The following is a 53,257-nucleotide window of genomic DNA, read 5'->3' on the forward strand; positions in this document are numbered from 1 at the left end:
CTGCAGGCGCTGGCCCCCACTTCAGACTGAGGGAGCCGACGTCTAGAAGGTCTCCCAGTCACCTTCGGCGCCGCTGGGCGAGGGCGCCGCGGCCTTGGGAGCGGGCGCCGCGACGGCAGGGGCTGGCCGGGGCTGGGCCACGGGCTTGGGTGCAGGAGGTTTGGCAGCCGGCCGCGGTGCCGCGGCTTTGGTGGCGGCCATGGCAGGCCGAGGCGCCGGCTTGGGTGCACTGCGCGGCGCCGCCGCGTGGCTGGCATCGACGCGGAAGGCCGCCACGGCCTCGGACAGTTTGGCCGTCTGCATGCGCATGCTCTCGGCGGCCGCGGCCGTCTGCTCCACCAGGGCAGCGTTCTGCTGCGTGGCCTGGTCGAGCTGGCTGACGGCGGCGTTGATCTGGCCCACGCCTTCGCTCTGCTCGCGGCTGGAGACGGTGATCTCGCCGACGAGGTCGGTCACCTTGCGCACCTCGTTGACCATCTGGCCGATGGTCTCGCGCGCGGCCAGCACCTGGGCGCTGCCGCTCTCGACCTTGCCGACGCTGTCGCCGATGAGGCTCTTGATCTCCTTGGCCGCCTCGGCGCTGCGCTGGGCCAGCAGGCGCACCTCGCCGGCCACGACGGCAAAGCCTCGGCCCTGTTCGCCGGCACGCGCCGCTTCCACAGCCGCGTTCAGCGCGAGGATATTGGTCTGGAAGGCGATGCCGTCGATGGTGCCGATGATGTCGCTGATCTTGCGGCTGGAGGTCGAGATGGCATCCATCGTCGTGACCACCTCGCCAACCGCCGTCCCGCCCGCGCCGGCCACCTCGGAGGCGTGGTTGGCGAGCTGGTCGGCCTGGCGGGCGTTGTCGGCATTGGCCTTGATCTGGGCCGCCATCTGCTCGACCGAGGCCGCCGTCTCCTCGAGGCTGGAGGCCTGGCTCTCGGTGCGGGCCGACAGGTCGGCATTGCCTTGCGCGATCTCGGCCGCCGCGACATTGAGCTGGTCACAGCCCATGCGCACGCCCGACACCATGCGCGCCAGGTTCTGCGTCATCTCGTCCAGGTTGGTCACCAACTGGCCGAGCTCGTCGCGCGAGCTGCTGTGCAGGCGCTGCGTCAGGTCGCCAGCCGCCACGGCCTTGACGGCCTCGGAGGCCTTCTGCACGGGACCGGTGATGGAGCGCGTGATCACCAGCGCCGCGACGATGCCAACGCCCAAGCCGACGACAGAGGCGATGCCGAAGATCAGCAGCACACGGCGATAGGCGGACTCGGCGGACTCGGTCGTCTGGCCAGCCAGCTTCTCGTTGTAGTCCCACCATTTGCCGATCGCATCGCGCACCGGCGCAAAGGCCTTGCGCGCATCGCCGAAGGTCAAGTCCTTGGCGGCGGTGCCCTGGGTCGGATCAGACGCACTGTCTTCCGAAGCCTTGAGAACCTTGTCTTGCACGGCGAAATAGGCGTTGGCCCCCTCGCTGACCTTTTTCAGCCAGGCGCCGTCTTCGCTGTCGGCCACCAGCAGCTCATAGTCCTTGATGCGCTGCTTGATGTCCGAGCGCGATTTGACGATGCGTTCGGACAGGGACTTCTTTTCCTTGTCATCGTCCGTGAGGATGTGCTGCTGCTCCAGCCGTCTCGCGTCCGAGAGTGCACCGTCGATCTGGTGGATGACGCGCAGCGACGGAAGAATGTTGGAGGGGTAGTACTCGGCGTAGTAGTTGATGGACTTCGCGAGCAAGGCCCCCACACCGGCCATCGCGAGCATCAACACCAGCAGGATGGCGAAAGCAAGGCCAAGGCGCGCCCCAACGCGCAGGTTCTTCAAGGCATCCAAGGCTGTCCCCTAGTCGTCGTTGTGCTGGGGACTTTGCCCGTTCCGCCTCGGGCAGGCAATGCGCTCAGGCGTGAAGACTGCGCAGTGTCAGCTTTCCGCTGCGTCCGCCTCGCCGAGCAGCAGGGCCAGCAGCACGGCCGAGCCGATCGGCCAGAAGATGACGACGGCGACGAACCAGGGCCAGAAGCTGCGGCCCGTGCGCCGCACCAGCTGCATCATGAAGACGCAGTGCATGGAGCAGGAGACGATGATGCCCAGGCCCAGCAGGGCGATCTTGCCCGCCGGCGGCTCGCCGTCCTGGGTGCTGCTGATGAGCTGCCAGATGCACAGGCCGGCGATGAGCAGCGTGATGACCGCATACTCGACACCGCTCTTGAGATGGGCTTTCATGGCTTAGCTTTCCTCGATCAGTTTCTTCAGCGGCGCGGGCAGCGCGTAATTCGCGAGTTTCTCCCGCGCGACCCAGGTGCCCGAGCCGAATCCTTGCAGGTTTCCCCGGGGCGCCTCGGCGCGCAGGGTGTGCAGCACCCAGTCGAAATGGGTCAGGGCGTGCTGGATGCGGGGCAGCGTCTCCAAGGCGACATCGGGGAGAGCCGCGCGGGCACCGGCCTCGTCGTCGAACATGGGCAGGGTCCACAGGCCCGCCCATACGCCGGTCGCCGGGCGTTGCTGCAGCAAGACCTGGCCCTCGGGCTGTTCCACCCACAGCCACCAGTTCTCGCGGCGGCCGCGCTTGAGCTTCTTCGTCTTGATGGGGTAGCGCGTCGGATCGCCCTCGTGCTGGCCGCGACACATGGGCTGCACGGGGCAGAGCAGACAGTCCGGCGAGCGCGCGGTGCAGACCGTGGCGCCCAGGTCCATCAGGCCCTGGGTGTAACGGGCGACGTCCTGCTGGGGCAGCAGCTCGGTGGCACGATCCCAGAGCTTCTTTTCGGCAGCGCTGCTGGACAGGTCGCCATCGAAGGCCAGCACGCGGCCGAGCACGCGCTTGACGTTGCCGTCCAGGATGGCCACGCGCTCACCGAAGCAGAAGGCCGCAATCGCCGCCGCCGTGGAGCGGCCGATGCCGGGGAGCGTCTGCAGGCCGGCTGCGGTGCGCGGGAATTCGCCGCCATGCAGCTCGGCCACGGCCCGTGCGCAGTTGTACAGGTTGCGGGCCCGGCTGTAGTAGCCCAGACCGGCCCACTGCGCCAGCACTTCGTCGAGCGTCGCGGCAGCCAGGTCGGTGACGCGGGGCCAGCGCGCCAGGAAGCGCTCGTAGTAACCCAGCACTGTCGTGACCTGGGTCTGCTGCAGCATGACTTCCGACAGCCAGACGCGGTAGGGGTCGCGGGTGTTCTGCCAGGGCAGGGTGTTGCGGCCGTGGCGGCGCTGCCAGGCGACGACGGTCTTGCCGAAGTCCGGGATCAGCGCCGTATTCGTCATTTCTTCTGGCATTGCGGGCAGAAGAAGGTGGAACGCTGGCCCTGGACGATGCGCCGGATGGCCGTGCCGCAGCGCCGGCAGGCCTCGCCTTCGCGGCCATAGACCTGGGCCTGCATCTGGAAGCTGCCGGCCACGCCATGGGCATCGCGGAAGTCACGCAGCGTCGTGCCGCCGGCCTCCAGGGCCTGGCCGAGCACCGTGCGCACGGCGGCGGCGAGCTTGTCGGCGCGCGGGCGACTGAGCTTGCCCGCGGGCAGGCGGGGGTCGATGCCGGCCATGAAAAGGGCCTCGCAGGCGTAGATGTTGCCGGCGCCGACGACGATGTCGCCCGCCAGCAGGGCCTGCTTGATGGACACGCGCCGGCCGCTCAGGGCCGCGTGCAGGTGCAAGCCGTCGAAACGCGCATCGAAGGGCTCCAGGCCCAGGCCGCCCAGCAGCGTCGCCACCGGCTCGGCATCCAGGGCCGGCGCCCAGACGACGGCGCCGAAGCGGCGCGGGTCGGTCAAACGCAGCAGGCCACGGTCGGTATGCAGGTCGAAATGGTCATGCGCACCCGGCGCCGGCGTGGTCCCGAGGAAGGCCAGCGAGCCCGACATGCCCAGGTGCATCAGCAGCCCGCCCCGGCTTTCGAGGGGAAGCCACAAATATTTACCCCTTCTTTGCGTGCTGCCGACCCGGCTGCCAAGCAGGATTTCAGGGTCTACGCCTATGGGCCAGCGCAGCGGTTTTCCCAGGCGCAGCCCAGTCACCTGGGCGCCCTGGATGGCATCCGCAAAGCTGCGGCGCGTGACTTCGACTTCGGGCAACTCGGGCATGGGGGCGAAATCATAATCAGGCCCTGTCTGCCGGAGTTCGAATGCCCTTCCCCACTCGCCGCGTGATCGCCGCGGCCGCCCTGCTGGCCGCCCTGCATGCCCATGCCCAGGAGGCCGAAGTTGCCCCTGCGCCCGCCGAGCCGCCGACGAACTCGGCCATGGACGCGCCGCTGTTCTACCAACTGCTGATCGGCGAGCTCGAACTGCAGAGCGGCCAGGCGGGCGTCGCCTTCCAGGTGCTGCTGGATGCGGCGCGCCGCACCGGCGACGAGGAACTGTTCAAGCGCGTCGTCAACATCGCCGTCCAGGCCCGTGCCGGTGACCAGGCCCTGATGGCTGCGCGCACCTGGGCCGAGACCGTGCCCACTTCGTCCGAGGCGCTGCAGAACTGCGTCCAGCTGCTGGCCGTCCTGAACAAGCCCGCCGAGGTGCCGACGCCGCTGGCTGCCCTGCTGCGCGTCGCACCCGTGCCACAACGTCCCGGCCTCGTCCTCGCGCTGCCGCGCCTGTTCCAGCGCTCGCCCGACCCCAAGGCCGTGCTGACGGCGCTGGCGCCGGTGCTGCAGGTCCAGACCGGCCCGCTCAAGCCCGCAGCCCTGTACACCGAGGCCCGCCTCTCCATCAACGCCGGCCAGAACGGCCGCGCCCTGGCGCTGACCCGCGAGCTCAACCAGCTCACGCCCGACAGCGACGACGCGATGCAGCTCGCCATCGATCTGATGCCCTCGGAGCCCAAGGCCGAAGCGTTGATCACCGAGAGGCTGCAGCAGAAGCCCGAGCAGCATGCCTTGCGCCAGGCCTATGCCCGCGCGCTGATCCTGGGCCAGCGGCCGGCAGAAGCCGCCCGCGAATTCCGCGTGCTGACCGAGGCGACACCCGACAACCCGGCGCCCTGGTTGGCCCTGGGCGCCATCGAACTGGAGCTCAAGCACCCCGCAGCCGCCGAAACCGCCCTGCGTGAAGGCCTGAAGCGCCTGGACACGCCGGCCTCGGGCAGCGATGGCGAAATCAAGAGCCGGGCCGACGGCCGTCAGCAGGCCTGGTTGATGCTGTCCCAGGCGGCCGAACAGCGTGGCGACCTGAAGGCGGCCGAAGCCGCGCTGCAGAAGGTCGACGGCAACAGCATCGAGCTGCGCTACCGCCGCGCCAGCCTGCTGGCCCGCCAGGGCAAGCTCGCCGATGCCCGCAAGCTGCTGCAACCAGCCGCCGACGCCAGCGACAGCGACGCCCGCGCGGCTCTGTTGTCGGAGGCACAGCTGATGCGCGAGCAGCGCGACTACACCGCCTCCCTCTCCGTCCTCAAGGCAGCGACGGCACGCTTTCCCACCGACCCCGACCTGATCTACGAGCAGGCCATGATGACCGAGAAGGTCGGCAAGTTCGAAGAGATGGAAGCGCTGCTGCGCAAGGTCATCGAGATCAAGCCCGATTACCACCATGCCTACAACGCTCTCGGCTATTCGCTGGCCGAGCGCAACCAGCGTCTTCCGGAAGCCAAGCAGCTCATCGAGCAGGCCTTGAAGCTCGCGCCGAACGAGCCCTTCATCGTCGACAGCCTGGGCTGGGTCGAGTTCCGCCTGGGCAATCTGCCCGAGGCGACCAAGCTGCTGCGCCAGGCCCATACCGGCCGGCCCGACGCAGAGATCGCCGCCCACCTCGGCGAAGTGCTGTGGGCCAGCGGCGCCGAGGACGAAGCGCGCCGCGTCTTTGCCGAGGCCGCCCAGCGCGAGCCCGGCAACGAAGCCCTGCGCGAGACCCTGGACCGGCTGAAGGTCAAGCCGCGATGAGACTGGCTGCCCTCCTCCTCGCGTTGGCCGTCACCGGCTGCGCCCAGTTGCCGCAGACGCCGCCTGCCAGCACGACCGAATCGCGCCTGAGCGGCCGCATCAGCGTGACGGTGGCGGGTGATGTGCACAGCCGCGGCACCGGCGGCGCGGCCAGCTTCGAGCTCTTCGGCGGCCCGCAGGCCGGACGCCTGGAGCTCACCTCGCCCCTGGGCGCCCTGGTGGCACGCGCCAGTTGGCAGCCCGGCAGCGCCACGCTGCAGACGCCCAAGGACGAGCGCCGCTTCAACGATCTGGATTCGCTGACCCGCGAGTTGCTCGGCGAGCCCGTGCCCGTGGCCGCCCTGTTCGACTGGCTGCAGGCCCGCCCCTGGCCGGCAGCACCACACCAGAAGACGGCGGCCGGCTTCGAACAGCTGGGCTGGCGCATCGAACCCAAGCTGCCTGCGCTGGTCGCCATCCGTCTGGCCGAGCCCACTGTCACGCTGCGCGCCAAGCTGGACGGCGGCGAATGAAGGCCCTATACGACCTCGCCGCGCCGGCCAAGCTCAACCTCTTCCTGCATGTCGTCGGCAAGCGCGCCGATGGCTATCACCTGCTGCAGTCGGTTTTCGTGCTCGTCGACTGGGCCGACACCCTGCATGTGGAGGCCCGCGGAGACGGGCAATTGCATCGCCATGACGTGCTCGGCGGCGACCTGCCTGCCGACGATCTCTGCCTGCGCGCCGCACGCCTGCTGCAGGCCGAGACGGGTTGCAGCCTCGGCGCCGACATCCACCTGGAGAAGCGCCTGCCCGCCGGCGCCGGCATGGGCGGAGGCTCGTCGGATGCGGCCACCACGCTACTGGCCCTGAACCGGCTGTGGGACCTGCGTCTGCCGCTGGAACGCCTGCTGGCCCTGGGGCTCAAGCTCGGTGCCGACGTGCCCTTTTTCCTCGGCGGCGGCCCGGCCTTCGTCGAGGGCATCGGCGAAATCCTGCATCCGATCGCCCTGCCCGGGCAGCGTTTCGCGGTGCTGAAAGGGCCGGCCGGACTGGCGACAAAAGACATCTTTTCGAGCCCGCTCTTGGCAAGGTCCGAAAACCTGGCTATAGTCGCGGGCTTTCCTGCCACGGCAAGAACTGCAGAAAACCTGGTGAACGGTTTTGGTCGCAACGACCTCCAACCGGCCGCTGAAGGAATCAGCAGTGAAGTGCGCGACGCGTTGCAACAGTTGTCCGAAGTTTTCGGCAACGCCCGGATGACGGGCTCTGGTGCAGCAGTCTTTGCAAGGCTCGCCGGGGAAGGGGAAGATGGCAAGGACGACCAGTTCCTGGCGACATTGCTGAAGGGCAGACCTTCAGGGTGGACCGGTCGAATCTGCCGCAGTCTGGCTCAACACCCGCTCGCGGGCTGGGCAGATTGAAAAGTTTAGGGGTGCAGCAGCTCTGCTGTGTCCTGTGTAGGGGAGTCGCCAAGTTGGTCAAGGCATCGGATTTTGATTCCGACATGCGAGGGTTCGAGTCCTTCCTCCCCTGCCAAATTTCTGTTTTTCGCTGAACCGGCTCTGCTTCAGCGAGCCACTGACACCAGAGGCTCCCAGTGCTGCTCAACACGGTTCTCTTCACCGGCAATGCGAACCCGGTCCTCTCCCAGGAAATCGCTACTCATCTCGGTCTCGAGCTGGGCAAAGCCGTGGTCGGCCGTTTCTCCGACGGTGAAGTCGCCGTCGAGATCCAGCAGAACGTCCGCGCCCGCGACGTCTTCGTCATCCAGCCCACCTGCGCGCCGACGAACGAGAACCTGATGGAGCTGCTGATCATGGCCGACGCCCTGAAGCGCTCCAGCGCCCGCCGCGTCACCGCCGTCATCCCCTACTTCGGCTATGCCCGCCAGGACCGCCGCCCGCGTTCCACCCGCGTGCCCATCTCGGCCAAGGTCGTCGCCAACCTGCTGGAAACCGTCGGCGTCGAGCGCGTGCTGACCATGGACCTGCACGCCGACCAGATCCAGGGCTTCTTCGACATTCCGGTCGACAACATCTACGCCTCGCCGGTGCTGCTGTCGGACCTGAAGAGCCGCAACTACCAGGACCTGGTGGTCGTTTCGCCTGACGTCGGCGGCGTGGTGCGCGCCCGCGCCCTGGCCAAGCAGCTCGGCTGCGACCTGGCCATCATCGACAAGCGCCGTCCGGCCGCCAACGTGTCCGAAGTGATGCACGTCATCGGCGAGATCGACGGCCGCAACTGCGTGATCATGGACGACATGATCGACACCGCCGGCACCCTCGTGAAGGCGGCCGAGGTGCTGAAGGCCCGCGGCGCCAAGAGCGTCTTCGCCTATTGCACCCACCCCATCCTGTCGGGCCCGGCCATCGAGCGCATCGCCGGCTCGCAGCTGGACGAAGTCGTCATCACCAACACCATTCCGCTGACCGACGCGGCCAAGGCCTGCAAGAAGATCCGCCAGCTGTCGGTGGCCTTCCTGTTTGCCGAGACCATCCGCCGCATCTCTGATGGCGAGTCGGTCACTTCCCTCTTCTCCGAGCAGAACAACAACTTCTGATCGGAATACGTGGCTGTCGCAAGACGGCTTTTTCAAACGGCGCCTGGTCGCGGGTGCCGTTCTCTTTTGGAGAAAACCATGAAGTTTGTCGCTTTTGAGCGCAAGTTGCAGGGGACCGGAGCGAGCCGCCGCCTGCGAGTGGCCGGCAAGGTGCCGGGCATTGTTTTTGGCGCCGGTGAGCCCGTCATGATCGAACTCGATCACAACGCGCTGTTCCACGCCCTCAAGAAGGAAGCCTTCCACAGCTCCCTGCTGGACATGGAGCTGAACGGTTCGTCCACGCAAGTGCTGCTGCGTGACTTCCAGATGCACCCGTACAAGCCGCAAGTCCTGCACTGCGACTTCCAGCGCGTGGACGGCACGACCAAGATCACGAAGAAGGTCCCGATCCACTACGTGGGCGAAGAGACCTCCGCGGCCGTCAAGACCGACCACTGCACGGTCAACCACGTCGTGACCGAGCTGCTGATCACCTGCCTGGCCCAGCAACTGCCCGAGTTCATCGAGGTGGACCTGTCTGGCCTGACCAAGGGTCACAGCCTGCACGTCAACGACATCAAGCTGCCCGCCGGCGTCAAGGTCGTCACCCACGGCAAGCCCAACCCCGTCCTGGCGACGCCGGTTGAGCCCAAGGCCGAGGAAATCGTCGTGGCCGCCGCTCCGGCCGCCGACGACGGCAAGGGCAAGAAGAAGGGCAAGAAGTAATTCTTGCTGGCTTCCAGCCAACATGAAGGGCTCCGCAAGGAGCCCTTTTTCATTGGCGGCTCAAGCCTTGAAGGTCATCCATGGTCGCAGGCGCACGGCGGCCTTGATGAGGCCCGCCTCCTCTTGGGCTTCAATGACGGGGCCAATCGGCTTGTAGGCGTGCGGCGCCTCCTCGACCCGGCGCTCTTCACGCAAGGTGACGCATTGCCAGGCCTGCTGCTGCTCGTCCATGGCCTTCATCGCGCGCATCCTTTGCCGTCGCATCGAGCGACCCGCACCATGGCTGCAAGACCACAGCCAATCGGCATTCCCCAGGCCCGTCGCCAGATAGGACGCGTCGCCCATCGAACCGGGGATCAGCGCGAGTTCACCCGCGTGCGCCGGTGTCGCGCCCTTGCGATGGATGTTCAGCCCCCGCTCCCTCAGCACGACGTTGTGCGGCACGTCGACGACCAGCCGTGACGAACCGGCACCGGCCACTGCTTCAAGGTCCTTGCGAACCAGTTCAGCCAGCACGACACGGTTGGCCCAGGCATAGCGCGCCGCGGCACCCATGGCTTGCAGATACTCCTCGGCCATCGGTCCTTGAAGGCCGTAGAGGGCGCTCGTCGGATGCTTCATGCCCGCAGGCCAAGCCTGCCTCGCCTTGTCCATCCAGGCCTGACCGACATAGAAGCCCAGGTCGCGCGAGCCACTGTGGATCATGACGGCCACGTCACCCGTCTTCACACCGGCCTCGTAGGCCACATGCCGGTCCAGAACCGCGTCGACGACCTGCAACTCCACGAAATGGTTGCCGGCGCCTGGCGTGCCGAGGCTGGGGTCACGAAACACCGCATGAGTGTCGCTTCGGTAGGCCAGGGGCACGTGACGGGAATGCCCGCCGAACGAGGCCAGCCCCACGCACTGCTTCACCTCGGCGCGCAGTCGATCCCGGTCGCATTGCGCCCAGATGCCAAGAGAATCGAGGCTGTCCAGGAAGGCATCGGGGCCGTCGTCGAACAGCGCCGTAAATGCCCTCGTCGCAACCGGCACATCGCGCCCGTTGTCCAGCAGGCTGCGCGTGAGCCGCCTGATCAATGCCTCTTTGTGCGGCTCCAGTTGCCCGAGGTTCAGCCCGGTAGTCAGCAGGCGCATGCCGCAATTGATGTCGGTGCCGACGGAACTCGGGATGACAAAGTCGGCCGACGTGGCGACGACCGTGCCGACGGGCGCGATGGCGCCGGGGTGGAAGTCCGGCGTCGCGCAAGCCTTGCAGACAGCGGCCTCGCCGCCCGGCCCGCGCACGCTGGCGAAAGCCAGCAACTGGCTCACCGCCTTCTCTTCCAGCGGCAGGCTGGCCGGCAGCAGGATGGTGGCCTGCGCCGCCTCGTTGTGGACGTGATAGATGCCATCGCGATAGCTGAGCGCGATGCCGTTGCGGGCGAAGGCCCGCTGAAGTCTTTGATGGTTGCCCATGGCTGCAATCGAGAAGCCTGGCCAGGACGGCACAGGCGAAAGGACACGTCCGGAGCACTCAACCGTGGTTGGCGGTCCGGGAAAGCCTTTCTTGCAGCAGCAGGATCAAGAAAGAGGCGGCAGTGTAGCCGCCTTGGTTTTCACTGCGGCGGCAGCTTGCCGCCTAGGTTCTTCAGCAGCACATTCGCCGCCGCCAGCTGCCGGTTGCGCGACGAGAGCAGATTCCCCTCGGCCGACAACGCCGAGGCCTGGGCGGCGCTGACGTTGAGGAAGCTGACCGTGCCGGCGCGGTACTGGTCCAGCACGATCTGGAGGTTGCGGTCGGCAGCTTCATACGCATCCCGCTGCAGGGCCACCGAAGCGCCCGACTCGGCGAACTGCACGAGGTTGTCCTCGACTTCCTGGAAGGCCGTCAGCACCGCCTGACGGTAGTTGGCCGTCGCGACATCGGCCGAGGCACGGGCCTGGGCGGAAGCCAACTTGCGTTGGCCACCATCGAAGATGGGCTGGGCCACGGCCGCGCCTATGCTCCACAGCAGATTCGGCGCCGACACCAGGTTGGACCAGGACGAGCCACGGTAGCCGGCGCTCGCCGACAGGTCGATGGCCGGGAAGAAGGCCGCATCGGCGATGCCGATCTGCGCATAGGCCGCTGTCTGACGGGCCCGCGCGGCGGCGATGTCGGGGCGCTGGGCCAGCAGCGTCGATGGCACCAGGTCCGGCACCGGCGGCAGCTCGGGCAGGCGCGAGCTGGGCAGCAGCTGGAACTGGCCGGCCAGCTTGCCGATCTGGGTCGCGATGGAATGCTCCAGCTGGGCGCGCTCGGTGCGAATGTCGCTGAGCTGCGACTGCGTGCCGCGCAGCTGGGTGCGGGCCTGCAGCACATCCGACTGCGCGATGACGCCGCTGGCATAGCGGGCCTCGGTCAGGTCCAGCGCGCGCTGGTTGGCCGCAGCGGTCCGCTCCAGCAAGGCCTGCTGGGCCTCGGCGGTGCGCAGCGCGAAATAGCTCTGCGTCAGCGTCGCCTGGGCCGACAGGCGCAGCGCGGCGAGATCGGCCTCGCTGGCTCGGTAGTTCGCGCCGGCCGCCTTGACGCCTTCGGCCAGACGTCCCCACAGGTCGATCTCCCAGGCCGCGTTGGCGGTCAACGAGTTGTTGGTCGAGATGGTGCGCTGGCCGTTGCCGTTCTCCACCGATGCCGAGCGCGTGGTACCGCCGTTGATGGACAACGTCGGGAAGATGGCCGAGCGGCTGGCGCTCAGCACCGCGCGGGCCGACGTGACCTGGGCGAGGGCCGCGGCCAGGTTCTGGTTGCCGACGACGAGGTCGGCCTGCAGGCTGTCCAGAACCGGGTCCTTGAACATCGTCCACCAGGCTTCGGGCACGGCCACCTCGGGCGCGACACGCTGCCATTCGGCCGAGCCTTTGAAAGCCACCGGCGGTGCAGGCTCGGCAGGCGGACGCTGCGCCGTGATGGCGCATCCACCCAAGGCCAGAACGAGAGGAAGAAGAAGAAAAACAGTCTTCGGCATGGCTTCAGGTCGCGGTCTGGAGAGCGTTGGCGGGCGCCGGCGCGGGCTTGCGCTTCTTGCGGCTCAGCTTGTCCATGCAGCAGAACACGACGGGCGTGGTGTAGAGGGTCAGCAGCTGGCTCAGCAGCAGGCCGCCGACGATGGAGATGCCCAGTGGCACGCGCAGCTCGGCGCCTTCGCCATGGCCCAGGGCCAGCGGCACGGCACCGAAGACGGCGGCCACCGTCGTCATCAGGATGGGCCGCAGCCGCAGCAGGGCCGCGCGGTAGATGGCCGCACCCGGCGACAGGCGCACACCGCGTTCGGCGGCACCATCCTGTGCCGAGATGGCGAAGTCCAGCATCATGATGGCGTTCTTCTTCACGATGCCGATCAAGAGGATGACGCCGATCAGCGCAATGATGGTGAAGTCGGTCTTGAAGGCCATCAAGGCCAGCAGCGCGCCGACGCCCGCCGACGGCAGCGTCGACAGGATCGTGATCGGGTGGATCAGGCTCTCGTAGAGCATGCCCAGCACCAGATAGATGGTGACGATGGCCGCGAGGATGAGCAGCGGCTGGGACTTCAGCGACGCCTGGAAGGCCTGGGCCGTGCCCTGGAAGCTGCCCCGCACCGACACCGGCGCGCCGCTGCCGGCGACGGCGTCGTTGATGGCCGTGACGGCATCCGACAGCGATACGCCCTCGGCGAGGTTGAAGCTGATGGTGCTGGCCGGCGTGCCGCTCTGGTGGTTGACCGACAGCGGCGTATTGGTCGTCTCGACGCGGGCCACCGCCGACAGCGGCACCTGCTGGCCGGTGCCGCTGGTCAGCATCAGCCGGTCCAGCGTCTGCGGGCTCTGCAGCCAGATGGGTGCCAGCTCCATGACGACGCGGTACTGGTTCAGCGGGTTGTAGATGACGCCGACCTGGCGCTGGCCGAAGGCGTTGTTCAACGCGCTGTCGACGGCGCTCATCGTCAGCCCCAGGCGGGCCAGCGCATCACGGTCGACGACCAGCGAGGTCTGGGTGCCCTTGTCCTGCTGGTCGGTGTTGACGTCGGTGACCTCCGGCACTTCTGTCAACGCGCGGCGGATGCGCGGCTCCCAGGTGCGCAGGTCTTCCAGGCTGTCGGATTGCAGCGTGTATTGCAGCGAGGCATTGGCCTGACGGCCGCCGATGCGGATGTCCTGCACCGGCGCGAGGAAGAGGTTGGCGCCCGGCACCTTGGCCAGCTTGCCGCGCAGCCGGTTGATGACGGCGTCGACATTCTCCTCACGCTCCTTCTGCGGCTTCAGGCTGATGAACATATTGGCGCTGTTGCGCTGGCCGCCGCCGGTGAAGCCGGTCACATTGGCCACGGCCGGGTCGGCGCTGACGATGTCGCTGAAGGTGCGCAGCTTGAGCTGCATGGACTGGAAGGAGGAGGCCTGGTCGGCCTGCACGCCGCCGATCATCAGTCCCGTGTCCTGCTGCGGGAAAAATCCCTTGGGGATGGTCATGTAGAGGTGCACGTTCAGCGCGACAACGCCGGCCAGCACCAGCAGCGCGACGGGCTGGTGGCGCAGCGTCCAGCGCAGCGTGCGGCGGTAGCCGCGCATCAGGGCGCGCTGCAGGCGTGCGAGCAGCTGCCCGATGCGGCCCGACTTCTTCGCGGTCGACTGCGGCTTGAGCAGGGTCGCGGCCATCATCGGTGTCGTCGTCAGCGAGACGACCATGGACACCAGGATGGCCACCGACAGCACGACGGCGAACTCGCGGAACAGCCGCCCGACGATGCCACCCATGGCCAGGATGGGAATGAAGACGGCAATCAGACTCAGCGAGATCGACACGACGGTGAAGCCGATCTCCTTGGCGCCCTTCAGCGCCGCCTCCCGAGGGGGCACGCCGCGCTCGATATGCCGCGAGATGTTCTCCAGCACGACGATGGCGTCGTCGACGACGAAGCCCGTCGCCACCGTCATCGCCATCAGCGACAGGTTGTCGACGCTGTAGCCCAGCAGATACATGAAGCCGCAGGTGCCGGCCAGCGACACCGGCACGGCCACGGCCGGCAGCAGGGCCGCGCGGAAGCGCCGCAGGAAGATGAAGACGACAACGATGACCAGGCCGAAGGAGATGGCCAGCGTGCGCTGCACTTCCTTGATGCTGCCGCGGATGGTCGACGTGCGGTCCATGACGACGTTCACGTCGATGGCCGGTGAAATGGAGGCGCGCAACTGCGGCAGCAGGGCCCGCACGGTGTCGACGGTCTTGATGATGTTGGCGCTGGGCGCCTTGTTCAGGATCAGCAGCACGGCCGAGCGGCCATTGGCCAGGCCGTCGTTGCGCAGGTCCTGCACGCTGTCCTCGATGGAAGCCACGTCGCGCAGCTGCACGGCGGCGCCGTTCTTGTAGCTCAGCACCAGGGGCGCGTAGTCGCTGGCGAGGCGGGCCTGGTCGTTGGCGGTGATCTGCCAGTAGCGCTCATCGCTTTCGAGCTGGCCCTTCGGCCGGTTGGCATTGGTGGCGACGACGGCCGCGCGGACCTGGTCCAGCGAGATGCCCTGGGATGACAGCTTGTTGGGGTCCAGCTCGATGCGCACCGCCGGCAGCGCGCCACCGCCCACCGTCACCTGGCCGACGCCGTCGACCTGCGACAGCCTCTGCGCCAGCACGGTGGAGGCGGCGTCGTACATCTGGCCGCGCGTCAGCGTGTCCGACGTCAGCGACACGATCATGATGGGCGCGTCGGCCGGGTTGACCTTGCGGTAGCTCGGGTTGCTCGGCATGCCGGTGGGCAGCAGCGAGCGCGAGGCGTTGATGCCGGCCTGCACGTCGCGGGCGGCGCTGTCGATGTCGCGGCTGAGGTCGAACTGCAGCGTCACGCGGCTGCTGCCCAGCGACGAGGACGAGGTGATTTCCGTGACGCCGGCGATGCTGCCCAGCGTGCGCTCCAGCGGCGTGGCGACCGTCGCGGCCATGGTGTCGGGGCTGGCACCGGGAAGCGAGGCGCTGACCGAGATGGTCGGGAACTCGACCTGGGGCAGGGGCGCGATGGGCAGCAGCAGATAGGCAATCGCACCCGCCAGGGCCAGCCCGCAGGTGATCAGCGCCGTGCCTATCGGTCGCTCGATGAAGACGCGCGACAAATTCATGCCGCTGCCTCCTCCGTCTTGCCGCGGCCACGCTTCAGGCGTGCGGCCAGTGCCGAGAAGCCCAGATAGATGACCGGCGTCGTGAACAGCGTCAGCAGCTGGCTGACGATGAGGCCGCCGACCATGACGACACCCAGCGGGTGGCGCAGCTCGCTGCCGACGCCGCTACCCAGCATCAGCGGCAGCGCACCGAGCAGGGCCGCCATCGTCGTCATCAGGATGGGCCGGAAGCGCAGCAGGCAGGCCTCATGGATGGCCTCGCGCGGCGACTTGCCCTGGTCGCGCTCGGCTTCCAGTGCGAAGTCGATCATCATGATCGCGTTCTTCTTGACGATGCCGATCAGCAGCACGATGCCGATGATGGCGATGATGTCCAGGTCGAGCCGGAAGACCAGCAGGGCCAACAGGGCGCCCAGGCCGGCGGAGGGCAGCGTCGACAGGATGGTCAGCGGGTGGATGGTGCTCTCGTAGAGCACGCCCAGCACGATGTACATCGTCACGATGGCCGCGAGGATGAGCAGCAGCGTGCTGGTCAGCGAAGCCTGGAAGGCCAGCGCCGCGCCTTCGAAGCGGGTCTCGACGCTGAGCGGCAGCTGCAGCGCATCCACCTCGGTGCGGATGGACTTGACGGCTTCGCCCAGCGACGCACCCGGCGCGAGGTTGAAGGAGACCGTCGACGAGGGGAACTGCGCCACATGATTGACGGCCAGCGGCGCCAACTTCTCGCTGAAGCGCGCCACCGAGCTGAGCGGCACCTGCACGCCGCCGGTGCCGGGCACATACAGGCCCTTCAGGCCGTCCAGGCCCTGGCGGTACTCGGGCGCCACCTCCAGCACGACACGGTACTGGTTGCTTTGCGTGAAGATGGTCGAGATCAGGCGCTGGCCGAAGGCGCTGTAGAGCGCGCTGTCGATGGCGGCCACACTGACGCCCAGCCGGCCCGCCGCATCGCGGTCGATATCGACATAGGCTTGCAGCCCCTTCTCCTGCTGGTCGCTGGCCACGTCGGCAATCTGCTTGATGCCACGCAGTCTCTCCAGCACGGCCGTCGTCGAGCGGCTCAGCTCAGCGGAGTCGGGCGAGCTCAGCGTGAACTGGTACTGCGTCTTGGCGATGCGGTCCTCGATGGTCAGGTCCTGCACCGGCTGCAGATACAGCGCAATGCCGGGCTCGTCGGCGGCCGCTTCGGCAATGCGGCGCGCCACGTCGGTGGCACTGGCGCCGCGGCCGTCCTTGGCCTTCAGCGAGATCTGCAGCCGGCCCTGGTTCAGCGTCGTGTTGCCGCCGTCCACGCCGATGAAGGAGGAGACGCTCTCCACCGCCGGGTCCTTCAGCACCCGCTCGGCCAGGCGCTGCTGGTGTTCGGCCATGGCGCCGAAGGAGGTGGACTGGGCCGCCTCGGTGATGCCCTGCAATTGGCCGGTGTCCTGCACCGGGAAGAAGCCCTTGGGCACCAGCAGATAGAGGACGCCGGTCAGGCCCAGCGTCGCGATGAAGACGATCAACGTCGCGGCCGAGCGGTCCAGCACCCAGTTCAGCATGCGGCCATAGGCGGCGATGGTGTCGTCGAAGGCCTTGCCGACGCGCCGCCACAGCCAGCCGTGGTCCTCGTCGTGCTCGTGCTTGAGCAGGCGGGCGCACATCATGGGCGTCAGCGTCAGCGACACGAAGGCCGAGATCAGGATGGACACGGCCAAGGTGATGGCGAACTCGTGGAAGAGGCGCCCGACCACGTCACCCATGAAGAGCAGGGGGATCAGCACGGCGATCAGCGAGACCGTCAGCGAGATGATGGTGAAGCCGATCTGCTGGGAGCCGGTCAGCGCCGCTTCGTAGGCGCTGAGCTCCTCACCGCCCTCCTCCATGTGCCGCGCGATGTTCTCGATCATGACGATGGCGTCGTCCACCACGAAGCCCGTGGAGATGACCAGGGCCATCAACGTCAGGTTGTTGATCGAGAAGCCCGCCATGTACATGACGCCGAAGGTGCCGACCAGGGACACCGGCACGGCGACGGCCGGGATGATGGTGGCCGGCAGGCTGCGCAGGAAGACGAAGATGACGCCGATGACCAGCACGATGGCGAACAGCAGCTCGTGCTGCACGTCGGTCACCGAGGCGCGGATGGTCGTCGTTCGGTCGCTGAGCAGCTGCACGTCCAGCGAGGCCGGCAGGCTGGCCTGCAGCTGAGGCAGCACGGCGCGCACGCGGTCGACGGTCTCGATGACATTGGCGCCAGGCTGGCGCTGCACATTCAGGATGACGGCCGACACCGAGGACTTGCTGGCCTGGCCGGCCCAGGCCGCCAGGCGCAGGTTCTCGGCGTCGTCCACCAGCTGGGCCACGTCCTTGAGGCGCACCGCATTGCCGTTCTTGTAGGCGATGACGAGATTGGCGTATTCGGACGCGCTCCTCAACTGGTCGTTCGCGTCCAGCGTCGAGGCGCGCAGCGGGCCGTCGAAGCTGCCCTTGGACTGGTTGACGTTGGCGCCCGAGATGGCGGTACGCACATCGTCGATGGACAGGCCCAGCGACGCCAGCGCGCCCGGGTTGGCCTGGATGCGCACGGCCGGCCTGCGCCCGCCGGCGATGCCCACCAGGCCCACGCCCGGCACCTGCGAGATCTTCTGCGCCAGGCGGCTTTCGACCAGGTCATGCACCCGCGTGATCGGCAGCGTCGTCGAGCTGACGGCGATGGTCAGCACCGGCGCGTCGGCCGGGTTGACCTTGCTGTAGACCGGCGGCATGGGCAGGTCGCTGGGCAGCAAGTTGCTGCCGGCATTGATGGCGGCCTGCACCTCCTGCTCGGCCACGTCCAGCGCCAGGCTGAGCTCGAAGCGCAGCGTGATGACCGAGGCACCGCCCGAGCTGGTCGACGACATCTGCGCCAGGCCCGGCATCTGGCCGAACTGGCGCTCCAGCGGCGCGGTGACCGACGACGTCATCACGTCGGGGCTGGCGCCGGGATAGAGCGTCGTGACCTGGATGGTCGGGTAGTCGACCTCGGGCAGGGCCGACACCGGCAGCAGCCGGTAGGCCAGGGCACCGGCCAGCACGATGGCCAGCATCAGCAGCGAGGTCGCGACCGGCCGCGCGATGAAAAGACGTGACGGGTTCATGGTTCAGCGCCTCACTGCGCCGGGGCGGAGGCGCGGTGCTGCTGGATCCAGGCCCGGCGGTCTTCCTGGCTCATGGCCTTGAGCTTCTCGACCATCTCGGGGGGTACGCGGTCGGCCCAGCGCGGGCGCTCGCCGTCGGCGGCAGCTGCTGAACTCGCACCACTGGCACCAGCGGCCGGTGCACTGGCAGCGCCGGCCGCACCCGCACCACGCCCACGGCCACCACGGCCACCACCAGCACCGGAGGCCCCGGCCGCCGGCGCCTTGATGACCTCAGCCTTGCCGCCGTCGCGCAGACGGTCGGCGCCGTCGGTGACGACCTGGTCGCCCTCCTTCAGATCACCCTGCACGGCCGAAGCGTCGCCGTCGGTCGCCAGCACCTGCACCTTGCGCAGGGCCACCTGGCCGTCGGCCACGGCATAGACAAAGATGCCCTGGGAGCCGCGCTGCACGGCGGCTGTCGGCACGACCAGCACGCTCTTCAGCGTGTCCAGCTGCAGACGGACATTGACGAACTGGTTGGGGAAGAGGATGCCGTCCTTGTTGTCGAACAGCGCCTTGACCTTGATGGTGCCGGTGGTGGCGTCGATGGCGTTGTCGGTGCTGGCCACGCGGCCCTCGGCCAGCTTGGTGCGTCGTTCGCGGTCCCAGGCCTGCACGGGCAGGGGCTGCTTGTCGCCGAGCTGCTGGCGGATGCGGGCCAGGCGCGCATCCGGCACGGCGAAGACGACGGCGGCCGGCTGGGTCTGGGCGATGGTCAGCAGGCCGTTGGCGTCGCCCGGCGTCACGTTGTTGCCCAGGTCGGCCTGCTTCAGGCCGGCCTGGCCGGCGATGGGCGCCTGCACGCGCGTGTACGACAGCTGCAGCTTGGCGTTGTCCACGGCGGCCTGGTCGGTCAGCAGCGTGGCCTCGAGCTGGCGCACCAGGGCCTGCTGGGTGTCCAGCTGCTGGCGCGGCGCGGCGTCCTTGTTGACGAGGTCCTTGTAGCGGGCCAGGTCGGCGCGGGCATTTTCCAGCTGGGCCTGGTCGCGGGCCAGCGTGCCCAGGGCCTGGTCGCGGGCAATCTCGTAGGGCTTGGGGTCGATCAGGGCCAGCACCTGGCCGGCCTTGACGGGCTGGCCTTCATGGAAATAGATGGCCTTCAGCTCGCCGCTGACCTTGGCCCGCACGACGGCGGTGTTGGCCGAGGCGATGCTGCCGATGGCGTCGACGACGACGGCCATGTCGCGCTTCTGCACGGCGGCTGCCGTGACCGGCTGCGGCCCGCTGCGGCCGAAACGCCCGCCAGCCGGGCGGCCTGCGCCGCCGGCCCCGGAGGCGGCGGACGCCGCACCAGCCGGCCCGTCGGCAGCGCCTTCGCCCCCGCGGCCTTTCCACCACCACACCGCCGCGGCAAGGCCGATGACGGCCACTGTCACCCAGATCCAGGTCTTGCTTTTGCTCTTGGATTCCTTGTTCTGCATTCGGTCCGCTCCTGTTGCAGCCAAGTTTCCTGGCCGAATGTAGCTGCAGCATTGCTGAGCACGAAAGCTACGATTGCGCCCATGATCAAGCTGATGGTGGGCCTGGGCAATCCGGGTGCCGAGTACGAAGACACGCGGCACAACGCCGGTTTCTGGTGGATTGACGGCCTGGCGCGCGGCCTCAAGGCAAGCCTGCAGCCCGACAAGGCCTATCACGGCCTGGTGGCCCGGGTGAACAACGCCCCCGGCGCCAGCGGCCCGGTCTGGTTGCTGGAGCCCATGACCTATATGAATCTGTCGGGCAAGTCGGTCGCGGCCCTGGCGCGCTTCTTCAAGATCGCGCCGGAGGAGATCCTGGCCATCCACGACGAGCTGGACCTGCCGCCCGGCGAGATGAAGTTCAAGAAGGGTGGCGGCGACGGCGGCCACAACGGGCTGAGGGACATGCGGGCCCAGCTCGGCAGCGGCGACTTCTGGCGGCTGCGCCTGGGGATAGGCCACCCGGGCCACAAGGCCGAGGTGGCCAACTATGTGCTGCGCAAGCCGCCGCTGGCCGAGCGCCAGGCGGTGGAAGACTGCATCGAGAAGAGCTACGCCGCCGTCGAGCTGATGCTGAGCGGCCAGATGGACAAGGCCTTGGCCAAAATTCACGCCAAACCGCCGCGCCCCAAGCCCCCCAAACCCGAGCCGCCGGTAGACACTCCGGCTTCATGAGACCGCTGCTGCTGGTTCTGGTTCTTGCACTCACACTGCCGGTTCTGGCGCAGACGCAGACCCGCAGCGCCGCGGTCTACCGCTGCGGCCCCGAGGGCCGCGACCTGCGCGACTCGCCCTGCCCCGGCAGCGGCACGGCCGGCAACATCGAATACGACCAGCCCAGCAACGCCGACAGCAAGGCGGCGCGCGAGCGCCACTTCGCGGATGCCAGGCAGGCCGCCGTCCTGGCCCAGGCACGCCGGGCCAGCGAGGCCGAGGCCCGGCACCAGCGCGCCCAGGCCGTCGGCCTGCAGAGCCTGCCGCCACCCGCCCAGCCCGCCAGCAGCCCGCCGGTCACGCACCTGACGCCGCCCAAGACGGCCAAAGCGCACAAGCCTTCGGCCGCCGCCAGCCACCCCCGATAGAATGCTCGCCGTTGGTGCTCGCGCCCGCCTCCATGGCGGCCGCAGTTCAACGGGAATCAGGAGGACGAGCGGCCGCGCCGCAGATCTAACCTGAGCTGTCCCCGCAACGGTAAGTGGACGAGGCCCTCGAGCTTCTGTCTTTCGACCACATGGCCACTGGTGCGTGCACCGGGAAGGCGTCGGAAGTAAGTCCACCAGCCCGGATACCGGCCAACGACGGGGCTTCTGCGGAAGCCGTTTTTCAGCCTTGCTGCGGGGGTCAGCACGGCTGGGTGTTCGTTCGCGTCTCATTTCATGCCTCACTCCCTCCTCGCGGCCCGTCGGTCGCTGCTCGCCCTGGCCGCGCTGTCCGCCCTGGCTTCCTCCGCCCACGCCCAGAACAAGCTCGATACCGTCGTCACGACGGCCGCGCGCACGCCGCAGCGCCTGTCCGAGGTGCTGGCCGACCTGACCGTCATCACCCGCGCCGACATCGAGCGCCAGGCCGCCGCCAGCGTGGCCGACCTGCTGCGCAACAACGGCTGCGCCGAGATGGTCCGCAACGGTGGCGCCGCCTCCACGACCAGCCTGTTCCTGCGCGGCGCGGACACGCGTCACACCCTGGTCCTCGTCGATGGCGTGCGCATGGACTCGCAGTCCACCGGCGGCGCCAGCTGGCAGGGCATCCCGGTGTCCCAGGTCGAGCGCGTCGAAGTGCTGAAGGGTCCGGCCAGCGCCATCTACGGCTCCGACGCCGTCGGCGGCGTCGTGCAGATCTTCACCCGCAAGGGCGGTGGCCAGGTCAGTGCCGACTTCGGCGTGGCCTTGGGCACCCAGGCTACGCACAAGGCCGATGGCGGCCTGTTCGGCAGCCAAGGCATCATCGATTTCGCCTTCACCGGTGCCATCGAGGAGAGCGACGGCTTCAACTCCACCATCGACTACCCCGGCTCCTTCAGCTATGTGCCCGACCGCGACGGCTGGCGCAAATACCAGGGCACGGCCCGCGTCGGCGCCCAGCTGGCCGAAGGCCATCGCGCCGAGATCATCGCCATCCGCAGCCACATCAACGGCCAGTACGACGCGTCCAAGTCCAAGCCACTGGCGGACGACCGCAGCATCCAGGACACCGACGCAACCCGTCTGGCCTGGACGGCGCAGTGGATGCCGGCCCTGCAGACCCAGCTCAGCTATGGCGAGTCGCGCGACCGCTACGAGACCACGCCGTCGCCCTACCTGACCATCACCAAGGTCAAGAACCTGGCGCTGACCGGTTCCTACACCCTGGGCCAGGGCCAGCAGATCAACTTCCAGAGCGAGCGCATCGAGGACAAGCTCGAGAACAGCGGCCTCGTGACCGCCGGCGTCGGCAAGCGCCACCGCAACGCCATCGGTGCGGGCTATCTGCTCAATGCCGGCGCCTTCAGCCTGCAGGCCCATGCCCGCCATGACGACGACAGCCAGTTCGGCAGCGTCGACACCGGCACCCTGCTGGCCGGCTATGAAGTCGTGACCGGCCTGCGCGTCGTCGGCTCCATCGGCAATGCCTTCCGTGCCCCGACGCTGTACCAGCAAGGCACCGTCTACGGCCCCGACCTCAGCAAGCCCGGCGTCAAACCGCTGGAAGCCGAGCGCGGCCGCAACGTCGAGCTGGGCCTGAAGTACGGCAGCGGCGACACCGAGTTCAGCGCCACGGCCTACCGCAACCGCGTCAGCAACCTGATCATCTTCGGCGCGGCCGGCACCTGCCAGAGCGCCTTCGGCTGCTACCAGAACGTGTCGGCGGCCCGCCTGCGTGGCGTGACCCTGGCCGGCAACACCAAGGCCGGCTTCGTGAACCTGCGCGCCACCATGGACTTCCAGAAGCCCATCGACGCCAGCACCGGCCTGCTGCTGGCCCGCCGCGCCAAGCGCCTGGCCACGGTCGGCGCCGATACCGAGCTGGGCGACTGGGTGCTGGGCAGCAGCGTGCAGGCTTCGGGCGCACGCTTTGACAACGCCGCCAACACGCGCAAGCTGGGCGGCTATGGACTTGTCAACTTCAACGCGCAGTACAAGATCCGCAAGGACCTCAAGCTGCAACTGAACCTGGACAACGCCTTCGACCGCGAGACCTCGACGGCCTATGGCTATGCGTCCGCACCGCGCACCGCGCTGATCTCGCTGCGCTTCACCCCCACGCTCTAATGGCGCCATGAGCGCACACGAACTCATCGTCGGCGGCCAGCGCAGCGGCAAGTCGCGCCGGGCCGAGAGGCTGGCCCTGGCCTGGCCGGGGCGCGTGGTGGTCATCGCCACCGCGCTGGCTCTGGACGCCGAGATGCGTGAGCGCATCGCCCATCACCGCGCCTCACGGCCTGCGGGCTTCGAGACCCTCGAAGCCCCGCTGGCCTTGAGCGCGGCCCTGCAACAGGTCGACGATGCCGGCACGCTGGTCCTCGTCGACTGCCTGACGCTGTGGCTGGTGAACTGGCTGATGCCCATGAGCGGCGCACCCGATGCGGCCGGCTGGCAAGCCGAGCGAACGGCGCTGCTGGACCTGCTGCCACGGCTGCAGTCCAAGGTCGTCCTGGTCTCCAACGAGGTTGGCTGGGGCGTCAGCCCGCTGGGCCGCGAGGTGCGCGACTACGTGGACGAACTCGGCCGGCTCAATCAGGACGTCGCCCGCTGCTGTGGCCAGTTGACACTGATGGTGGCCGGCCAGGCCTGGACCCGCCCCGTCGAGGATGCTTCCGATGCTTAGATTTCTTGTCGCCCTGCTGTTCGCGGCGGCCCTGCCCGCCCACGCCGTCGACATCAAGGACGACCTCGGCCAGGTGACGCAGATCAGCGCGCCGCCGCAGCGCATCGTCAGCCTGCTGCCCTCGCTGACCGAGACGGTCTGCGAACTCGGCGCCTGCGCCAAGCTGGTCGGCGTCGACCGCTATTCCAACTTCCCGGCCTCGGTGAACGCCCTGCCCAAGCTGGGCGGCATGGACGACACCAATGTCGAGATGATCGCGGCACTGAAGCCCGATGTCGTGTTCGTCGCCGTGTCCTCGCGTGTCGCCGAGCGGCTGCAGGCCCTGGGCATGAAGGTCATCGCGCTGGAGCCGCGCAGCTACAAGGATGTGCAGCGCGTGCTCAACATCATGGGCCAGGTGCTGGGCGTGGCCGATGCCCAGCGCGTCTGGCGCTACATCGAGGCCGGCGTCGCCGCGGCGGCCAGCAGCGTGCCGGCGAGTGCTCGCGGCGTGCGCGTCTACTACGAGGTGGCCAGCGGCATCTGGGCGGCCGGCGAGTCCTCCTTCATGGGCGAGACCCTGAGCAAGCTCGGTGCCGGCAACATCATTCCCGCCAGCCTCGGCCCCTTCCCCAAGATCAACCCCGAGTTCGTCGTCAAGGCCAACCCGGCCCTGATCATGATCGGCCAGCGCGGCTCCGAAGGCCTGACCCAGCGCCCCGGCTGGGACCGCATCGACGCCATCAAGCGCGGCCGCATCTGCATCTTCAAGCCCGAGGAAGGCGACATCCTCGCCCGCCCGGGACCGCGCATGGCCGAGGCGGCCCAGATCATGGCCAGGTGCCTGCGAGAGAAAGCCGCATCGTGATGAGCATGCGCCCCGCGCTGCTGCTGACGCTGCTGCTCATCGTCGGCGCCGCCGGTGTGCTGGCCGGCGTGGCCATCGGCAGCACCGGCTGGGCCGACCTCGGCGACGACAGCATGGGCATCATCCTATGGGAGATCCGTCTGCCGCGGTCCCTCGGCGCGTGGCTGGCGGGCGCCCTGCTGGGCATGGCCGGCGCGATGTCGCAGGGCCTGTTCCGCAACCCGCTGGCCGATCCCTATCTGCTGGGCAGCGCCTCGGGTGCGGGCCTGGCCGTCGCCATTGCGCTGGCGCTGACCGGCATCTCGCCGCAGACCTCATCGCTGCTGGCCCATGTCGGCCTGACCGGTATCGCCTTTGTCGGCACGCTGGTGGGCGTAGGCCTGACGCTGATCCTCGCTCGCGGCGTCGAGCAGACCTTGCGACTGCTGCTTGCCGGCGTCGTCGTCGGCGTCGTGCTGAATGCGCTGACGGGCCTGGCCACGCTGTGGGCGCCCGACATCCTGCGCGCCATGCAGGCCTTCCTGCTCGGCAACACCGGCCTGCTGGGCTGGAGCAGCGTCACGGTCATGGCGGCCTGTGGCGTCGCGGCCGTCGTCATCGGCCTGCTGGCCAGCCCGGCCCTCGACGCGCTGACCTTGGGCGAGGCCACCGCCGCGTCCCTGGGCATGCGCATGGGCCTGATGCGGCTGCTGCTGATCTTCGCCTTCGCGCTGGCCACCGGGGCTGCGGTCGCGCAGACCGGCATCGTCGCCTTCGTGGGCCTCGTCGCACCGCACCTGGTACGCACGCTTTGCCCCATGCTGCATGGCCGATTGATCCTGATGTCGGCCGCAGCCGGGGGCGCCCTGCTGCTGCTGGCCGACGTCATCGCGCGTGGCCTGATGCGGCCGCAGGAGCTGCCCGTCGGCCTCGTCACCGCATTGCTGGGCGGTGTCTATCTCTTGGTGCTCATGCATCGCCGCGGAGCGCCCAAGCGATGAGCACAGCCCTGCACGCCCGCATCGAACGCGTTCGCATCGACGGCCGCGACCTCATCCACGGCATCGACCTGGCCATCGTCGCCGGCCGCTGGACGGCCATCGTCGGCCCCAACGGCGCCGGCAAGTCGACGCTGCTGCGTGCCATTGCCGGCCTGCAGCGCTGCGACGGCGCCGTGCAACTGGCCGGCAAGCCGCTGACCGACTGGCCCAGCCGCGAACGCGCCCGCCAGCTCGCCTGGATGGGCCAGCAGGAGACCGGCGCCGACGACCTGATGGCCCACGACGTCGTCATGCTCGGCCGCCTGCCGCACCGCCCCTGGCTGGCGCCGCCGACCGTGGCCGACCAGATGGCCGTCCGCTCCGCGATGGAGTCCACCCAGAGCTGGGCCTGGCGCGGGCGCCGCCTGGGTTCGCTGTCCGGCGGTGAGCGCCAGCGCGTGCTGCTGGCCCGCGCCCTGGCCGTCGACGCACCGCTGACGCTGATGGACGAACCCCTGGCCCACCTCGACCCGCCTCACCAGGCGGAATGGATGGCCCTGGTGCGCGCTCGCGTCGCGGCCGGCCACAGCGTCGTCAGCGTGCTGCACGAGTTGCACCTGGCCCTGCAGGCCGACCACCTGGTGCTGATGGCCGACGGCCACATCGTGCACACCGGCGCGCCGGGCGACGCGGCCACGCATGAGGCGCTGAAACGCGTCTTCGGCCCGCGCCTGCACATCGCACAGATCGAAGGGCGCTGGGTCGCCCTGCCTCTATGACCTCCTGCGCCGCCCTCTTCATCAGCGCCCCGTCTTCGGGCTCGGGCAAGACCTGCGTCACGGCGGCCATCGCCCGCTCCAATGTCCGCCGCGGCAAGCGCGTGCGCGTCTTCAAGACCGGGCCCGACTTCCTCGACCCCAGCATCCTGGAGCGCGCCAGCGGTGCCCCCGTCTACCAGCTCGACCTCTTCATGGGCGGCTTCCAGCATTGCCAGGCCCTGCTGGCCGAGGCCGCGCGCGAGGCCGACCTCATCCTGGTCGAAGGCGTCATGGGGCTGTTCGACGGCAAGCCCAGCAGCGCCGACCTGGCCGCCGCCTTCGGCCTGCCCGTCGTCTGCGTCATCGACGCCTCGGCCATGGCCCAGACCTTTGCCGCCCTGGCCACGGGCCTGGCGCGCTTCCGGCCTGAGCTGCACCACTGCGGCGTCATCGCCAACCGCGTCGGCAGCCCGGCCCACGGCCGCATGGTGGGCGAAGGCCTGCCCGACGATCTGCCGCTGATCGCCGCCCTGCCGCGCGAGCCGCGGCTCATCCTGCCCGAGCGCCACCTCGGCCTGGTGCAGGCCCTGGAGCAGCCGGAGCTGGACGCCCAGCTCGACGCCTGGGCCGACACCTGGGAGGCCGGCCTGCGGCCCGGCTTCGATTTCAAGCCCCTGGACCTGCGCGATGCCATCGAGCCGCCACCGGCACGCCTGCTGGCCGGCCGGCGCATCGCCATCGCCCGCGACGCCGCCTTCGGCTTCATCTACCCGGCCAATGTCGACCTGCTGCGCGCCCTCGGCGCCGAGCTGGCCTTCTTCTCACCGTTGCGTCACGAGCCCCTGCCCGATTGCGATGCCGCCTGGCTGCCGGGCGGCTATCCGGAGCTGCACGCAGAAACCCTGGGCGCGCATTCCACGCTGGCTGAATCGCTAACTCGACATATCAACGCAAACAGGCCTCTGCTGGCCGAATGCGGCGGTATGCTGGCCCTGCTGGACGAACTGACCGACGCCGCTGGCGACGCTCACCGCATGGCGGGCCTGATGCCCGGTCGCGCCCATGTGCAGCACCGCCTGGCGGCGCTGGGCCTGCAGGCCATGGACTGGCCGGAAGGACCCCTGCGCGGCCACAGCTACCACTACTCGACGCTGGAGACGCCGCTCGCCCCGATCGCGCGGGCCACCAACCCCAACGGCGGCAAGACCGCCGAGGTCCTCTACCAGCGGGGCTCGCTGCGGGCGAGCTATGTGCACCACTACTTCCCATCCAATCCCGAGGCCGTCGCGGCCTTCTTTGGGAGCTGATTCATGGAAATCGAACAACCGCCGGTGAACCGCGAACGCGTGATTCCCAGCGGCGAGCGCCGCGGCCTCGTCATCGTCCACACGGGCGACGGCAAGGGCAAGAGCACCGCTGCCTTCGGCCTCGCGCTGCGGGCCCATGGCCGCGGCAAGCCGGTGCGCATCTACCAGTTCATGAAGGTGCCCAGCGCCCGCTTCGGCGAGCACCGCGTCTTCGAGCAGCTCGGCGTGCCCATCGAAGGCCTGGGCGACGGCTTCTCGTGGAAGAGCAAGGACCTGGAGCACTCCGCCGAACTGGCCCGCGAGGGCTGGGGCCGTGCCGAATCGGTAATCCGCGCGGGCGACCATTTCCTGGTCGTGCTGGACGAGATCATGTATCCGCTGCGCTACGGCTGGCTGGCGCTGGACAGCGTGATGGCCTGCCTGCGTGAGCGCCCGCCGCATGTGCACGTCGTGCTGACCGGCCGCGGCGCGCCAGCCGAGCTCATCGAGCTGGCCGACACCGTCACCGAGATGACCATGGTCAAGCACCACTACAAGGCCGGCGTGCCGGCGCAGCGCGGCATCGAAGACTGATGAGCAGCGCCCTCGTCATCTGCACCACCTGCGCCGACGGCCGGGGCCAGGCCCTGCTGGAGGCCGTCGAGAACGAGGCCCTGGCGCGCGACTGGCCTCTGCCCGTCCGCGGCCAGGCCTGCATGGCGGCCTGCAAGCAGAGCTGCACGGCGGCGCTGCAGGGCACCGGCAAGCACAGCTATCTGTTCGGCCAGCTGGCACCCGACGCCGCCAGCGTCGACGCGCTGCTGGCCGTTGCGGCCCAGCATGCCGAGCCGGGTGACGGCCTGCTGGCCTGGGACCGCCGTCCGGAACGCCTCAAGGGTGGCCTGGTGGCTCGCCTGCCACCCGTCAGCCCATGAATCTGCTGCTACCGCTGGCCATGGGTGTCGCCCTGCTGGTGGACCGCCTTTTCGGCGAACCACCGGCCTGGGCCCATCCCGTCGTCGGCATGGGGCGCTATCTCGGCCTGTTCAAGCTGACCCGGCTGCCGCCGGCCATCGGCTTCATCGCCGGCGCACTTGCCTGGCTGCTGGGTGCCGCGCTGATGGTTTTCCTGGCGCTGTGGCTGGAGGGCTGGGGACTGCTGCTGCTCAAGCCCTGGAGCTCGATGCTGGGCTTCGTCGCGGCGGCCCTGGCAATCGGCCTGTTGTTGAAGCCCCTGCTGGCCTGGCGCATGCTGGCGGACGACGCCCTGGCTGTGGAAACCGCATTGAACGAATCCTTGGAGGCCGGCCGTACGCGGCTGTCGCGCCTCGTCAGCCGCGACACCACGGCCCTGACCGAGACCGAGGTGCGCGAAGCCGCCATCGAGACCCTGGCCGAGAACCTCAACGACTCCGTCATCGCACCGCTGTTCTGGTTTGCCATCGCCGGCCTGCCGGGCGCGGCCCTCTACCGCTTTGCTAACACGGCGGACGCGATGTGGGGCTACCGTGATGAGCGCGAATGGTGCGGCAAATGGGCGGCGCGGGCCGACGACCTGCTGTCCTGGCTGCCGGCACGGTTGACGGCACTGGTGTTGATGCCCCCGTCCTTCGGCCGACTGCCGCGCGAAGCCCGCCGCACGCCCTCCCCCAACAGCGGCTGGCCCATGGCCGCCATGGCGCTGCGGCTGGGTCGGCGGCTGTCCAAGCCGGGTGTCTATGCGCTGAACACCGAAGGCGCAGCGGTGCAGGCCGGCGACTTGCACGCGGCCCGTGCCGTCGCAACGCAGGCCGTCATCGTCGGTGCCGCGCTGGTTGCTGCCCTCGCCTGGGCGCTGCGCGCATGAAGCCACCGCTGCTGCCCGAACACGGGGGGCCGGACGACGGCCCGCTGGCGGCGCATGACTTCTCCACCAATGCCAGCCCGCTGGGACCGCCGCCTGAACTGATGGCCGCCGTGCAGGCCGCCGATCGACGCAGCTATCCCGACCCCAGCTATCGCGCCCTGCGCCGCCATCTGGGTGACGCGGACCTCGTGCTGCCGACCGCCGGCGGTGCCGAAGGCATTCGTCGACTGACCTTGGCCGCCCTGCACACGGGCCACCGCGAGGTGTGGGTGCCCCAGCCCGGCTTTGGCGACTACGCCGTCGCCGCGCAAGCGCTTGGCCTGGCCGTGAAGCCCTATGCCGCGCCGGCTGACATCCAACCTGCGTCGCAGGCCCTGGTCTGGATCTGCGAGCCCTGCAACCCGACGGGTGGCAGCGAAGCCGCCTGGCCGACGCTGGACGGCCACCTCGTCGCCGTCGACCGCGCCTACGAACCGCTGCGCCTGCACGGCGAGACACCCGCGCTGCCGCCCGGCGCCTGGCAGCTCATCTGCCCCAACAAGGCGCTCGGCCTGACCGGCGTGCGCGCCGGCAGCCTGATCGCGCCCCGACAGGACGATGTCTGGAGCCATGTCCTGTCGCTGGCACCCAGCTGGGTGCTGTCCGCCGAAGGCGTGGCGATGCTGATGCATTGGCCCAGCGAAGCCACTCGGGCCTGGCTGGTCGACGCCCGTGCCAAACTGCGCAACTGGACGGTGCAGCAGCGCCAGCTGCTGGCCGACCTGGACTGGCAGCAGCGCCCCAGCTGCACGAATTTCTGGCTGGCCCGTCCACCACGGGCCGACATGGCGCCGCGCCTGCGCGAACACGGCATCCGCGTGCGCGACGCGGCCTCTTTTGGATTGCCCGGCTGGGTGCGCGTATCGGCCCAGCCGCCCACCGCCCAGCAGGCTCTGCAGCAGGCCCTGCTTGAAATCGAAAGCGAAGACGCATGAACGGCAAGGCAGTCATGGTGCTGGGCACCACCAGCGGCGCAGGCAAGAGCTGGCTCGCTACGGCCCTGTGTCGCTGGTACGCCCGCCAGGGGTTGAAGGTCGCGCCCTTCAAGGCCCAGAACATGAGCAACAACGCCCGCGTGGTGCCGGGGCTCAACGGGCTGATGGGCGAGATCGGCTCGGCCCAGTACTTCCAGGCCCTGGCCGCGAACCGCATACCCGAGGTGCGCATGAACCCGGTGCTGCTCAAGCCCGAGGCCGACACGCAAAGCCAGGTCGTCGTGCTCGGCGAAGTCGATCCGGCCCTGTGCAATGTCCCCTGGCGCGAGCGCAGCGCCCTGCTCAAGCCCCGTGCGCGCGCGGCCCTGCATGAACTGCTGCGCGAGAACGAGGTCGTCGTCATCGAGGGCGCGGGCTCGCCGGCCGAGATCAATCTGGCGCCGAGCGACTACGTCAACCTTGGCACGGCGCGCGATTCCAGGGCTGCCTGCCTCCTCGTCACCGACATCGACCGCGGCGGCGCCTTCGCCCATCTGTACGGCACCCATCAGCTGATGCCCGAGGACGTGCGCGCCCAGGTCAAGGGCTTTGTGCTGAACCGTTTCCGCGGCGACGCCGGCCTGCTTTCACCCGGCCCGGAGCTGCTGGAGCGCATGACCGGCGTGCCCACCATCGCCACGTTGCCGATGTGGCGCGGCCATGGCCTGCCCGAGGAAGACGGTGTGTTCGACGACGCCAGCACGGGCCATGCGGGCAGCGGCCTGCGCATCGCCGTCGTCGCCTATCCGCGCATCTCCAATCTCGATGAGTTCCAGCCGCTGCGCCAGCTGTCCGGCGTGCGCCTGTCCTGGGCCCGCGAGCCCCGCGACCTGCAAGGCGCGGACTGGATCATCCTGCCCGGCTCCAAGTCCACCGCAGCCGACCTGGCCTGGCTGCGCGCGCAGAAACTGGACCTCGCCATCAACGCCCACCGCGGCCGCGTGCTCGGCATCTGCGGCGGCCTGCAGATGCTGGGCGAGGCCCTCATCGACACCCATGGCGTGGACGGCAATGCGCCGGGCCTGGGCCTGCTGCCCCTGGTCACGGCCTTCGAGCCCGAGAAGCTGCTGCGCAGCACCGAGTTCAGCTTCGCCTCGTCACTGGATGGCGGCTGGCAGGCCCTGGCTGGCGTCAAGGCCAGCGGCTACGAGATCCGCCATGGCCGCACCCAGCCCCATGCCGGCCTGCCGCCGCCCCAGGTGGCTCTGCGCAATGCGGCCGGCGAGGCGGTGGGCTGGCAGTCGGGCCAGGTGCTGGGCGTGTATGCCCACGGCCTGTTCGAGCAGCCGGCCGTACTCAAGGCCTTGTTCGGCCAGTCTGGCCGCTCGCTGGACGCGGTGTTCGATGGGCTGGCGGACTTCATCGATCTGCATTTCCAGGCCGGCCGGCTGGCCGGCCTGATCGACTAGCCGCGTCACTTCTTCACCAGCTCCACGCGCCGGTTCTTGGCCCGTCCTTCTTCGCTGCGGTTGTCGGCAATCGGCTTTTCCGCGCCAAAGCCTGCGGCAGTGAGCCGCGCGGCCGCGATGCCGCCGGCCACGACGGCATTCATGACGCTCTTGGCGCGCTGATCGGACAGGGTCTTGTTGGCCGGGGCCGAACCGACGTTGTCGGTATGCCCCTCGACGGCGAGCTTCAGCGCCGGTGCCGCCTTCAGCATGGCGACGATCTCCTTCACCGAGGCCTGGCCGTCGGGCTTGAGATCGGCCTTGTTGGTGTCGAAGTTGATGTACAGCGCGATGAAGCCGTTCTTGTTGATCTCGTCGAGCATCTTGTTGGCCGTCACGACCTGCTGCATGGCCGCGACCTCGACGACGGTCAGCTTGTAGCTCTGCGTCGGCGCGCTGAAGATGCCGGGCTCCACCAGCACCCACACCTCCTTGCCGCCGGCGTTCACGCGCAGCGTCGTCTCGCCGCCATCGCCGTCCTTGGGCAGGCGCTCGTAGACCACCTCGCCACCAATGCCCTTGATGGCGTTCTGGTAGTTGCGGATCAACTGCAGGGCGCTGGGCTGTTTGTCGACGTCGCCGTGGAAATAGAGGATGTCGGTCATGTCGCCCTCGATGCGCTTGCGCACCGGGTTGCCATCGGTGCCGCGGGACACGGCGAAGTCCGCGCCGTTGAAGTTCTTGGCGTATTCGACGATGTGGGAGTTCGGGTAGCGCGTCAGCAGCGGGTGGTCCTTGCTGCGCGCCACGTCGGGCGGCGCGGCCCAGGCCAGGTTCAGGCACAAGAGGAAGCCGCCGATGAGGCGGAGCAGCTGGAGTCTCATGAGGGGTCTCCTGGTGGTCTGGTTGATGCTAGCGGCGGATTTCGTCGCGTCCACCGCCAAGCGGGCAAGATTGCGGGTTTGTCAGCCTGAACCATCGCCGATGCGCCGCCTGCTTGCCACCGCCCTGCTTGCCCTTCCCCTGGCCGCCCACGCCTGGGGCTCCGACGGCCACCAGACCGTCGCGGCCATTGCCGAGGGCCTCATCCAGGGCAGCCCCGCCGAAGCCCGCGTGGCGGCCCTGTTGGGCGACATGCCGCTGACGCAGGCCGCCATCTGGGCCGACTGCGTCAAGGGCATCTCGCCCAGCCAGGGCTACGCCTATCCCAACCCCGGCAAATACCCGTCCTGCGCCCAGCTGGAGATGCCCGCGCGCATCGCCGAGATGGCCGACTATGTGAAGCGCAATGACCGCCAGTGCGAGCTCGGCCTGGACGAGGACGCTTGCCACAAGCAGGTCCACTACGCCGACATCGCCGTCCAGCGCGGCCGCTACCAGCCGGGTGCGGTGGGCACGCGGCCGGATGACGTCGTGGGTGCACTGCGTGCCGCCATTCGCGTCTTGCAGGGCAAGCCATCGCCCGGCCAGCCCAACTTCAAGAGCCAGCGCGAGGCCCTGATCATCCTGGTTCACCTGGTGGGCGACATCCACCAGCCCCTGCACGTGGGCAGCCTCTATCTCGATGCCCAGGGCCGGCCCGTCGACCCCGACAAGCAAGGCTTCGACCGCGCCAGCTTCACCATCGGCGGCAACAGCTTCCTGCTCGATCCGACAACGGGGTCCAAGAACTTCCATTCCTATTGGGACAACGTGCCCGAGGCCCTCAGGCCCCGGCATGTCGATGCGGCCTGGCTGTCCGAGGCTCGCCAGATCCCGCGCGATGCGGGCCATGTGCTGGACTGGTCGGCTCGCTGGGGCAGCGAGTCCGTGGTCCTCGCGGCCACGGCCCACGAAGGTCTGCAATTCAGCCCCAAGCAGGGCGAGAGCTGGCAGGCCAGCCTGCCCGAGGGCTATGAAGCCAGGGCCGAGGCGATCAAGCGGCAGCAGTTGACCAAGGCAGGCGCCAGACTGGCCTGGGTGTTGAAGACGGTTTTTCCCAACTAGGCCCAGCCCGCCATCCGATCAAACCCCGCGCCATGCGGCCACACCGCCGCCAGCGTCGCCGCATCCGCGCCAAACCAGCGCGCGAGTTCCGTGCCGAGCTGATCGGTCGCCGTCGTCGGCAGCCACACGCCCTGGCCCACGTCGTCCGGCCCGCCAATGGTCAGGTCGGGCATGTGGCCCAGCAGCTTGCCGCCATTGGCGCCACGCGCCGCACCGCCAACGGCGAAGTGGTGATTCCCCCAGGCATGGTCGGTGCCGGAGCCGTTGCTGGCAAAGGTGCGGCCGAAGTCGCTGGCGCTGAACAGGGTCACGCTGTCGGCCAGGCCCATGGCCACCATGGCGGTGTTGAAGGCGGTGACGGCGGCGTCGATCTCGGCGAAGTTCTCGTTCTGCCGCTGCAGCTGATCGTCGCCATGGGTGTCGAAGCCGCCGATGGACGTAAAGAAGCATTGGCGCGACAGGCCTAGCGCACCGCGGGCGGCGATGAGCTTGGCCGCCATGCCGAGCTGGCGGCCCAGGTCGGTTTCGGGGAAGGTGGTCGTGACCGTGCTGCTGGACAGGGCCGCGGCCAGGGTGCGCTGCACCTCCAGGCTGCGGCTCATCATGTTGAGCCAGGTCTGCTCGAAGGGATGGCTGCGCGCCTCGGCGAGCGTGGCCGCGACGGCGGCGGACAGCGGGTCGCTGCCGGCCTTGGCATTGGGGTCGTAGAAGTCGAATCCGAAGCGGCCTGAGGCCGACACACGGTAGGGCGTCAATGCCTTGTCGCCGGCCTCCCAGACATTGCCGCCCGACAGGCTGATGGCCGCATAGCCGCGGTTCGTCTGCCCCTCGGCGACGGCGCGCTCCAGCAGCCGACCGCCCCAGCCATTGCGCGGCGGCGCCTCGACGACACCGCTCTGCCAGGCGCCCTGCTGGTCGCTGTGCGAGAACAGGTTGTAGGGCAAGGGGACGCTGCGGGCGTCGTACTGCGCCTTGGTCGTCGGCTGCAGCAGCGGACCGATATTCGCGATGACGTTGGCCTGACCTGAACTGACCAGGCCCTGCAGGCCCGTGAAGGCCGGATGCAGGCCCAGACCGGTCGCGTTGGAAAGGGTCAGCGGTCGCAGCGTTGCGCTGTCCAGCGCGAGATTGGGCCGGGCGCGCTGATAGGTCGTGTATCGAGCATCGGTCGGTACCAGCAGGTTGTTGCCGTCGTTGCCGCCGAACATGAAGACACAGACCAGGGCGCGGTAGTCGCTCGCGGCTGGAGCCGTTTGCGCCAGCGCGCGCATCTGGGCCCAGGGGTTGAGCGCGGCAGCCGCGCCCAGTTGGAGCAGGTGGCGGCGCTTCATCGCTGTATCACATGGTCGGGGCTGAGGGCGGTGACGATCAGGACGGCTCTGACCTTGTCGGTCTTGCCCTTGACCGCGCCGACGAGGGTGGTCAGGCGCTCGCGCGTCGAGCTGCTCATGCCGAGGTTGAAGAACAAGAGGTCCAGGCGATCGATCAGCGCCGCGGCGTCCAGGGCCGCGAGGCTGGCCAGGTCGAGCTTCAGTCGATGCTCCTCGGGCCAGCCATAGCCGCCGCTCTGGAACAGGTCGGCGAAGAAGTTCAACGAGCCGGCAACGGCCGTCTCGCCACTGATCTGGAACTCCGGCGCCACCCAGCCTTGGGCGGCAATAGGTCCGGCAGGGCGATAGCCGGGTGAATAAAAGTTGAAGACCGAGGGCGCCAGGAGCGGGCTCTGGCCAAGGGCGTCATCGCTGCTGTCGAGGTACTGGATGCGGTTCATGCCACTCGCGCTCTTGGCACCCAGGCCGCGCAGCATGTTGGCGAAGCGGATGACGGGTTCGCGCTGCTTGGCGACGTTGGCGGCCGGGCCGTCGCCACGCGCCTCGGCGTCCATCAGCACGGCGCGCACGACCGCCTTCAGGTTGCCGCGCACGCCGGCGCCGTCATTGACGAATACCGCTGCCACGCGGCCCACATAGGCGGCGCTGGGGTTGCTCGCCACCAGGCGCTGGATGAGCTGCTTGCAGAAGAAGGGCGGCACATTGGGGTGCTGGAAGATGGTGTCCAGCGCCTCCTTCATGTCCTGCTCGGCCGTCTGGCCGCCAGTCAGCGTCTTGCCGTCCAGCAGCAGCTTGTCGCCGGGCGAGTGGTAGTTGGCCCAGGCCTTCATGGGCACCACCCACAGGCCCTCGATGTTGTCGTCGTGGTTGTGGAACTGCGTGTTCTTGCTGGTGTCCAGCGCGCCGAAGCTCCAGCCGCTGAAGGCCTTGGCAAAGCCCTTGACGACGGTCTCGTCATAGGTCGGCTGGGTCTTGCCGGCCGAGTCCAGCTTGGGGGTGCCGTCGGCATTGAGCTGGATCAGGCCGATGGAGAAGAGCTGCAGCACCTCGCGCGCGAAGTTCTCGTTGGGATGGGTGCCCTTGCTCGTGTTCTCCTTCTCGCTCTCCAGCATGTTCAGGTAATAGCCCATGGCCGGGTGCAGGGCCACGTCCTGCAGCAGGGTGCGCCAGTTGCCGAAGGCGTTGCGGTTGAGCATGTCCATATAGCTGCTCATGGCCGCGGGCCGGATGTCGGGCGCGATATTGCTGATGACGAAGATCTGCAGCAGGGCCCAGCTGACCCGCGCCCGCAATTGGTCCTCCCCCGTCAGCCATTGCTGCCAGACGGCTTCGTAGCTCATCTCCTCGCTGATGCGCGGCGTCTCGCCGGCCATCTGGTCGCGGCCGCGCTGGCTGTTCAGATAGTCCATGTGCAGGGCCGCCGGCCTGGCGAACTGCGCCGTCAGCCAGGCGTCGAAGCCCTGGCTGACGAGAGCGTCGACCTGCGCAGGCCCGGTGGCGCCGAAGCTGGCCTGGCTCAGGAAGCGGGCCGCGTCGCGCCGGCTGGGCGGCGCCGCGGGTGGCGCGCTGGGCGTGGGGTCGGGTGCGGCCGGTGTGGCGGTGCCAGGGTCAGATGACCCACCACCTCCACCACCGCAGGCGGCGAGCAGCGCAGCCGCAGCCAGCGCCGCCGAGGCGGTGCTCATGCTCAGATCAGGCGGTGCCTGCCCGAGCTCCGTTGTATCGGTCTTGTTGTCGTCCACCACGCTGCCTCCTGCGTCGCGATGCGACTCTAGGCAGGCACGCCACTTGCCGGCGTGAGCAAAGGTGAACGAATGTTGCTGTGCCTGCGTCAGGCCGCGGTGAGGCGCTCGTACTTCTGCATCAGCGTCTCACGGCTTTCGACATGGGCCGGGTTGATGGGGATGCAGGCAACGGGGCAGAGCATCACGCACTGCGGCTCGTCGAAGTGACCGACGCACTCGGTGCACTTGGCCGGGTCGATCTTGTAGAACTCCTCGCCCATCGAGATCGCGTTGTTCGGGCAGGCGGGCTCGCACACATCGCAATTGATGCACTCATCGGTGATCATCAAAGCCATGTTCAGTTCCTCTTGAACTTCTCGTTCAATCGAGCCAGCACACCCGGCGACACGAACTCCGCCACCTCGCCCCCCAGCGTCGCGATCTCGCGCACAAAGGTGCTGGACGTGTACTGGTGGTGCTCGCCGGGCGTCAGGAAGATGGTCTCGACCTCGGGCATGAGCTTGCGGTTCATGCCGGCCATCTGGAACTCGTACTCGAAGTCGCCGCCGGTGCGCAGGCCGCGCACGACGACACGGCCAGCGTGGGTGCGGACGAAGTCGCGCAGCAGGCCGTCGAAGGCGCTGACCTCGACATTGCCCAGCGGCGCGGCGACTTCCTGGGCCATTTCCAGACGCTCATCCAGAGAAAACAGCGTCTTCTTGTGATGGCCCACGGCCACCGCCAGCACCAGCCGCTCGAACATCGCGGCCGAGCGGCGCATCAGGTCTTCGTGGCCCAGGGTGATGGGATCGAAGGTTCCGGGGTAGACAGCCGTGATGGTGGTGCGCGAGGTCATGGGGCCTGATTGTCCTCGCGACGCAGCAATTGGTAGTGCACGGCCCCGGCACGGCCCTGACGCCAGGCGGTGAATCCGGCCGGCGCGGCGATGTCGTGTGGGGACTCGACGTAGATCAACCCGTCCTCGGCCAGCAGCGGCGCGGCGGCGGCGAGTGCGCGATCGAACAGGTCGTCGGCGAACGGCGGGTCGAGAAAGATCAGGTCGAAGCGGTCGGCACAGGCCGTCATCCAATTCAGCGCATTGGCGCGGTGGACGGTGATGGTGGTGGCCTTCAGGCGCCGCTGGCTGGCCCGCAGCCCGTCCGCCAACGCCGCCTCGCGCTCGATCATCACCACGGCGTCCGCCCCGCGCGAGGCCGCCTCGAAACCCAGGGCGCCGCTGCCGGCAAAGGCGTCCAGCACGCGCCAGCCGGTCAGGGTCTGGCCCAGCCAGTTGAACAGCGTCTCGCGGACGCGGTCGGACGTCGGGCGCAGGCCGGGCGAATCAGGCACGGGCAGCTTGGAGCGCTTCCACTGCCCACCAATGATGCGAACTTCACTCATGTGTGATGACGGAGTATCAGGTCCAGCACCATGGTGACGAAGACCGCCAGCCCGACGCCGATCTCGGCACGCGTCAGCGACAGCGCGCGGCGCCAGGCCAGGCTGCACAGCGGCACGAACAGGGCCAGGCCGACGATGCCCGTCCAGGGGCGCCCCAAGGGCACGACCAGGGCCCAGGTCCAGGCCGCAAAGAGCACAAAGCCCCAGAACTCGCCCTTTGTCGCCTGTCCGAACATCCACAGCGCCTGGCGCCAGCCGCTCGCAATGACGCCAGGCCAGGTCTGGCCGTCCTTGTCGAGCAAGTCGTGCAGCCGGTGCATCAGCAGCGCGACGATGACGGCCGCGCCCACGCCGATGGCGAGGGCCAGTCCGCCGACCACGACGCCGAGGTTGGCCCAGCCATCGCCATTGAGCTTGCCCGGCCCCCAGACCGTGGACAGCACAGGCACGGCAACGAGCACACCCAGGCCGACGGTGGCCATGTTGCGCGCCGACGGCGACGCCTGCCGCAGCGCCAACCGACCGACGGCGAACAGGGCCAGCGCCAGCCCGGACACCATCAACCTCAGCCGGAGATCGGCCCAGATGTCAGCCGGGCGGGCGGCCGGCCGGACGGGCGACCGCTTGGCCGCCGGCGCCGTGTCCAGGGCCTCGGGTGGCGCCAGCCGCCTGGGCGATGCCAGCCAGCGGTCCGCGGCGTTGGCCGGCCGCTTCGACAGGGCCGTCGCCTGTTGCCAGCGCGCGAGCTGCTCGTCGAAAGCAGGATCCCAGCGCCGCCACAGCTGACGCTCGGCATCCGGTGCCGCGGTACCGGCCTGGGGCAGCAGCAGCGGCGCCTCGCCACCGGTGCGCGCGGCGCCCAGCACGGTGGGCAACAGCATCTGCCAGCGCGCCTCGCCGAGGCCATCGCAGGCCAGTTCGGCCGTCTGGTGGAGCTGCAGGGTCGGGCCTTCTTCACCGGCCTGCCCCGGCAAGGATGCCTGGCATTGCAGGGTCAGGCCGCGCTCGGCGCTGCCAAAGCGCAGCTGCAGCTGCTGCAAAGGCAGGGGCAACTTGGTAGCCTCCAGCGTCAGCGCCAGCAGGAAGCGCAAGCCGCCACCGGGCTGAGGCTGGGTCCAGAGGCCGCCTCCCTGGGGCTGCCATCCCTTGGACTGGGCAAAAGCCTGCGGCAACTCTCCCGCCTGCTGGGGCGCTCGGTAGGCCAGCTTCGCCGACGCGTTGTAGGCCTCGCGCCAGCTGTCCTCGAAGCCGGCCTCGGTCGCCGGCAGCTCGCGCCCCTGCGCTATGGCCTGGCCGACGCGGGGCTCATCCACAAAGGGCTTGCCGCGCATGCGCGCGAGCTGACGCTGCCACAGGGCGCGGCGCAGGCTCTGTGCGTCGTCAGCGCGATCCTGAGCGGCCAGCACGTCCACCATGAAGAAAGCCAGGCCCGGGTCGGTGCCCAGCGAGGTGTCGTCGACGGCCGCGGCAAACCGCAGCGGCACCGCCGTCGCGATGGCGCCGGCCAACATCAGGGCCAGCAGGGCGCCGAAGCGGCACAGCCGCCTCATGTCCTCACCGGCGCACCGGGATGCCACGCGCCGCCATCAGCGCCTTGGCTTCGCCCACCGTGTGTTCGCCAAAGTGGAAGATGCTGGCCGCGAGCACGGCGTCGGCGCCGCCCCGGGTGATGCCATCGGCCAGGTGCTCCAGCGAGCCGACGCCGCCGGAGGCGATGACGGGCACGGGCACGGCGTCAGACACGGCGCGGGTCAGTTCGAGGTCGAAGCCGCTCTTGGTGCCATCGCGGTCCATGCTGGTCAGCAGGATCTCGCCGGCGCCGAACTCGGCCATCTTGCGCGCCCATTCAACGGCATCCAGGCCCACGTTCTTGCGGCCGCCATGGGTGTAGACGTCCCAGCCCTTCCCTCGCGGGTCATCGTCGGGGCGGCGCTTGGCGTCGATGGCGACCACGATGCACTGGGCGCCGTATTTGTCGCTGGCGGCGCGGATCAACTCGGGGTCGGCCACCGCCGCGGAGTTGAAGCTGACCTTGTCGGCGCCCGCATTCAGCAGCCGGCGTACATCGGCCACGGCGCGCACACCGCCACCCACCGTCAGCGGGATGAAGACCTGGGAGGCCACGGCTTCGATGATGGGCAGGATGAGGTCGCGGCCGTCGCTGGTGGCCGTGATGTCGAGGAAGGTCAATTCATCGGCGCCCTGCTCGTTGTAGCGGGCGGCGATGTCGACCGGGTCGCCCGCATCACGCAGGCCGACGAAGTTGACGCCCTTGACCACGCGGCCGGCGGTGACGTCGAGGCAGGGAATGATGCGTTTGGCGAGCATGGCAGGGGGACGGAAAACCAGCCTGGATTATTCCTTTCCTGATTAGGTCTTCGCAGGGGCGCGCAAGCATCGCCCAATCGCGGCTGCTCAACCCACCCCACGGAGACGACGATGAGACTGACCGCCCCCGCCCTGCTTGCCGCGAGCCTTGCCCTGGGCGCCACCGCCGCCTCGGCCCATCCGGTGACCTATATCGGCACGCTGAGCAACCTCGGCGAACCTGCAACAGCCGCGGGTTCGCTGGGTACTGGCTCGGTCAGCATCGTCTTTGACGACGACACCTTCACGATGAAGGTCGACGTGACCTTCAGCGGCATGAGTGGCAACACCACGGCCAGCCACATCCATTGCTGCACGGCCGCTGCCGGCGCCGGCTCGGCGGGCGTGGCGACACCACTGCCGACCTTCCCGGGCTTCCCGCTGGGTGTCACCTCGGGCAGCTACTCCCACACCTTCGACATGACCCAGGCCTCGAGCTGGAACCCGGCCTTCGTCACGGCCAACGGCGGCACGACCTCGGGCGCCTTTGCCGCGTTCGCGACCGGTCTCGCCGACGGCAAGGCCTATCTGAACATCCACTCGACGACGTCGGGCGGCGGGGAGATCCGCACCTTCCTGGCGCTGGCGCCCGTGCCCGAGCCGGAGAGCTATGCGTTGATGCTGGCAGGCCTGGGCCTGCTGGTGCTGCGCCGGCGCAGCCTGGGCCGCTGAGGCGTCAGCCTTCCGCCGCCATCAGCTCGTCGGCACGGGTCTGGGCGGCGGCGAAGTCGAGCGCGCCGGTGTAGATGGACCGGCCGCAGATGACACCTTCGACGCCGTCGCCGAAGACGGCGCACAGGCGCTCGATGTCGGCGATGTCGGACAGGCCGCCCGAGGCGATGACGGGAATCGTCAGCGCCTGAGCCAGCTTGACCGTGGCCTCGATGTTGATGCCGGTCAGCATGCCGTCGCGGCCGATGTCGGTGTAGATGACGCCTTCGACACCGTAGTCCTGGAACTTCTGGGCCAGGTCGATGACCTCGTGGCCTGTCAGCTTGCTCCAGCCGTCGGTGGCGACCTTGCCATCCTTGGCATCCAGGCCCACGATGATGTGGCCGCCGAAGGCGCTGCAGGCGTCCTTCAGGAAGCCGGGGTTCTTGACCGCCGCCGTACCGATGATGACGTAGGACAGGCCGTCGTCCAGGTAGCGCTCGATGGTGTCGAGGTCACGGATGCCGCCGCCGAGCTGGATGGGGATCTCGTCGCCCACCTCCTTGATGATGGCCTTGATGGCCGGCTCGTTGACCGGCTTGCCTGCGAAGGCGCCGTTCAGGTCCACCAGGTGCAGGCGCCGCGCGCCGGCATCGAGCCAGCGGCGCGCCATCGCGGCGGGGTCTTCGCCGAAGGTGGTGGAGTCGTTCATGTCGCCTTGCTTGAGGCGGACGCAGCGACCGTCTTTCAGGTCGATGGCAGGGATCAGCAGCATGGCCGAGAGCAGGGGGGCTGGAAAAAGGGAGGCGGGGACGAGAAAGCGCAGACCGGCTTAGGGTTTCCAGTGCAGGAAATTGCGGTAGAGGGCGAGGCCCAGGGAGGCACTTTTCTCGGGGTGGAATTGAGTCGCAAAAATATTATCCCGGGCCACCGCACAGGTAAAGCGAGTCCCGTAATCGGTCTCGCCGGCGCTGTGTTCGGGCGACGCGGTGGTCGCGTAGAAGCTGTGCACGAAGTAGAACCAGCTTTCGTCCGGAATGCCATCCCACACCGGGTGGCGGCGCGGCTGGTGAACGCGGTTCCAGCCCATCTGCGGCACCTTGTAGCGGCTGCCATCCGGCTGCAGCCGGCCTTCGAGGCGAAAGCGCTGCACATGGCCCGGGATCAAGCCCAGGCCGGGCGTGTCCTGCTCCTCGCTGTGGTCCAGCAGCATCTGCATGCCGACGCAGACGCCCAGCAGCGGCTTGGCGGCAGCCGCTTCCAGCACGGCCTCCTTGGCACCCGACGCGGCCAGTTCGGCCATGCAGTCGCGCATGGCACCTTGCCCCGGCAATACGACGCGCTCGGCGGCGCGGATCAATTCCGGGTCGCAGGTGATGGCGACATCAAAGCCCTGGCCTTGCGCTGCATGGATCACGGCCTGCGACACCGAGCGTAGATTGCCCATGCCGTAGTCGACGACGGCAACAGTCCTCGTCACAGCGAGCCCTTGGTCGACGGGATGACGCCCGCCGAGCGCGGGTCGGCCGTTGTCGCCATGCGCAGGGCGCGGCCGAAGGCCTTGAACATGGTCTCGGCCTGGTGATGGGCGTTGTGGCCCTTCAGGTTGTCGATGTGGATCGTGGCCAGGGCGGCGTTGGCGAAGCCTTGGAAGAACTCGAAGGTCAGCTGGGTGTCGAAGGCGCCGATGCTGCCGGCGGTGAACTTGCAGTCCATGTGCAGGCCGGGCCGGCCCGACAGGTCGATGACGACGCGCGACAGCGCCTCATCCAGCGGCACATAGCTGTGGCCGTAGCGGGTCAGGCCGGCCTTGTCGCCCACCGCCTTGGCGACAGCCAGGCCCAGGGTGATGCCGACGTCTTCCACCGTGTGGTGGCCGTCGATGTGCAGGTCGCCCTCGCAGTGGATGTCCAGGTCGATGAGGCCGTGGCGGGCGATCTGGTCCAGCATGTGGTCGAAGAAACCGATGCCGGTCTGCAGCTTGGACTGGCCCGTGCCGTCGAGGTTGATGCGCACGGTGATGCGCGTCTCGCGGGTGTTGCGGGTGACTTCGGCGGCTCGTGTGGTGACGGAGGGGGTGGTCATGACAGACAGCTCGGGAGTTCAGCCAGCAGGCGGGTGTTTTCGTCGGGCGTGCCGACGGTAAGGCGCACACAGTTCGCAAGCAGCGCGTGCATGGCCGAGACGTTCTTGATCAGCACGCCGCGGGCCTTCAGCGCCGCGAAGGTGGCGGCCGCATCCTGCACCTTCGCAAGAATCATATTGCCCTGGCTGGGCCAGGGGGCGATGCCGGGCATGGCCTGCAAGGCCGTGAACAGGCGCTCGCGCTGCCGGCGCAGTTCGGCGGCCTGGGCGGCATAGACCTCGGCATGCTCCAGAGCGAAAAAGGCTGCCTCGGCGTTCAGCACGCTGATGTTGTAGGGCGGACGCAGCTTCTCGACCTGCTCGACCAGCTCCGGCGCGCCCAGCAGATAGCCGATGCGCACGCCGGCCAGGCCGAACTTGCTCATGGTGCGCATGACCAGCACATTCTTCCGGCGGGCCATCAGGGCCAGGCTGTCGGCACTGGCGAAGGGTTGGTAGGCCTCGTCCATGACGACGAGGCCGGGCGCCGCCTGGGCGATGCGCTCGATGACGGCGGCGTCCCACAGCGTGGCGGTGGGGTTGTTCGGGTAGGCCAGGTAGATCAGGGCGGGCCGGTGCGCACGAATAGCTGCCAGCATGGCGGCCTCGTCCAGCTCGAAGTCATCGGCCCGCAGCGGCACGCCGACGAAGTTGAGCTGCTGCTGGCGCGCCAACGCCTCGTACATGACAAAGCCGGGCACCGGGGCCAGCACCGTTGCGCCCGGCTGGGCGACGGCGATGGTCAGCAGGCCGATCAACTCGTCCGAGCCATTGCCCAGGGTCACGCCGACTTCATCGCCCACGCCCGCATGGCGGGCCAGGGCGCGCGCCAGCTCGGCGGTGCGCTCGGCCGGGTAGCGGTTCAGCGCCACGGCGCCGAGGCGCTCGCCCAGGGCCTGCTGCAACTCGGGCGGCAGGCGGTAGGGGTTCTCCATCGCGTCCAGCTTCAGCAGGCCGGTGCTGGGCTGCACCACATAGGCGTGAGCCGCGAGCACGTCGGGGCGGATCTGGGCGAGGGCTTGGTCGAGAGCGGCTGTCATGGCGCAGGGACGGGAGCGACGAGAGGATTGAGCACCTGCACGCTGTCATAAACGGCGTCGTGCGGCAGGGCCAGGCTGAGCAGGCAGGTGCAGCCCTGGGCCTTGGCGCTGGCGACGACGAGGGCGTCGGCAAAGGCCAGGCCGAAGCGGCTTTCCAGTGACCAGGCGGATTCGACCGTGGCCTGGTCGACGCCCCAGGGCCGCCAATGCTGGTAGCGGCGCACCTCGGCGCGCACGTCGCCCTGCGGCATGGGCGGGCTGATCTGGCGCGTGGCCAGCAGGTAGAAGTCGTTCAGCACCTGCACGGAGACGCGGCCGGTGCGCGTGGCCCAGAGCTGTCGCAACCAGGCCAGCACCTGCTCGCGCTCGGCCGGGCGAGCGCCGTCCTCGCTGAACAGCAGCACGGAGGTGTCGACGAAGACGGGGTCTTTCATCCCAGCACCTGTCTGCCCGGGTAGGGGTCGCCGTCCGAGGCCCAGGAACGCTCGCGGTGCAGCCAGTCCTGCTGGGCCCGCTCATAGGCGTCGTCGTGCAGCATCTTCTCGGCCAGCAGCTCGCCGAGCAGGCGGGAGACGCTGGTGTTGCGCCGCGCGGCCTCCAGCCGGGCCCATTCGGCCACGGCGTCGTCCATGGACACGGTGACGTTCTTCATGAGCCGGAGATTACACGAAGTTCGTGTTGCACGAACTTCGTGTCGAAATAACCCTCGCTTGGTTTCCGCTAGGGCCGGTACCAGAGCTCGGGCTTGTCCAAGGGCGTCTGCGATGACAGCAGCGGGTTGCGCAGCTCGATGACGCGCCGCGAGCCCAGCTTGGCGCGGGCCAGGTCCTCGCCGTGGTATTTCATGAAGAGGCTGTCGAAACTGCCGTTGGCGCGCAGGCGCTTCAGCCCCAGCTCGATGGCCGCCGCCAGTTCCGGCTCCTCGAAGGCGACGAAGTAGTAGATGGCTGCCGGGTAGTGCAGGCAGATGTTGGGCACGACGGCCAGGCCCTGGCCGTAGCGCTCCAGCTCCCACCAGATCTCCTCGACCGAGCGCGGGAAGGCATCGGCCCGCCCCAGGCGCAGCTGCTTGAACATCGCGTCATAGCTGGGCGACACGATGACGTTGAGGCCGTTGGCCTGCAGGATGCCGGTATCCGGCCATTCCAGGCCCTGCACCAGGGAGAACTGGCGCAGCTCGGCCGGCGTCTTCACCTCGGCCATGCGCGCGGCCACCTCGGACGAGGCCAGCAGCAGCCGCCAGCCATAAAGCCCCTTGAAGATGGGCACGCGAACGGGCTGGGCCTGCTGCTCGCGCTCGACCGAGGTCATGGTCCAGAGCACGTCAAGCCGCCGGTGCTTGCCGAGTTCCTGCAGCGCGCGGTTCTGGGGGATCAGCTCGGACGTGGGTTCCAGTGACACCGGCATGCCGGCCGCGGCCAAGGCCTGCTCCAGCAGCACGGCGGCGTAGCTGCGCTCGGTCTCGGCCTTGGGCGAGACATGGGGAATGCGCAAGCGGCGCGGAGCGCCCTGGGCAGAGGCCAGGGGAAGCGCTGCCGAAGAAAGGATGAGATCGCGTCGTCGCAAGGTCATGCGCCAGAGTAGCCGAAGCGACAGCGTCCGTTCAATCGCGGCAGCCCCGAGTGGGTTAGCCTGTCTATCCCGCAACCCTTCCCTTGCTCGATGCCCCTGTCGCCTCTCGTCAAGAAGCCCCTGCAGGCCACGGCTGCCAAGCTCAAGCGCACCGGACGCGCCCTGGGCAAGCTCAAGCCCCAGCAGGTCAACCCCGTCCAGGCCCTGCAGGACATCAAGGCCCGGCGTATCGCCAGGCGCTCGGCCTCGGGCCTGCAGTTGGTGCTGGCTGACCGCATCGACTTCGTCAACCCGCAGCACTGGGACGCCCTCGCCGCCCAGACCGTCTTCCTGTCGCGCGACTATCTGCGGGTGCTGGAAGCGCATGCGCCGGACAACCTGGAACCGCGCTACGCCATGGCCTATGCCGACGGCGAGCCGGTCGCCGCCCTGCTGCTGCAGCGCGTGGCCGTGGGCGGCGCCCAGCTGCGCAAGCCCGGTGGCAAGAAAAAGCTGGTCGACGCCCCGATGGCCGGCCTCAAGGAACATCTGCTGGTCTGCGGCAATCTGCTGGTCTGGGGCGCGCGCTCCATGGCCCTGGCGCCGCATGCCGACGAGGGCCAGCTCTGGCACGGCATCTGCGAAGCGATCTACCGCCTGCGCCGCGCCGACAAGCTGGATGGCCAGTCCGACTTCGCGCTGATCAAGGATTTGGGGCTGGCCCTGGACGACGTGCCGCCGGCCCTGCGCCTGCTGGGCTATCGCAGCGTCGAGACCGAGCCCGACATGGTGCTGACGCTGCGACCCGAATGGCGCAGCTGGGACGACTATCTGGCCAGCATGACTTCGGGCTATCGCAGCGCGGCCAAGAAGCTGCTGAAGGACTGCGCCAGCGCCGGCTTGACCATTCGCCTGGCGACGGCCGAGGAGATGGCGGCGCGCGCCGACGAGCTGCATGGCCTCTACGGCCAGGTGCACAACGCACAGGGGCTGAGGATGGCCACGCTGACGCCCGGCTATCTGCCGGCCATGGCAGCCGCTCTGGGTGATCGCTTTCGCTGCCGCGTCGTCGAGGCCGCCGATGGCCGCTGGCTGGGCTTCGTCACCAGCGTGAACGATGGCGCGACGACGCTGGGCTACTACGTCGGCTACGACCGTCCGGCCAATGCCGACGCGCCCATCTACCTGACGCTGCTGCAGTCGACGGTGCAGGACGCCATCGCCTTCGGCTCGACGCGCCTGAGCCTGGGCCGCACGGCCCTGGAACCCAAGGCCAAGATGGGCTGCAAGCCCGAGCCGCTGAGCTGCGCGGTGCGCCACCGCGTGTCGGCGCTGAACTGGATCACGACCGCGCTGACCAAGACGGCCGAGCACGACGAGCCGCCGGAGCGCAGCCCCTTCAAGGCCGCGCCTGTCGACGCAGCCTGAGAGTCATTTCAAGCGGAGTTCGGCCGCTCGGGCGTGGGCCTGCAGGCCCTCGCCGTGGGCCAGCACGCTGGCGATGCGGCCCAGCTCCTGGGCGCCCTTTTCGCTGACCTCTATGAGGCTGCTGCGCTTCTGGAAGTCATAGACGCCCAGCGGCGACGAGAAGCGCGCCGTGCTGGACGTGGGCAACACGTGGTTGGGGCCGGCGCAGTAGTCGCCCAGGCTCTCGCTCGTGTAGGCGCCCATGAAGATGGCGCCGGCATGGCGCAGCAGGGGCTCCCAGCGTTGCGGCTCGGCGGCGCTGATCTCCAGATGCTCGGGCGCGATGGCGTTGCTGATCTCGCAGGCTTCTTCCATCGAGCGCGTCAGGATCAGTGCGCCGCGGCCTTCCAGCGAGGCACGGATGACGGCCTCGCGCGGCAGCGAGGGCAAGAGCTTTTCCATGCTGGCGTGCACAGCCTCCAGGTAGGCGGCATCGGGGCTGAGCAGGATGCTCTGGGCCAGCTCGTCATGCTCGGCCTGGCTGAACAGGTCCATGGCCACCCAGTCCGGCGGCGTCGTGCCATCGGCGATGACGAGGATCTCGCTGGGGCCGGCAATCATGTCGATACCGACCTGGCCGAAGACATGCTTCTTGGCCGAGGCCACATAGGCATTGCCCGGGCCGGTGATCTTGTCGACACGCGGGATGGTGGCCGTGCCGTAGGCCAGCGCGGCCACGGCCTGGGCGCCGCCAATGGTGAAGACGCGATGCACGCCAGCGACGGCCGCAGCGGCCAGCACCAATGGGTTGCGCACGCCATCCGGCGTCGGCACGACCATGATGATTTCCTGCACGCCGGCCACGTGGGCGGGAATCGCATTCATCAGCACGCTGCTCGGGTAAGCAGCCTTGCCGCCCGGCACATACAGACCGACGCGGTCCACGGGCGTGACCTTCTGGCCGAGCAGATTGCCGTCTTCGTCGCGGTAGCTCCACGACAGACCACAAGCCTGCAGCTGGCGCTCGTGATAGGCGCGCACACGCTTGGCAGCGGCCTGCAAGGCGTCGCGTTGCTCGGGCGTGATGGAAGCCAACGCGGCCTGCAGTTCGGCCTGGCCGATCTCCAGCGCGCCGACGCCGTCGGCATTCACGCGGTCAAAGCGGGCGGTGTAGTCCAGCACGGCGGCGTCACCGCGCTTGCGCACATCGGCCAGGATCTCAGCCACGCGGCCTTCGATGGCGGCATCCGTCTCCGCCGACCAATGGCGCAGGCGCTCGAACTCGTTCGAGAAGTCGGCGGCGGCGGTCGAGAGTTGGCGGAGCTTCATGCAGCGATGGCTTGGGAGAAGGCGTCGATGAGGGGGCGCAACTGGTCGCGCTTCAACTTGAGCGCTGCCTGGTTGACAACGAGGCGGGAGGAGATGTCCATGATCTGCTCCACCTCGACCAGCTTGTTGGCGCGCAGCGTGCCGCCGGTGGAGACGAGGTCGACGATGGCGTCGGCCAGGCCCGTCAGCGGCGCCAGCTCCATGGAACCGTAGAGCTTGATGAGGTCGACGTGCACGCCTTTGTCGGCGAAGTGCTGGCGGGCGATCTCGGTGTATTTGGTGGCGACGCGGATGCGCGAGCCCTGCTTGACGGCCGCTGCGTAGTCGAAGTCGGCGCGCACCGCCACGCTCATGCGGCAGCGGGCGATCTTGAGGTCCAGCGGCTGGTACAGGCCGTGCGAGCCGCCCTGGGCCAAGGCCTGTTCGTGCAACACGTCGCGACCGGCCACGCCGAGGTCGGCGCCACCGTATTGCACATAGGTCGGCACGTCGCTGGCGCGCACCAGCACGACGCGCACGCCTTCGCGATTGGTCGGCAGGATGAGCTTGCGCGAGGTTTCGGGGTCTTCCAGCACCTCGATGCCGGCGGCGCGCAGCAGCGGCAGCGTCTCTTCGAAGATGCGCCCCTTGGACAGCGCCAGGGTGAGCGCGCTCATTGGAATTCCTCAGGCGTCAGCGTCTTCATCGACAGCGCGTGGATCTGCTCGCGCATGCGGTCGCCAAGGGCCGCGTAGACCCGCTGATGGCGCTTGATGCGCGACAGGCCGGCGAACTCCGCCGAAACGATGGTGGCGAAGAAATGGCGCCCGTCGCCCTCGACTTCCAGATGCGCGCAGGCCAGGCCTGCGGCAATGAAATCGCGCACTTCTTGCGGGGTCGGGTCGGCCATCACGGGTCCTTCTGGAAAACCCGTGATTCTAGAGAGCGCCTAGGAACGGATCTTGTAGCCCTTCTTCAGCAGGGACAAAGCCAGACCCGCCGTCACCGCGAAGCTCACGCCGACGACCGCCAGGCTCAGCCACGGCGACACGTCGCTGACGCCGAAGAAGCCACGGCGGAAGCCGTCGATCATGTAGAAGAAGGGGTTCAGGTGGCTGATGCCCTGCCAGAAGCCCGGCAGGGAGTGCACCGAGTAGAAGACGCCCGACAGGAACGTCATCGGCATGATGATGAAGTTCTGGAAGGCGGCCAGCTGGTCGAACTTCTCGGCCCACAGGCCGGCGATCAGACCCAGCGTCCCCATCAGGCCGGCGCCCAGCACCGTGAAGATCAGCACCCAGGCAATATTGTCCAGGCCCGGCGGCGCAAACCAGGCCGTCACCAGCAGCACGCCCGCGCCCACGGCCAGGCCGCGCACGATGGCCGCTCCCACATAGGCGACGAACCAGGCCGAAGGCGACAGCGGCGTCAGCAGCAGGAAGATCAGGTTGCCGGTGATCTTGCTCTGGATGAGGCTGGAGGAACTGTTGGCGAAGGCGTTCTGCAGCACGCTCATCATGACCAGGCCCGGGATCAGGAATTGTGTATAGCCGACCGTGTCGTAGACCTTCACATGGTCTTCCAGCGTGTGGCCAAAGACGAGCAGGTACATGACGGCCGTCAGCACTGGGGCGCAGACAGTCTGGAAGGCGACCTTCCAGAAGCGCAGCACTTCCTTCTTGAACAGGGTGGAGGCGCCGTTCATGCGTGCTCTCCCTGCATGATTTCAAGGAACACGTCCTCGAGGTCGGCGCGGCCGATCTCCAGATCTTCAACGGGCACTCCCGCGGCGCGCAGCGCGGCCAGCGTGGTTTCCACCTCGGCGGCGTCATGGGCCGTGACCTGCACGATGCGGCCCGTCACGCGGGCCCGCGCCGCAATGTCCGGTGGCAGTGGTACGTCGGTCTTGAAACGCAGCATGGTCGACGCCGTGCCGGCCAGCAGCTGGGAGGTGCGGTCCAGCGCGACGATCCGTCCCTGCTTCAGCATGCCGATGCGCTGGCATAGGGCCTCGGCTTCTTCGAGGTAGTGGGTGGTCAGCAGCACCGTGTGGCCTTCCTTGTTGAGGCGGGCGATGAACTGCCACAGGGTCTGGCGCAGCTCCACGTCGACGCCGGCCGTCGGCTCGTCCAGCACGATGACGGGCGGGCGGTGCACCAGGGCCTGGGCCACCAGCACGCGGCGCTTCATGCCGCCGGACAGCTGGCGCATATTGGCATTGGCCTTGTCGGCCAGGCCGAGGTTGCTCAGCAGCTCGTCGATCCAGTCGTCGTTGCCATGCACGCCGAAATAGCCGCTCTGGATGCGCAGCGATTCGCGCACGCTGAAGAAGGGGTCGAACACCAGCTCCTGCGGCACCACGCCCAGGGCCTTGCGGGCGGCGGCGTAGTCGTCCACCACGTCATGGCCCATGACGCGCACCCGGCCTTCGGTGGCCTTGGCCAGGCCGGCCAGCACGCTGATCAGCGTCGTCTTGCCGGCGCCGTTGGGGCCCAGCAGGCCGAAGAATTCACCACAGTGGATGTCGAAGCTGACGCCATCCAGCGCCCTGACCTGCCCTCCCCGGTATGTTTTCTTGACGTTCTCGAAGGAGATGGCCGGCGGAGAGGTCTGATTGGGCATGGGGCGCGATTCTAAAAGTCAGCCCTATTTCGGTGCCGATCACTGCCAGAATGCCCTGAGCATGCCTACGCCCAAACGTCCCCGCCGCACCGCCGAGCGCATCCTGGAGGTCACCCTCGACCTCTTCAACAGCTTCGGCGAGCCCAATGTGTCGACGACGCTGATCTCGGCCGAACTGAAGATCAGCCCGGGCAATCTCTACTACCACTACCCGGCCAAGGACGAGCTGGTCAACGCCCTGTTCGGCCGCTACGAGGCCGAGCTCAGCGAACTGCTGGCCGCCGCCGACAACGTACGCAATGTGGAGGACGCCTGGCTGTTCTTCCACATGCTGTTCGAGCTGATCTGGAAGCACCGCTTCCTCTACCGCGACCTGAACGACCTGCTGTTCAAGAACCGCCGCCTTGAAACCCATTTCCAGAGCCTGCTGGCCGCCAAGGAGCAGGCCATGCGCCATGTGCTGTCGGGCCTGCACCTGGGCGGCGCGCTGAAGATGGAACTGCGCGAGGCCGCGCCGACGGCCAATGCCATGGTGGTGGTGGTGAGCTACTGGCTGAGCTACGAATACGTGCGCGACCCGCGCCATGCGCTGGAGCCCGACCGTGCCGGCGCCGCCCTGATGCGCGGTGCCTTCCACGCCCTTTCCCTGCTGCTACCCTACCTCGAGCCTGCATCCAAGGATCACCTGTTCAAGCTCGCCGGCAACTATCAACAATCCTGAAGGAGACATCGCGATGGCCAAGTGGACCGCCTTCCCCTATGACAACAGCGCCTTCGTCTACACGGCGGCCACGCTGAAGAAACACTGGGCCCGCCTGCATGCCGGCGATGCCGAGCCCTTCCCCAAGGACGCTGCCGTCGTGCAGGCCTGGATCCACTTCCACGCCGGTGATTTCCAGGCCGCCTATGACGCCGGCCTGGCCGCTGACGGCGCCGGCATCACGGTCGCCAACAAGGCCCAGGGCATCTACGCCAACTACCTCGAGAAGAAGGAGAAGGTGAAGCTGGAGATGTTCCTGGAAATCTCCGAGCGCGCCGAGGCCCAGCAGGGCGAAGAGCCCAAGAACGCCAACGCCTACTACTGGCAGGCCTACGCCCTTGGCCGGTACGGCCAGGGCATCAGCGTCGCCAAGGCGCTGGCGCAAGGCCTGGGCACCAAGGTCAAGGGCGCGCTGGAAACCACCATCGAGCTGGCCCCCAAGCATGCCGACGCCCACATCGCACTGGGCGCCTTCCATGCCGAGGTCATCGACAAGGTCGGCAAGCTGCTGGGCCGCACCCAGGGCGCCGACACGGCCACCGGACTGAAGATGTTCGAGCAGGCCCTCAAGCTCAACCCGACCAGCGCCATCGCCATGATCGAGCGCGCCAACGGCCTCGTCATGCTGGAGGGCGACAAGCGCATGAAGGAGGCCGAAAAGCTGTACGCCGACGCGGCCGCCTGCACCGCCATGGACGCGATGGAAATGCTGGACATCGAGCTGGCCAAGGAAGAACTCGAGGAGTAATTCGAGCAGTAGTTCACGGCCCGCTTGACGGGTCGTGAACTCCGTCACAACCCGATCTCCCGCGCCCCGGGGGTGCAAGTCCGCGTACGGCGGCGTAAGCTTCGTCCCCATCAGCCACCCCCCACACGAGACCGCGCCATGAAGTTCCTGATCCCCGCTTTCGCTGCCGTCACTGTCTTCGCCGCCCAGGCCGCGAACAACGCCACGCCCGAGCAGGCCGAACTGCGCGCCGAGTGCGCCAAGAGCTACACCGACACCAGCAGCATCGCCACGCCGGTTGCTTCCAACGAATACCAATTCGTCTACGCCAACGGCAAGTACAAGGGCGAAGCCAAGCCGGGCAAGCTGCTGGCTTGCACCGAAGGCCAATACGCCGCCTACCTGGACAAGGCCGACCCGGTCAAGGTGATGGCCGCCTACCCGACGGCCGCCGGCCGCCCGACCGCCGCCAAGAAGAAGGCCGAGCCCTTCCGCCTGTGATTCGGTCCTGAGCGTTTAGACACCGCCAAAAGGCGCTCC

Annotated in this window: 54 protein-coding genes, 1 tRNA gene and 1 riboswitch (1 of these 56 running past the window's edge); of the genes, 26 read left to right on the forward strand and 29 right to left on the reverse strand. The window is 68.5% G+C overall.

Going from position 1 to position 53,257, the window contains the following annotated elements:
* Positions 1 to 30 carry the 3' end of a class C beta-lactamase gene (ampC, locus tag ACS5PN_RS30590; protein WP_439467801.1) on the forward strand. 1,122 nt of this gene lie to the left of the window's left edge, so 30 of the gene's 1,152 nt are visible here — the last part of the coding sequence; the start codon falls outside the window, past its left edge; it ends in the stop codon at positions 28 to 30.
* 12 nt (positions 31 to 42) lie between these two features.
* Here the strand turns inward: ampC and ACS5PN_RS30595 are convergent, their stop codons facing one another.
* The 4 genes from ACS5PN_RS30595 to mutM form a co-directional block, all read right to left on the reverse strand.
* Positions 43 to 1,815, reverse strand: a complete 1,773-nt coding sequence (locus ACS5PN_RS30595; protein ID WP_439467802.1) for a methyl-accepting chemotaxis protein — start codon at positions 1,813 to 1,815, stop codon at positions 43 to 45.
* Between the two features lie 87 nt (positions 1,816 to 1,902).
* Complete coding sequence (locus tag ACS5PN_RS30600; RefSeq protein WP_439467803.1) at positions 1,903 to 2,205, reverse strand: hypothetical protein; 303 nt, start codon at positions 2,203 to 2,205, stop codon at positions 1,903 to 1,905.
* 3 nt (positions 2,206 to 2,208) lie between these two features.
* Positions 2,209 to 3,252 carry an A/G-specific adenine glycosylase gene (gene mutY / locus ACS5PN_RS30605; protein ID WP_439467804.1) on the reverse strand — a complete coding sequence of 348 codons (1,044 nt, stop codon included), beginning with the start codon at positions 3,250 to 3,252 and terminating at the stop codon, positions 2,209 to 2,211.
* Complete coding sequence (mutM, locus tag ACS5PN_RS30610) at positions 3,237 to 4,055, reverse strand: bifunctional DNA-formamidopyrimidine glycosylase/DNA-(apurinic or apyrimidinic site) lyase (protein ID WP_439467805.1); 819 nt, start codon at positions 4,053 to 4,055, stop codon at positions 3,237 to 3,239. Before mutM ends, mutY begins: the two co-directional genes overlap by 16 nt.
* A 41-nt stretch (positions 4,056 to 4,096) precedes the next feature.
* Between mutM and ACS5PN_RS30615 the strand changes: the two genes are divergently transcribed.
* From ACS5PN_RS30615 to ACS5PN_RS30640, 6 genes are all read left to right on the forward strand, one after another.
* A complete protein-coding gene (locus tag ACS5PN_RS30615) occupies positions 4,097 to 5,842 on the forward strand; it encodes a tetratricopeptide repeat protein (protein WP_439467806.1) in 1,746 nt (581 codons plus the stop codon).
* The gene (locus tag ACS5PN_RS30620) at positions 5,839 to 6,354 is read left to right on the forward strand and encodes a lipoprotein insertase outer membrane protein LolB (protein WP_439467807.1); all 516 of its coding nucleotides are present in this window, start codon (positions 5,839 to 5,841) and stop codon (positions 6,352 to 6,354) included. The genes ACS5PN_RS30615 and ACS5PN_RS30620 overlap by 4 nt, the downstream gene beginning before the upstream one ends.
* Positions 6,351 to 7,244, forward strand: coding sequence for a 4-(cytidine 5'-diphospho)-2-C-methyl-D-erythritol kinase (ispE, locus tag ACS5PN_RS30625; protein ID WP_439467808.1), 894 nt, complete (start codon positions 6,351 to 6,353; stop codon positions 7,242 to 7,244). The genes ACS5PN_RS30620 and ispE overlap by 4 nt, the downstream gene beginning before the upstream one ends.
* Positions 7,245 to 7,282: 38 nt before the next feature.
* Positions 7,283 to 7,359: transfer RNA gene (locus tag ACS5PN_RS30630), tRNA-Gln, on the forward strand.
* Between the two features lie 61 nt (positions 7,360 to 7,420).
* Positions 7,421 to 8,383 (forward strand): ribose-phosphate pyrophosphokinase, encoded by a 963-nt coding sequence (locus ACS5PN_RS30635; protein WP_439467809.1) that lies wholly within the window; start codon positions 7,421 to 7,423, stop codon positions 8,381 to 8,383.
* 78 nt (positions 8,384 to 8,461) lie between these two features.
* A complete protein-coding gene (locus tag ACS5PN_RS30640; protein ID WP_439467810.1) occupies positions 8,462 to 9,088 on the forward strand; it encodes a 50S ribosomal protein L25/general stress protein Ctc in 627 nt (208 codons plus the stop codon).
* Between the two features lie 60 nt (positions 9,089 to 9,148).
* On the opposite strand, the gene ACS5PN_RS30645 is transcribed toward ACS5PN_RS30640, so the two are convergent.
* From ACS5PN_RS30645 to ACS5PN_RS30665, 5 genes are all read right to left on the reverse strand, one after another.
* Positions 9,149 to 10,546: an RtcB family protein gene (locus tag ACS5PN_RS30645; RefSeq protein ID WP_439467811.1), complete on the reverse strand. Its 1,398-nt coding sequence runs from the start codon at positions 10,544 to 10,546 to the stop codon at positions 9,149 to 9,151.
* 140 nt (positions 10,547 to 10,686) lie between these two features.
* A complete protein-coding gene (locus ACS5PN_RS30650; protein ID WP_439467812.1) occupies positions 10,687 to 12,078 on the reverse strand; it encodes an efflux transporter outer membrane subunit in 1,392 nt (463 codons plus the stop codon).
* 4 nt (positions 12,079 to 12,082) lie between these two features.
* On the reverse strand, positions 12,083 to 15,196 hold the full coding sequence (locus ACS5PN_RS30655) for a multidrug efflux RND transporter permease subunit (protein ID WP_439467813.1): 3,114 nt from the start codon (positions 15,194 to 15,196) through the stop codon (positions 12,083 to 12,085).
* Positions 15,193 to 18,315, reverse strand: a complete 3,123-nt coding sequence (locus ACS5PN_RS30660; protein ID WP_439467814.1) for an MdtB/MuxB family multidrug efflux RND transporter permease subunit — start codon at positions 18,313 to 18,315, stop codon at positions 15,193 to 15,195. Before ACS5PN_RS30660 ends, ACS5PN_RS30655 begins: the two co-directional genes overlap by 4 nt.
* A gap of 11 nt (positions 18,316 to 18,326) precedes the next feature.
* Positions 18,327 to 19,778 carry an MdtA/MuxA family multidrug efflux RND transporter periplasmic adaptor subunit gene (locus ACS5PN_RS30665; protein WP_439467815.1) on the reverse strand — a complete coding sequence of 484 codons (1,452 nt, stop codon included), beginning with the start codon at positions 19,776 to 19,778 and terminating at the stop codon, positions 18,327 to 18,329.
* 81 nt (positions 19,779 to 19,859) lie between these two features.
* Between ACS5PN_RS30665 and pth the strand changes: the two genes are divergently transcribed.
* The 13 genes from pth (at position 19,860) to ACS5PN_RS30730 (ending at position 31,739) form a co-directional block, all read left to right on the forward strand.
* Positions 19,860 to 20,492 (forward strand): aminoacyl-tRNA hydrolase, encoded by a 633-nt coding sequence (gene pth / locus ACS5PN_RS30670; protein ID WP_439467816.1) that lies wholly within the window; start codon positions 19,860 to 19,862, stop codon positions 20,490 to 20,492.
* Positions 20,489 to 20,899, forward strand: coding sequence for a hypothetical protein (locus ACS5PN_RS30675; RefSeq protein ID WP_439467817.1), 411 nt, complete (start codon positions 20,489 to 20,491; stop codon positions 20,897 to 20,899). The genes pth and ACS5PN_RS30675 overlap by 4 nt, the downstream gene beginning before the upstream one ends.
* Positions 20,895 to 21,128: riboswitch (cobalamin riboswitch) on the forward strand. Its footprint overlaps the gene before it by 5 nt.
* Positions 21,129 to 21,193: 65 nt before the next feature.
* Positions 21,194 to 23,065, forward strand: a complete 1,872-nt coding sequence (locus ACS5PN_RS30680) for a TonB-dependent receptor domain-containing protein (RefSeq protein ID WP_439467818.1) — start codon at positions 21,194 to 21,196, stop codon at positions 23,063 to 23,065.
* A gap of 7 nt (positions 23,066 to 23,072) precedes the next feature.
* Positions 23,073 to 23,621 (forward strand): bifunctional adenosylcobinamide kinase/adenosylcobinamide-phosphate guanylyltransferase, encoded by a 549-nt coding sequence (cobU, locus tag ACS5PN_RS30685; protein WP_439467819.1) that lies wholly within the window; start codon positions 23,073 to 23,075, stop codon positions 23,619 to 23,621.
* Positions 23,605 to 24,468 (forward strand): ABC transporter substrate-binding protein, encoded by an 864-nt coding sequence (locus tag ACS5PN_RS30690; protein ID WP_439467820.1) that lies wholly within the window; start codon positions 23,605 to 23,607, stop codon positions 24,466 to 24,468. Before cobU ends, ACS5PN_RS30690 begins: the two co-directional genes overlap by 17 nt.
* Positions 24,468 to 25,448 (forward strand): FecCD family ABC transporter permease, encoded by a 981-nt coding sequence (locus ACS5PN_RS30695; protein WP_439467821.1) that lies wholly within the window; start codon positions 24,468 to 24,470, stop codon positions 25,446 to 25,448. Before ACS5PN_RS30690 ends, ACS5PN_RS30695 begins: the two co-directional genes overlap by 1 nt.
* Complete coding sequence (locus ACS5PN_RS30700; protein ID WP_439467822.1) at positions 25,445 to 26,206, forward strand: ABC transporter ATP-binding protein; 762 nt, start codon at positions 25,445 to 25,447, stop codon at positions 26,204 to 26,206. The genes ACS5PN_RS30695 and ACS5PN_RS30700 overlap by 4 nt, the downstream gene beginning before the upstream one ends.
* Positions 26,203 to 27,492, forward strand: a complete 1,290-nt coding sequence (locus tag ACS5PN_RS30705; RefSeq protein ID WP_439467823.1) for a cobyrinate a,c-diamide synthase — start codon at positions 26,203 to 26,205, stop codon at positions 27,490 to 27,492. The genes ACS5PN_RS30700 and ACS5PN_RS30705 overlap by 4 nt, the downstream gene beginning before the upstream one ends.
* Positions 27,493 to 27,495: 3 nt before the next feature.
* Positions 27,496 to 28,065 (forward strand): cob(I)yrinic acid a,c-diamide adenosyltransferase, encoded by a 570-nt coding sequence (gene cobO / locus ACS5PN_RS30710; RefSeq protein ID WP_439467824.1) that lies wholly within the window; start codon positions 27,496 to 27,498, stop codon positions 28,063 to 28,065.
* A complete protein-coding gene (locus tag ACS5PN_RS30715; RefSeq protein ID WP_439467825.1) occupies positions 28,065 to 28,406 on the forward strand; it encodes a DUF1636 family protein in 342 nt (113 codons plus the stop codon). Before cobO ends, ACS5PN_RS30715 begins: the two co-directional genes overlap by 1 nt.
* Positions 28,403 to 29,317 (forward strand): adenosylcobinamide-phosphate synthase CbiB, encoded by a 915-nt coding sequence (cbiB, locus tag ACS5PN_RS30720; protein WP_439467826.1) that lies wholly within the window; start codon positions 28,403 to 28,405, stop codon positions 29,315 to 29,317. The genes ACS5PN_RS30715 and cbiB overlap by 4 nt, the downstream gene beginning before the upstream one ends.
* Positions 29,314 to 30,291, forward strand: coding sequence for an aminotransferase class I/II-fold pyridoxal phosphate-dependent enzyme (locus ACS5PN_RS30725; RefSeq protein WP_439467827.1), 978 nt, complete (start codon positions 29,314 to 29,316; stop codon positions 30,289 to 30,291). The genes cbiB and ACS5PN_RS30725 overlap by 4 nt, the downstream gene beginning before the upstream one ends.
* Positions 30,288 to 31,739 carry a cobyric acid synthase gene (locus ACS5PN_RS30730; protein WP_439467828.1) on the forward strand — a complete coding sequence of 484 codons (1,452 nt, stop codon included), beginning with the start codon at positions 30,288 to 30,290 and terminating at the stop codon, positions 31,737 to 31,739. Before ACS5PN_RS30725 ends, ACS5PN_RS30730 begins: the two co-directional genes overlap by 4 nt.
* A 5-nt stretch (positions 31,740 to 31,744) precedes the next feature.
* Here the strand turns inward: ACS5PN_RS30730 and ACS5PN_RS30735 are convergent, their stop codons facing one another.
* On the reverse strand, positions 31,745 to 32,602 hold the full coding sequence (locus ACS5PN_RS30735; RefSeq protein ID WP_439467829.1) for an OmpA family protein: 858 nt from the start codon (positions 32,600 to 32,602) through the stop codon (positions 31,745 to 31,747).
* A 100-nt stretch (positions 32,603 to 32,702) separates the two neighbouring features.
* Between ACS5PN_RS30735 and ACS5PN_RS30740 the strand changes: the two genes are divergently transcribed.
* Positions 32,703 to 33,704, forward strand: coding sequence for a S1/P1 nuclease (locus tag ACS5PN_RS30740; RefSeq protein WP_439467830.1), 1,002 nt, complete (start codon positions 32,703 to 32,705; stop codon positions 33,702 to 33,704).
* Here ACS5PN_RS30740 and ACS5PN_RS30745 read toward each other — a convergent pair.
* The 7 genes from ACS5PN_RS30745 to hisF all read right to left on the reverse strand — a co-directional run bounded on the left by ACS5PN_RS30745 (position 33,701) and on the right by hisF (position 40,488).
* Positions 33,701 to 35,035, reverse strand: a complete 1,335-nt coding sequence (locus ACS5PN_RS30745; protein ID WP_439467831.1) for a DUF1501 domain-containing protein — start codon at positions 35,033 to 35,035, stop codon at positions 33,701 to 33,703. The genes ACS5PN_RS30740 and ACS5PN_RS30745 overlap by 4 nt on opposite strands.
* Positions 35,032 to 36,720, reverse strand: coding sequence for a DUF1800 domain-containing protein (locus ACS5PN_RS30750; protein ID WP_439467832.1), 1,689 nt, complete (start codon positions 36,718 to 36,720; stop codon positions 35,032 to 35,034). The genes ACS5PN_RS30745 and ACS5PN_RS30750 overlap by 4 nt, the downstream gene beginning before the upstream one ends.
* A gap of 146 nt (positions 36,721 to 36,866) precedes the next feature.
* Positions 36,867 to 37,115 (reverse strand): YfhL family 4Fe-4S dicluster ferredoxin, encoded by a 249-nt coding sequence (locus ACS5PN_RS30755; RefSeq protein WP_439467833.1) that lies wholly within the window; start codon positions 37,113 to 37,115, stop codon positions 36,867 to 36,869.
* Positions 37,116 to 37,117: 2 nt separating this feature from the next.
* The gene (coaD, locus tag ACS5PN_RS30760; protein WP_439467834.1) at positions 37,118 to 37,615 is read right to left on the reverse strand and encodes a pantetheine-phosphate adenylyltransferase; all 498 of its coding nucleotides are present in this window, start codon (positions 37,613 to 37,615) and stop codon (positions 37,118 to 37,120) included.
* On the reverse strand, positions 37,612 to 38,160 hold the full coding sequence (rsmD, locus tag ACS5PN_RS30765; RefSeq protein ID WP_439467835.1) for a 16S rRNA (guanine(966)-N(2))-methyltransferase RsmD: 549 nt from the start codon (positions 38,158 to 38,160) through the stop codon (positions 37,612 to 37,614). The genes coaD and rsmD overlap by 4 nt, the downstream gene beginning before the upstream one ends.
* Positions 38,157 to 39,710 (reverse strand): hypothetical protein, encoded by a 1,554-nt coding sequence (locus ACS5PN_RS30770; protein ID WP_439467836.1) that lies wholly within the window; start codon positions 39,708 to 39,710, stop codon positions 38,157 to 38,159. Before ACS5PN_RS30770 ends, rsmD begins: the two co-directional genes overlap by 4 nt.
* Positions 39,711 to 39,714: 4 nt before the next feature.
* The gene (gene hisF / locus ACS5PN_RS30775) at positions 39,715 to 40,488 is read right to left on the reverse strand and encodes an imidazole glycerol phosphate synthase subunit HisF (RefSeq protein WP_439467837.1); all 774 of its coding nucleotides are present in this window, start codon (positions 40,486 to 40,488) and stop codon (positions 39,715 to 39,717) included.
* A gap of 111 nt (positions 40,489 to 40,599) precedes the next feature.
* Here hisF and ACS5PN_RS30780 point away from each other — a divergent pair, with 111 nt between their 5' ends.
* A complete protein-coding gene (locus tag ACS5PN_RS30780) occupies positions 40,600 to 41,199 on the forward strand; it encodes a CHRD domain-containing protein (RefSeq protein ID WP_439467838.1) in 600 nt (199 codons plus the stop codon).
* Between the two features lie 4 nt (positions 41,200 to 41,203).
* Here the strand turns inward: ACS5PN_RS30780 and hisA are convergent, their stop codons facing one another.
* From hisA to ACS5PN_RS30815, 7 genes are all read right to left on the reverse strand, one after another.
* The gene (gene hisA, locus ACS5PN_RS30785; RefSeq protein WP_439467839.1) at positions 41,204 to 41,953 is read right to left on the reverse strand and encodes a 1-(5-phosphoribosyl)-5-[(5-phosphoribosylamino)methylideneamino]imidazole-4-carboxamide isomerase; all 750 of its coding nucleotides are present in this window, start codon (positions 41,951 to 41,953) and stop codon (positions 41,204 to 41,206) included.
* 57 nt (positions 41,954 to 42,010) lie between these two features.
* Complete coding sequence (hisH, locus tag ACS5PN_RS30790) at positions 42,011 to 42,658, reverse strand: imidazole glycerol phosphate synthase subunit HisH (protein WP_439467840.1); 648 nt, start codon at positions 42,656 to 42,658, stop codon at positions 42,011 to 42,013.
* Positions 42,655 to 43,263, reverse strand: a complete 609-nt coding sequence (gene hisB / locus ACS5PN_RS30795; RefSeq protein WP_439467841.1) for an imidazoleglycerol-phosphate dehydratase HisB — start codon at positions 43,261 to 43,263, stop codon at positions 42,655 to 42,657. Before hisB ends, hisH begins: the two co-directional genes overlap by 4 nt.
* Positions 43,260 to 44,342, reverse strand: coding sequence for a histidinol-phosphate transaminase (gene hisC, locus ACS5PN_RS30800; protein WP_439467842.1), 1,083 nt, complete (start codon positions 44,340 to 44,342; stop codon positions 43,260 to 43,262). Before hisC ends, hisB begins: the two co-directional genes overlap by 4 nt.
* Positions 44,339 to 44,776, reverse strand: a complete 438-nt coding sequence (locus ACS5PN_RS30805) for a PIN domain-containing protein (RefSeq protein ID WP_439467843.1) — start codon at positions 44,774 to 44,776, stop codon at positions 44,339 to 44,341. Before ACS5PN_RS30805 ends, hisC begins: the two co-directional genes overlap by 4 nt.
* Entirely contained in the window at positions 44,773 to 44,994 is a 222-nt protein-coding gene (locus tag ACS5PN_RS30810; RefSeq protein ID WP_439467844.1) for a CopG family transcriptional regulator, read from the reverse strand. Before ACS5PN_RS30810 ends, ACS5PN_RS30805 begins: the two co-directional genes overlap by 4 nt.
* 68 nt (positions 44,995 to 45,062) lie before the next feature.
* Positions 45,063 to 45,914, reverse strand: a complete 852-nt coding sequence (locus tag ACS5PN_RS30815; RefSeq protein WP_439467845.1) for a substrate-binding periplasmic protein — start codon at positions 45,912 to 45,914, stop codon at positions 45,063 to 45,065.
* A 90-nt stretch (positions 45,915 to 46,004) separates the two neighbouring features.
* Between ACS5PN_RS30815 and ACS5PN_RS30820 the strand changes: the two genes are divergently transcribed.
* Positions 46,005 to 47,321 (forward strand): GNAT family N-acetyltransferase, encoded by a 1,317-nt coding sequence (locus ACS5PN_RS30820; RefSeq protein ID WP_439467846.1) that lies wholly within the window; start codon positions 46,005 to 46,007, stop codon positions 47,319 to 47,321.
* Positions 47,322 to 47,324: 3 nt separating this feature from the next.
* On the opposite strand, the gene hisD is transcribed toward ACS5PN_RS30820, so the two are convergent.
* From hisD to ACS5PN_RS30845, 5 genes are read right to left on the reverse strand one after another with little or no spacing between them, the layout of a single operon-like run.
* Entirely contained in the window at positions 47,325 to 48,629 is a 1,305-nt protein-coding gene (gene hisD, locus ACS5PN_RS30825; protein ID WP_439467847.1) for a histidinol dehydrogenase, read from the reverse strand.
* On the reverse strand, positions 48,626 to 49,285 hold the full coding sequence (gene hisG / locus ACS5PN_RS30830; protein WP_439467848.1) for an ATP phosphoribosyltransferase: 660 nt from the start codon (positions 49,283 to 49,285) through the stop codon (positions 48,626 to 48,628). The genes hisD and hisG overlap by 4 nt, the downstream gene beginning before the upstream one ends.
* Positions 49,282 to 49,518 carry a BolA family protein gene (locus tag ACS5PN_RS30835; RefSeq protein WP_439467849.1) on the reverse strand — a complete coding sequence of 79 codons (237 nt, stop codon included), beginning with the start codon at positions 49,516 to 49,518 and terminating at the stop codon, positions 49,282 to 49,284. The genes hisG and ACS5PN_RS30835 overlap by 4 nt, the downstream gene beginning before the upstream one ends.
* A gap of 39 nt (positions 49,519 to 49,557) precedes the next feature.
* The gene (locus ACS5PN_RS30840) at positions 49,558 to 50,313 is read right to left on the reverse strand and encodes an ABC transporter permease (RefSeq protein WP_439467850.1); all 756 of its coding nucleotides are present in this window, start codon (positions 50,311 to 50,313) and stop codon (positions 49,558 to 49,560) included.
* Positions 50,310 to 51,230: an ABC transporter ATP-binding protein gene (locus ACS5PN_RS30845; RefSeq protein WP_439467851.1), complete on the reverse strand. Its 921-nt coding sequence runs from the start codon at positions 51,228 to 51,230 to the stop codon at positions 50,310 to 50,312. The genes ACS5PN_RS30840 and ACS5PN_RS30845 overlap by 4 nt, the downstream gene beginning before the upstream one ends.
* 61 nt (positions 51,231 to 51,291) lie before the next feature.
* Here ACS5PN_RS30845 and ACS5PN_RS30850 point away from each other — a divergent pair, with 61 nt between their 5' ends.
* The 3 genes from ACS5PN_RS30850 to ACS5PN_RS30860 all read left to right on the forward strand — a co-directional run bounded on the left by ACS5PN_RS30850 (position 51,292) and on the right by ACS5PN_RS30860 (position 53,218).
* Entirely contained in the window at positions 51,292 to 51,951 is a 660-nt protein-coding gene (locus tag ACS5PN_RS30850; RefSeq protein WP_439467852.1) for a TetR/AcrR family transcriptional regulator, read from the forward strand.
* A gap of 13 nt (positions 51,952 to 51,964) precedes the next feature.
* Positions 51,965 to 52,738, forward strand: coding sequence for a hypothetical protein (locus tag ACS5PN_RS30855; protein ID WP_439467853.1), 774 nt, complete (start codon positions 51,965 to 51,967; stop codon positions 52,736 to 52,738).
* A gap of 138 nt (positions 52,739 to 52,876) precedes the next feature.
* Positions 52,877 to 53,218, forward strand: a complete 342-nt coding sequence (locus ACS5PN_RS30860; protein ID WP_439467854.1) for a hypothetical protein — start codon at positions 52,877 to 52,879, stop codon at positions 53,216 to 53,218.
* Positions 53,219 to 53,257: the final 39 nt, after the last annotated feature.

The sequence above is a fragment of the Roseateles sp. NT4 genome, assembly GCF_051857475.1.
Taxonomy (GTDB): domain Bacteria; phylum Pseudomonadota; class Gammaproteobacteria; order Burkholderiales; family Burkholderiaceae_C; genus Pelomonas.

What these genes read in the sequence shown, in the direction of transcription:
- ACS5PN_RS30600 (WP_439467803.1), bottom strand. Translation starts at nt 2,205, where the DNA reads ATGAAAGCCCATCTCAAGAGCGGTGTCGAGTATGCGGTCATCACGCTG.
- mutY (WP_439467804.1), bottom strand. Translation starts at nt 3,252, where the DNA reads ATGCCAGAAGAAATGACGAATACGGCGCTGATCCCGGACTTCGGCAAG.
- mutM (WP_439467805.1), bottom strand. Translation starts at nt 4,055, where the DNA reads ATGCCCGAGTTGCCCGAAGTCGAAGTCACGCGCCGCAGCTTTGCGGAT.
- ACS5PN_RS30615 (WP_439467806.1), top strand. Translation starts at nt 4,097, where the DNA reads ATGCCCTTCCCCACTCGCCGCGTGATCGCCGCGGCCGCCCTGCTGGCC.
- ACS5PN_RS30620 (WP_439467807.1), top strand. Translation starts at nt 5,839, where the DNA reads ATGAGACTGGCTGCCCTCCTCCTCGCGTTGGCCGTCACCGGCTGCGCC.
- ispE (WP_439467808.1), top strand. Translation starts at nt 6,351, where the DNA reads ATGAAGGCCCTATACGACCTCGCCGCGCCGGCCAAGCTCAACCTCTTC.
- ACS5PN_RS30640 (WP_439467810.1), top strand. Translation starts at nt 8,462, where the DNA reads ATGAAGTTTGTCGCTTTTGAGCGCAAGTTGCAGGGGACCGGAGCGAGC.
- ACS5PN_RS30645 (WP_439467811.1), bottom strand. Translation starts at nt 10,546, where the DNA reads ATGGGCAACCATCAAAGACTTCAGCGGGCCTTCGCCCGCAACGGCATC.
- ACS5PN_RS30650 (WP_439467812.1), bottom strand. Translation starts at nt 12,078, where the DNA reads ATGCCGAAGACTGTTTTTCTTCTTCTTCCTCTCGTTCTGGCCTTGGGT.
- ACS5PN_RS30655 (WP_439467813.1), bottom strand. Translation starts at nt 15,196, where the DNA reads ATGAATTTGTCGCGCGTCTTCATCGAGCGACCGATAGGCACGGCGCTG.
- ACS5PN_RS30660 (WP_439467814.1), bottom strand. Translation starts at nt 18,315, where the DNA reads ATGAACCCGTCACGTCTTTTCATCGCGCGGCCGGTCGCGACCTCGCTG.
- ACS5PN_RS30665 (WP_439467815.1), bottom strand. Translation starts at nt 19,778, where the DNA reads ATGCAGAACAAGGAATCCAAGAGCAAAAGCAAGACCTGGATCTGGGTG.
- pth (WP_439467816.1), top strand. Translation starts at nt 19,860, where the DNA reads ATGATCAAGCTGATGGTGGGCCTGGGCAATCCGGGTGCCGAGTACGAA.
- ACS5PN_RS30675 (WP_439467817.1), top strand. Translation starts at nt 20,489, where the DNA reads ATGAGACCGCTGCTGCTGGTTCTGGTTCTTGCACTCACACTGCCGGTT.
- ACS5PN_RS30680 (WP_439467818.1), top strand. Translation starts at nt 21,194, where the DNA reads ATGCCTCACTCCCTCCTCGCGGCCCGTCGGTCGCTGCTCGCCCTGGCC.
- cobU (WP_439467819.1), top strand. Translation starts at nt 23,073, where the DNA reads ATGAGCGCACACGAACTCATCGTCGGCGGCCAGCGCAGCGGCAAGTCG.
- ACS5PN_RS30690 (WP_439467820.1), top strand. Translation starts at nt 23,605, where the DNA reads ATGCTTCCGATGCTTAGATTTCTTGTCGCCCTGCTGTTCGCGGCGGCC.
- ACS5PN_RS30695 (WP_439467821.1), top strand. Translation starts at nt 24,468, where the DNA reads ATGAGCATGCGCCCCGCGCTGCTGCTGACGCTGCTGCTCATCGTCGGC.
- ACS5PN_RS30700 (WP_439467822.1), top strand. Translation starts at nt 25,445, where the DNA reads ATGAGCACAGCCCTGCACGCCCGCATCGAACGCGTTCGCATCGACGGC.
- ACS5PN_RS30705 (WP_439467823.1), top strand. Translation starts at nt 26,203, where the DNA reads ATGACCTCCTGCGCCGCCCTCTTCATCAGCGCCCCGTCTTCGGGCTCG.
- cobO (WP_439467824.1), top strand. Translation starts at nt 27,496, where the DNA reads ATGGAAATCGAACAACCGCCGGTGAACCGCGAACGCGTGATTCCCAGC.
- ACS5PN_RS30715 (WP_439467825.1), top strand. Translation starts at nt 28,065, where the DNA reads ATGAGCAGCGCCCTCGTCATCTGCACCACCTGCGCCGACGGCCGGGGC.
- cbiB (WP_439467826.1), top strand. Translation starts at nt 28,403, where the DNA reads ATGAATCTGCTGCTACCGCTGGCCATGGGTGTCGCCCTGCTGGTGGAC.
- ACS5PN_RS30725 (WP_439467827.1), top strand. Translation starts at nt 29,314, where the DNA reads ATGAAGCCACCGCTGCTGCCCGAACACGGGGGGCCGGACGACGGCCCG.
- ACS5PN_RS30730 (WP_439467828.1), top strand. Translation starts at nt 30,288, where the DNA reads ATGAACGGCAAGGCAGTCATGGTGCTGGGCACCACCAGCGGCGCAGGC.
- ACS5PN_RS30735 (WP_439467829.1), bottom strand. Translation starts at nt 32,602, where the DNA reads ATGAGACTCCAGCTGCTCCGCCTCATCGGCGGCTTCCTCTTGTGCCTG.
- ACS5PN_RS30740 (WP_439467830.1), top strand. Translation starts at nt 32,703, where the DNA reads ATGCGCCGCCTGCTTGCCACCGCCCTGCTTGCCCTTCCCCTGGCCGCC.
- ACS5PN_RS30745 (WP_439467831.1), bottom strand. Translation starts at nt 35,035, where the DNA reads ATGAAGCGCCGCCACCTGCTCCAACTGGGCGCGGCTGCCGCGCTCAAC.
- ACS5PN_RS30750 (WP_439467832.1), bottom strand. Translation starts at nt 36,720, where the DNA reads ATGAGCACCGCCTCGGCGGCGCTGGCTGCGGCTGCGCTGCTCGCCGCC.
- ACS5PN_RS30755 (WP_439467833.1), bottom strand. Translation starts at nt 37,115, where the DNA reads ATGGCTTTGATGATCACCGATGAGTGCATCAATTGCGATGTGTGCGAG.
- coaD (WP_439467834.1), bottom strand. Translation starts at nt 37,615, where the DNA reads ATGACCTCGCGCACCACCATCACGGCTGTCTACCCCGGAACCTTCGAT.
- rsmD (WP_439467835.1), bottom strand. Translation starts at nt 38,160, where the DNA reads ATGAGTGAAGTTCGCATCATTGGTGGGCAGTGGAAGCGCTCCAAGCTG.
- ACS5PN_RS30770 (WP_439467836.1), bottom strand. Translation starts at nt 39,710, where the DNA reads ATGAGGCGGCTGTGCCGCTTCGGCGCCCTGCTGGCCCTGATGTTGGCC.
- hisF (WP_439467837.1), bottom strand. Translation starts at nt 40,488, where the DNA reads ATGCTCGCCAAACGCATCATTCCCTGCCTCGACGTCACCGCCGGCCGC.
- ACS5PN_RS30780 (WP_439467838.1), top strand. Translation starts at nt 40,600, where the DNA reads ATGAGACTGACCGCCCCCGCCCTGCTTGCCGCGAGCCTTGCCCTGGGC.
- hisA (WP_439467839.1), bottom strand. Translation starts at nt 41,953, where the DNA reads ATGCTGCTGATCCCTGCCATCGACCTGAAAGACGGTCGCTGCGTCCGC.
- hisB (WP_439467841.1), bottom strand. Translation starts at nt 43,263, where the DNA reads ATGACCACCCCCTCCGTCACCACACGAGCCGCCGAAGTCACCCGCAAC.
- hisC (WP_439467842.1), bottom strand. Translation starts at nt 44,342, where the DNA reads ATGACAGCCGCTCTCGACCAAGCCCTCGCCCAGATCCGCCCCGACGTG.
- ACS5PN_RS30805 (WP_439467843.1), bottom strand. Translation starts at nt 44,776, where the DNA reads ATGAAAGACCCCGTCTTCGTCGACACCTCCGTGCTGCTGTTCAGCGAG.
- ACS5PN_RS30810 (WP_439467844.1), bottom strand. Translation starts at nt 44,994, where the DNA reads ATGAAGAACGTCACCGTGTCCATGGACGACGCCGTGGCCGAATGGGCC.
- ACS5PN_RS30815 (WP_439467845.1), bottom strand. Translation starts at nt 45,914, where the DNA reads ATGACCTTGCGACGACGCGATCTCATCCTTTCTTCGGCAGCGCTTCCC.
- ACS5PN_RS30820 (WP_439467846.1), top strand. Translation starts at nt 46,005, where the DNA reads ATGCCCCTGTCGCCTCTCGTCAAGAAGCCCCTGCAGGCCACGGCTGCC.
- hisD (WP_439467847.1), bottom strand. Translation starts at nt 48,629, where the DNA reads ATGAAGCTCCGCCAACTCTCGACCGCCGCCGCCGACTTCTCGAACGAG.
- hisG (WP_439467848.1), bottom strand. Translation starts at nt 49,285, where the DNA reads ATGAGCGCGCTCACCCTGGCGCTGTCCAAGGGGCGCATCTTCGAAGAG.
- ACS5PN_RS30835 (WP_439467849.1), bottom strand. Translation starts at nt 49,518, where the DNA reads ATGGCCGACCCGACCCCGCAAGAAGTGCGCGATTTCATTGCCGCAGGC.
- ACS5PN_RS30840 (WP_439467850.1), bottom strand. Translation starts at nt 50,313, where the DNA reads ATGAACGGCGCCTCCACCCTGTTCAAGAAGGAAGTGCTGCGCTTCTGG.
- ACS5PN_RS30845 (WP_439467851.1), bottom strand. Translation starts at nt 51,230, where the DNA reads ATGCCCAATCAGACCTCTCCGCCGGCCATCTCCTTCGAGAACGTCAAG.
- ACS5PN_RS30850 (WP_439467852.1), top strand. Translation starts at nt 51,292, where the DNA reads ATGCCTACGCCCAAACGTCCCCGCCGCACCGCCGAGCGCATCCTGGAG.
- ACS5PN_RS30855 (WP_439467853.1), top strand. Translation starts at nt 51,965, where the DNA reads ATGGCCAAGTGGACCGCCTTCCCCTATGACAACAGCGCCTTCGTCTAC.
- ACS5PN_RS30860 (WP_439467854.1), top strand. Translation starts at nt 52,877, where the DNA reads ATGAAGTTCCTGATCCCCGCTTTCGCTGCCGTCACTGTCTTCGCCGCC.